At 73.2% G+C, this 55,972-nt stretch carries 53 protein-coding genes (1 of these 53 cut by a window edge); 19 read left to right on the forward strand and 34 right to left on the reverse strand.

All coding sequences use genetic code 11. The features are described from left to right. Positions 1 to 1,071, forward strand: a 1,071-nt coding sequence (locus tag AB0B66_RS17615; protein WP_360530228.1) for a M4 family metallopeptidase, incomplete at its 5' end; no start/stop codon positions are given. Positions 1,072 to 1,151: 80 nt separating this feature from the next. Here AB0B66_RS17615 and AB0B66_RS17620 read toward each other — a convergent pair. Next, a complete protein-coding gene (locus AB0B66_RS17620) occupies positions 1,152 to 2,738 on the reverse strand; it encodes an SDR family oxidoreductase (protein WP_360530231.1) in 1,587 nt (528 codons plus the stop codon). Between the two features lie 384 nt (positions 2,739 to 3,122). Continuing rightward, positions 3,123 to 3,812 (reverse strand): hypothetical protein, encoded by a 690-nt coding sequence (locus AB0B66_RS17625; RefSeq protein WP_360530234.1) that lies wholly within the window; start codon positions 3,810 to 3,812, stop codon positions 3,123 to 3,125. 212 nt (positions 3,813 to 4,024) lie between these two features. Between AB0B66_RS17625 and AB0B66_RS17630 the strand changes: the two genes are divergently transcribed. The 7 genes from AB0B66_RS17630 to AB0B66_RS17660 all read left to right on the forward strand — a co-directional run bounded on the left by AB0B66_RS17630 (position 4,025) and on the right by AB0B66_RS17660 (position 13,271). After that, positions 4,025 to 5,680, forward strand: a complete 1,656-nt coding sequence (locus tag AB0B66_RS17630; RefSeq protein WP_360530237.1) for a hypothetical protein — start codon at positions 4,025 to 4,027, stop codon at positions 5,678 to 5,680. A 72-nt stretch (positions 5,681 to 5,752) separates the two neighbouring features. Further along, entirely contained in the window at positions 5,753 to 6,697 is a 945-nt protein-coding gene (locus AB0B66_RS17635; protein ID WP_360530240.1) for a DUF916 domain-containing protein, read from the forward strand. A 77-nt stretch (positions 6,698 to 6,774) separates the two neighbouring features. After that, the gene (locus AB0B66_RS17640) at positions 6,775 to 7,803 is read left to right on the forward strand and encodes a hypothetical protein (RefSeq protein ID WP_360530243.1); all 1,029 of its coding nucleotides are present in this window, start codon (positions 6,775 to 6,777) and stop codon (positions 7,801 to 7,803) included. Positions 7,804 to 7,806: 3 nt separating this feature from the next. Further along, a complete protein-coding gene (locus AB0B66_RS17645; RefSeq protein ID WP_360530246.1) occupies positions 7,807 to 9,141 on the forward strand; it encodes a hypothetical protein in 1,335 nt (444 codons plus the stop codon). Continuing rightward, positions 9,131 to 9,850, forward strand: a complete 720-nt coding sequence (locus AB0B66_RS17650; protein WP_360530249.1) for an ABC transporter ATP-binding protein — start codon at positions 9,131 to 9,133, stop codon at positions 9,848 to 9,850. The genes AB0B66_RS17645 and AB0B66_RS17650 overlap by 11 nt, the downstream gene beginning before the upstream one ends. Then, entirely contained in the window at positions 9,847 to 12,672 is a 2,826-nt protein-coding gene (locus AB0B66_RS17655) for an ATP-binding cassette domain-containing protein (RefSeq protein ID WP_360530252.1), read from the forward strand. Before AB0B66_RS17650 ends, AB0B66_RS17655 begins: the two co-directional genes overlap by 4 nt. 11 nt (positions 12,673 to 12,683) lie before the next feature. After that, positions 12,684 to 13,271: a neocarzinostatin apoprotein domain-containing protein gene (locus AB0B66_RS17660; protein WP_360530255.1), complete on the forward strand. Its 588-nt coding sequence runs from the start codon at positions 12,684 to 12,686 to the stop codon at positions 13,269 to 13,271. A gap of 48 nt (positions 13,272 to 13,319) precedes the next feature. On the opposite strand, the gene AB0B66_RS17665 is transcribed toward AB0B66_RS17660, so the two are convergent. From AB0B66_RS17665 to AB0B66_RS17695, 7 genes are all read right to left on the reverse strand, one after another. Further along, entirely contained in the window at positions 13,320 to 14,909 is a 1,590-nt protein-coding gene (locus AB0B66_RS17665; RefSeq protein ID WP_360530258.1) for a pectate lyase, read from the reverse strand. Positions 14,910 to 15,406: 497 nt separating this feature from the next. Then, positions 15,407 to 16,525 carry a cytochrome P450 gene (locus AB0B66_RS17670; RefSeq protein WP_360530261.1) on the reverse strand — a complete coding sequence of 373 codons (1,119 nt, stop codon included), beginning with the start codon at positions 16,523 to 16,525 and terminating at the stop codon, positions 15,407 to 15,409. Further along, positions 16,522 to 17,592, reverse strand: coding sequence for a glycosyltransferase family 2 protein (locus tag AB0B66_RS17675; RefSeq protein WP_360530264.1), 1,071 nt, complete (start codon positions 17,590 to 17,592; stop codon positions 16,522 to 16,524). Before AB0B66_RS17675 ends, AB0B66_RS17670 begins: the two co-directional genes overlap by 4 nt. Continuing rightward, positions 17,580 to 18,245: a lysophospholipid acyltransferase family protein gene (locus AB0B66_RS17680; protein ID WP_360530267.1), complete on the reverse strand. Its 666-nt coding sequence runs from the start codon at positions 18,243 to 18,245 to the stop codon at positions 17,580 to 17,582. The genes AB0B66_RS17675 and AB0B66_RS17680 overlap by 13 nt, the downstream gene beginning before the upstream one ends. After that, positions 18,238 to 18,567, reverse strand: coding sequence for a lycopene cyclase domain-containing protein (locus tag AB0B66_RS17685; protein ID WP_360530270.1), 330 nt, complete (start codon positions 18,565 to 18,567; stop codon positions 18,238 to 18,240). Before AB0B66_RS17685 ends, AB0B66_RS17680 begins: the two co-directional genes overlap by 8 nt. Continuing rightward, a complete protein-coding gene (locus AB0B66_RS17690; protein ID WP_360530273.1) occupies positions 18,557 to 18,997 on the reverse strand; it encodes a lycopene cyclase domain-containing protein in 441 nt (146 codons plus the stop codon). Before AB0B66_RS17690 ends, AB0B66_RS17685 begins: the two co-directional genes overlap by 11 nt. Then, positions 18,997 to 19,914 carry a phytoene/squalene synthase family protein gene (locus tag AB0B66_RS17695; RefSeq protein WP_360530276.1) on the reverse strand — a complete coding sequence of 306 codons (918 nt, stop codon included), beginning with the start codon at positions 19,912 to 19,914 and terminating at the stop codon, positions 18,997 to 18,999. The genes AB0B66_RS17690 and AB0B66_RS17695 overlap by 1 nt, the downstream gene beginning before the upstream one ends. 66 nt (positions 19,915 to 19,980) lie before the next feature. On the opposite strand from AB0B66_RS17695, the gene AB0B66_RS17700 reads away from it, so the two are divergent. The 3 genes from AB0B66_RS17700 (at position 19,981) to AB0B66_RS17710 (ending at position 23,582) form a co-directional block, all read left to right on the forward strand. Further along, the gene (locus tag AB0B66_RS17700; protein WP_360530279.1) at positions 19,981 to 21,111 is read left to right on the forward strand and encodes a polyprenyl synthetase family protein; all 1,131 of its coding nucleotides are present in this window, start codon (positions 19,981 to 19,983) and stop codon (positions 21,109 to 21,111) included. A gap of 17 nt (positions 21,112 to 21,128) precedes the next feature. After that, positions 21,129 to 22,601 carry a phytoene desaturase family protein gene (gene crtI, locus AB0B66_RS17705; protein WP_360530282.1) on the forward strand — a complete coding sequence of 491 codons (1,473 nt, stop codon included), beginning with the start codon at positions 21,129 to 21,131 and terminating at the stop codon, positions 22,599 to 22,601. 72 nt (positions 22,602 to 22,673) lie between these two features. Next, on the forward strand, positions 22,674 to 23,582 hold the full coding sequence (locus AB0B66_RS17710; RefSeq protein ID WP_360530285.1) for a MerR family transcriptional regulator: 909 nt from the start codon (positions 22,674 to 22,676) through the stop codon (positions 23,580 to 23,582). 105 nt (positions 23,583 to 23,687) lie between these two features. On the opposite strand, the gene AB0B66_RS17715 is transcribed toward AB0B66_RS17710, so the two are convergent. From AB0B66_RS17715 to AB0B66_RS17755, 9 genes are read right to left on the reverse strand one after another with little or no spacing between them, the layout of a single operon-like run. Next, complete coding sequence (locus AB0B66_RS17715) at positions 23,688 to 24,431, reverse strand: arylmalonate decarboxylase (protein WP_360530288.1); 744 nt, start codon at positions 24,429 to 24,431, stop codon at positions 23,688 to 23,690. Further along, positions 24,428 to 25,090 carry a hypothetical protein gene (locus AB0B66_RS17720; RefSeq protein ID WP_360530290.1) on the reverse strand — a complete coding sequence of 221 codons (663 nt, stop codon included), beginning with the start codon at positions 25,088 to 25,090 and terminating at the stop codon, positions 24,428 to 24,430. Before AB0B66_RS17720 ends, AB0B66_RS17715 begins: the two co-directional genes overlap by 4 nt. Next, positions 25,087 to 25,860: an SDR family oxidoreductase gene (locus AB0B66_RS17725; RefSeq protein ID WP_360530293.1), complete on the reverse strand. Its 774-nt coding sequence runs from the start codon at positions 25,858 to 25,860 to the stop codon at positions 25,087 to 25,089. The genes AB0B66_RS17720 and AB0B66_RS17725 overlap by 4 nt, the downstream gene beginning before the upstream one ends. Beyond that, complete coding sequence (locus AB0B66_RS17730) at positions 25,857 to 26,807, reverse strand: hypothetical protein (RefSeq protein WP_360530296.1); 951 nt, start codon at positions 26,805 to 26,807, stop codon at positions 25,857 to 25,859. The genes AB0B66_RS17725 and AB0B66_RS17730 overlap by 4 nt, the downstream gene beginning before the upstream one ends. Next, the gene (locus AB0B66_RS17735; RefSeq protein WP_360530299.1) at positions 26,800 to 27,507 is read right to left on the reverse strand and encodes a hypothetical protein; all 708 of its coding nucleotides are present in this window, start codon (positions 27,505 to 27,507) and stop codon (positions 26,800 to 26,802) included. Before AB0B66_RS17735 ends, AB0B66_RS17730 begins: the two co-directional genes overlap by 8 nt. A 2-nt stretch (positions 27,508 to 27,509) precedes the next feature. Further along, the gene (locus AB0B66_RS17740) at positions 27,510 to 28,712 is read right to left on the reverse strand and encodes an aromatic ring-hydroxylating dioxygenase subunit alpha (RefSeq protein WP_360530301.1); all 1,203 of its coding nucleotides are present in this window, start codon (positions 28,710 to 28,712) and stop codon (positions 27,510 to 27,512) included. Positions 28,713 to 28,715: 3 nt separating this feature from the next. Beyond that, positions 28,716 to 29,687 (reverse strand): dienelactone hydrolase family protein, encoded by a 972-nt coding sequence (locus AB0B66_RS17745; protein WP_360530304.1) that lies wholly within the window; start codon positions 29,685 to 29,687, stop codon positions 28,716 to 28,718. Further along, entirely contained in the window at positions 29,684 to 30,484 is an 801-nt protein-coding gene (locus AB0B66_RS17750) for an oxidoreductase (RefSeq protein WP_360530307.1), read from the reverse strand. Before AB0B66_RS17750 ends, AB0B66_RS17745 begins: the two co-directional genes overlap by 4 nt. A gap of 7 nt (positions 30,485 to 30,491) precedes the next feature. Then, positions 30,492 to 32,147, reverse strand: a complete 1,656-nt coding sequence (locus tag AB0B66_RS17755) for a carbon-nitrogen hydrolase family protein (protein WP_360530310.1) — start codon at positions 32,145 to 32,147, stop codon at positions 30,492 to 30,494. A gap of 88 nt (positions 32,148 to 32,235) precedes the next feature. On the opposite strand from AB0B66_RS17755, the gene AB0B66_RS17760 reads away from it, so the two are divergent. Next, complete coding sequence (locus tag AB0B66_RS17760) at positions 32,236 to 32,517, forward strand: Dabb family protein (protein WP_360530313.1); 282 nt, start codon at positions 32,236 to 32,238, stop codon at positions 32,515 to 32,517. Positions 32,518 to 32,523: 6 nt separating this feature from the next. Here AB0B66_RS17760 and AB0B66_RS17765 read toward each other — a convergent pair whose 3' ends face one another. After that, positions 32,524 to 33,090, reverse strand: coding sequence for a dienelactone hydrolase family protein (locus AB0B66_RS17765; protein WP_360530316.1), 567 nt, complete (start codon positions 33,088 to 33,090; stop codon positions 32,524 to 32,526). A 101-nt stretch (positions 33,091 to 33,191) separates the two neighbouring features. On the opposite strand from AB0B66_RS17765, the gene AB0B66_RS17770 reads away from it, so the two are divergent. Continuing rightward, entirely contained in the window at positions 33,192 to 33,674 is a 483-nt protein-coding gene (locus AB0B66_RS17770; protein WP_360530319.1) for a TspO/MBR family protein, read from the forward strand. 357 nt (positions 33,675 to 34,031) lie between these two features. On the opposite strand, the gene AB0B66_RS17775 is transcribed toward AB0B66_RS17770, so the two are convergent. After that, a complete protein-coding gene (locus AB0B66_RS17775) occupies positions 34,032 to 34,637 on the reverse strand; it encodes a TIGR03086 family metal-binding protein (protein WP_360530322.1) in 606 nt (201 codons plus the stop codon). A gap of 97 nt (positions 34,638 to 34,734) precedes the next feature. Between AB0B66_RS17775 and AB0B66_RS17780 the strand changes: the two genes are divergently transcribed. Next, positions 34,735 to 35,376: a helix-turn-helix domain-containing protein gene (locus tag AB0B66_RS17780; RefSeq protein WP_360530325.1), complete on the forward strand. Its 642-nt coding sequence runs from the start codon at positions 34,735 to 34,737 to the stop codon at positions 35,374 to 35,376. A gap of 157 nt (positions 35,377 to 35,533) precedes the next feature. On the opposite strand, the gene AB0B66_RS17785 is transcribed toward AB0B66_RS17780, so the two are convergent. The 7 genes from AB0B66_RS17785 to AB0B66_RS17815 all read right to left on the reverse strand — a co-directional run bounded on the left by AB0B66_RS17785 (position 35,534) and on the right by AB0B66_RS17815 (position 43,558). After that, entirely contained in the window at positions 35,534 to 36,058 is a 525-nt protein-coding gene (locus tag AB0B66_RS17785; RefSeq protein WP_360530327.1) for an alpha/beta hydrolase, read from the reverse strand. 55 nt (positions 36,059 to 36,113) lie between these two features. Beyond that, positions 36,114 to 37,562 carry an aldehyde dehydrogenase family protein gene (locus AB0B66_RS17790; protein WP_360530330.1) on the reverse strand — a complete coding sequence of 483 codons (1,449 nt, stop codon included), beginning with the start codon at positions 37,560 to 37,562 and terminating at the stop codon, positions 36,114 to 36,116. Positions 37,563 to 37,605: 43 nt separating this feature from the next. After that, positions 37,606 to 38,754, reverse strand: coding sequence for an NAD(P)/FAD-dependent oxidoreductase (locus AB0B66_RS17795; RefSeq protein ID WP_360530333.1), 1,149 nt, complete (start codon positions 38,752 to 38,754; stop codon positions 37,606 to 37,608). A gap of 181 nt (positions 38,755 to 38,935) precedes the next feature. Beyond that, positions 38,936 to 39,790, reverse strand: a complete 855-nt coding sequence (locus AB0B66_RS17800) for an isocitrate lyase/PEP mutase family protein (protein ID WP_360530336.1) — start codon at positions 39,788 to 39,790, stop codon at positions 38,936 to 38,938. After that, positions 39,787 to 41,262 carry an aldehyde dehydrogenase gene (locus AB0B66_RS17805; protein WP_360530339.1) on the reverse strand — a complete coding sequence of 492 codons (1,476 nt, stop codon included), beginning with the start codon at positions 41,260 to 41,262 and terminating at the stop codon, positions 39,787 to 39,789. Before AB0B66_RS17805 ends, AB0B66_RS17800 begins: the two co-directional genes overlap by 4 nt. Beyond that, positions 41,259 to 42,545, reverse strand: a complete 1,287-nt coding sequence (locus AB0B66_RS17810; protein ID WP_360530342.1) for an acyl-CoA dehydrogenase family protein — start codon at positions 42,543 to 42,545, stop codon at positions 41,259 to 41,261. The genes AB0B66_RS17805 and AB0B66_RS17810 overlap by 4 nt, the downstream gene beginning before the upstream one ends. A 23-nt stretch (positions 42,546 to 42,568) precedes the next feature. Further along, a complete protein-coding gene (locus AB0B66_RS17815) occupies positions 42,569 to 43,558 on the reverse strand; it encodes a flavin reductase (RefSeq protein ID WP_360530345.1) in 990 nt (329 codons plus the stop codon). A 146-nt stretch (positions 43,559 to 43,704) separates the two neighbouring features. On the opposite strand from AB0B66_RS17815, the gene AB0B66_RS17820 reads away from it, so the two are divergent. After that, positions 43,705 to 44,514 (forward strand): IclR family transcriptional regulator, encoded by an 810-nt coding sequence (locus AB0B66_RS17820; RefSeq protein ID WP_360530348.1) that lies wholly within the window; start codon positions 43,705 to 43,707, stop codon positions 44,512 to 44,514. 172 nt (positions 44,515 to 44,686) lie between these two features. On the opposite strand, the gene AB0B66_RS17825 is transcribed toward AB0B66_RS17820, so the two are convergent. Then, positions 44,687 to 45,478 carry a hypothetical protein gene (locus AB0B66_RS17825; protein ID WP_360530351.1) on the reverse strand — a complete coding sequence of 264 codons (792 nt, stop codon included), beginning with the start codon at positions 45,476 to 45,478 and terminating at the stop codon, positions 44,687 to 44,689. 240 nt (positions 45,479 to 45,718) lie between these two features. Here AB0B66_RS17825 and AB0B66_RS17830 point away from each other — a divergent pair, with 240 nt between their 5' ends. Then, positions 45,719 to 46,303, forward strand: a complete 585-nt coding sequence (locus AB0B66_RS17830; RefSeq protein WP_360530354.1) for an RICIN domain-containing protein — start codon at positions 45,719 to 45,721, stop codon at positions 46,301 to 46,303. Between the two features lie 87 nt (positions 46,304 to 46,390). On the opposite strand, the gene AB0B66_RS17835 is transcribed toward AB0B66_RS17830, so the two are convergent. Continuing rightward, positions 46,391 to 47,098: a hypothetical protein gene (locus AB0B66_RS17835; RefSeq protein WP_360530356.1), complete on the reverse strand. Its 708-nt coding sequence runs from the start codon at positions 47,096 to 47,098 to the stop codon at positions 46,391 to 46,393. A gap of 132 nt (positions 47,099 to 47,230) precedes the next feature. Here AB0B66_RS17835 and AB0B66_RS17840 point away from each other — a divergent pair, with 132 nt between their 5' ends. Next, positions 47,231 to 48,178, forward strand: coding sequence for an aldolase/citrate lyase family protein (locus AB0B66_RS17840; protein ID WP_360530359.1), 948 nt, complete (start codon positions 47,231 to 47,233; stop codon positions 48,176 to 48,178). Between the two features lie 216 nt (positions 48,179 to 48,394). On the opposite strand, the gene AB0B66_RS17845 is transcribed toward AB0B66_RS17840, so the two are convergent. Next, complete coding sequence (locus tag AB0B66_RS17845) at positions 48,395 to 49,078, reverse strand: FAD-dependent oxidoreductase (RefSeq protein ID WP_360530362.1); 684 nt, start codon at positions 49,076 to 49,078, stop codon at positions 48,395 to 48,397. A gap of 152 nt (positions 49,079 to 49,230) precedes the next feature. Between AB0B66_RS17845 and AB0B66_RS17850 the strand changes: the two genes are divergently transcribed. Beyond that, complete coding sequence (locus tag AB0B66_RS17850; protein ID WP_360530365.1) at positions 49,231 to 50,694, forward strand: RICIN domain-containing protein; 1,464 nt, start codon at positions 49,231 to 49,233, stop codon at positions 50,692 to 50,694. Between the two features lie 58 nt (positions 50,695 to 50,752). Here AB0B66_RS17850 and AB0B66_RS17855 read toward each other — a convergent pair whose 3' ends face one another. From AB0B66_RS17855 to AB0B66_RS17865, 3 genes are read right to left on the reverse strand one after another with little or no spacing between them, the layout of a single operon-like run. Further along, positions 50,753 to 52,123 carry an MmgE/PrpD family protein gene (locus AB0B66_RS17855; protein WP_360530368.1) on the reverse strand — a complete coding sequence of 457 codons (1,371 nt, stop codon included), beginning with the start codon at positions 52,121 to 52,123 and terminating at the stop codon, positions 50,753 to 50,755. Beyond that, a complete protein-coding gene (locus tag AB0B66_RS17860; protein WP_360530371.1) occupies positions 52,120 to 52,986 on the reverse strand; it encodes a cyclase family protein in 867 nt (288 codons plus the stop codon). The genes AB0B66_RS17855 and AB0B66_RS17860 overlap by 4 nt, the downstream gene beginning before the upstream one ends. Then, a complete protein-coding gene (locus AB0B66_RS17865; protein ID WP_360530374.1) occupies positions 52,986 to 54,182 on the reverse strand; it encodes a CoA transferase in 1,197 nt (398 codons plus the stop codon). Before AB0B66_RS17865 ends, AB0B66_RS17860 begins: the two co-directional genes overlap by 1 nt. Before the next feature lie 77 nt (positions 54,183 to 54,259). On the opposite strand from AB0B66_RS17865, the gene AB0B66_RS17870 reads away from it, so the two are divergent. Then, positions 54,260 to 55,687 (forward strand): dihydroorotase family protein, encoded by a 1,428-nt coding sequence (locus tag AB0B66_RS17870; RefSeq protein WP_360530377.1) that lies wholly within the window; start codon positions 54,260 to 54,262, stop codon positions 55,685 to 55,687. Between the two features lie 138 nt (positions 55,688 to 55,825). Here the strand turns inward: AB0B66_RS17870 and AB0B66_RS17875 are convergent, their stop codons facing one another. Continuing rightward, positions 55,826 to 55,972: the end of a hydroxymethylglutaryl-CoA lyase gene (locus AB0B66_RS17875; protein WP_360530380.1), read on the reverse strand. 744 nt of this gene lie beyond the right edge of the window; the window shows 147 of its 891 coding nt (coding positions 745-891); its start codon lies beyond the right edge, outside the window; its stop codon occupies positions 55,826 to 55,828.

Genomic DNA, 55,972 nt, shown 5'->3' on the forward strand with positions numbered 1-55,972 from the left:
ACCCCGCTGCGCTACATGTACAACCCGACCCTGGACGGCTCGTCGCACGGCTGCTGGTCGACCAGCACCAACAGCGTCGACGTGCACTACAGCTCGGGTCCGGGCAACCACTTCTTCTTCAACCTGGCCGAGGGCACCGGCGCCACGTCGTACGGCACCAGCCCGGTCTGCGGCTCGGCTCCGGCCGTCGTCGGCATCGGCCGCGCCAAGGCCGAGAAGATCTGGTACCGCGCGCTGGACGTGTACTTCACCTCCAGCACCCGCTACGTGCTGACCAGCAACCCGGCCAACACGGCCCGTGCCTACACCCTGCGTGCCGCCACGGACCTCTACGGCACCTGCTCGGTCGAGTACAAGACCGTCCAGGCCGCCTGGACCGCGGTCAACGTGGCCGGCAGCGACACCGCCTGCCCGACCGGCAACGACTTCTCCCTCGCCGCGTCGCCGGCGTCGGGCTCGGTCAACCCCGGTAGCTCGGTGACCAGCACCATCGCCGCCACCCTGACCAACGGCAGCGCGCAGACCGTCAGCCTGTCGGCCAGCGGCCTGCCGAGCGGCGCGACCGCGTCGTTCAGCCCGACGTCGATCACCTCGGCCGGCGGCACGTCCACGCTGACCATCGCCACCGGCTCGTCGACCCCGTCGGGCACGTACGCGATCACCGTCACGGGCACGGGCGCCAGCTCGACCCGGACCACCACCTACAGCCTGACCGTCAACGGCGCGCCGGGCTGCACGGGCACCAACCCGACCGACGTCACCATCCCGGACAACACGACGGTGACCAGCACCATCACCATCTCGGGCTGTGCCCGCAACGCGTCGTCCACCAGCGCGGTCGCGGTCAACATCATCCACACCTACAAGGGTGACCTGGTCGTGGACCTCGTCGCGCCGGACGGTTCGGTGTACAACCTGCACAACCGGACCGGCGGCAGCGCCGACAACATCAGCCAGACCTTCACCGTCAACCTCTCCACGGAGGCCGCCAACGGCACCTGGACCCTGCGGGTCCGCGACGCCGCCTCCCTGGACACCGGGCGTATCGACACATGGTCGCTGACCCTCTGACCTGATCCTCCCCGGAAAGAAATGACGGAGGCGCCACCCGCACCCCTGGGTGGCGCCTCCGCGCACGTTCGCTCGGCGCGCTACGGGCCGGCCGGGGAGCCCTCGGCCCGGACCCGGGTCGGCGACAGCGCCCGGACCGGCGGTGGCGTCGGCTCGGCGGGGGACGCGGCACGTTCCGCGGCGCGGGCGATGTTGCGGGCCATGCCGCCGAAGATGAAGTGGTGGAACGGTGAGATGCACTGCCAGTACAGGTGCCCGGCCAGCCCGTGCGGGATGAACACCGCTCGCTGGTCGTACCGGCAGACGTGCTCGGGGCTGAGTAGGTCGGGGCCCACCCGCAGCTCCAGCCAGGCCCGGCCGGGCAGCAGCATCTCCGCCCGCAGCCGCAGCAGCCGGCCGTGCTCGATCTCCTCGACGCGCCAGAAGTCCAGCGCCTCCCCGACGTACAGTTCCACCGGGTCACGCCGCCCGCGGCGCAGCCCGACTCCGCCGATCAGCCGGTCGAACCAGCCGCGCAGCACCCAGGCCAGCGGTGAGGAGTACCAGCCGGTCTCCCCGCCGATGCGCACGATGACGCTCCACAGCGCGTCCGGTGGCGCGTGCACCCGGCGCGTCTTGTGATCGATGTACACGCTGCCGCCCGACCAGTCCGGGTCGGTGGGCAGCGGTTCGGCGGGCGCGCCCGTCCAGGTCGCCGTCGACCAGCGGGTCTCCACGTCGGCGTCCCGGATCTTCACCAGCGCCAGCGTGACCGCCTCGTCGAAGTCCTTGAGCCCTTCCGGTGGGTCGGGCACGTATCGCGCGATGTCGTGCTCGCGGCACACCGCCTCGTGGATGAGGCTCGCCACCAGCGGTTTGGCGATCGCGCCGGGCACCGGCGTGACCAGGTTGACCCACTGCGAGCTGAGCCAGGGCGTGAGCACCCCGACCGGCACGATGACGCGTGGGCGCAGCCCGGCGATGCGGGCGTACCGGTCCATCATCTGCCGGTAGGTGAGCACGTCCGGACCGCCGATGTCGAACGAGCGGCTGACCTCGCCCGGCACGCTCGCCCAGGCGACCAGGTAGTGCAGCACGTCGCGCACGGCGATGGGCTGGATGCGAGTGCCGACCCAGCGCGGGGTGACCATGATCGGCAGCCGCTCGGTGAGGTAGCGCAGCATCTCGAACGAGGCCGAGCCGGAGCCGATGATGACGGCCGCCCGCAGCGTCACCGTGGGCACCCCGGACGCGGCCAGCAGGGTCGCCACCTCGTCCCGGGAGCGCAGGTGCGCCGAGGCCGGCGTGCCGTCCAGGGCGGGGTGCGGCTCCGGGCCGCCGAGGTAGACGATGCGTTTGACCCCGGCCTGGCGCGCGGCCTCGGCGAAGGTGTGCGCGGCCCGGCGGTCTACGTCCTCGAACTGCGGAGTGCCCAGCGAGTGCACCAGGTAGTAGGCCACGTCGATGCCGCGCAGGGCGTCGCGGGTGGCGTCCAGGTCGAGCACGTCCGCCTCGGCGATCTCGGCTTCGTGCGCCCACGGCACGTCCCGCAGCCGCCCTGCCGACCTGGTCAGGCAGCGCACGTGGTGACCGGCCTCGATCAGCCGTGGGGCCAGCCGCCCGCCGATGTACCCGGTCGCCCCGGTCACCAGGACCCGTGCCCGCCGCCCCGCCGATTGCCGCGACATGCCTGAATTCTACGGACTTGGACCTTTGTCCGGGCCGCTGGAGCGGAAGCTGCGTCGTTTCGCGCCACGCGTCACGCGTCACGCACGCCATGCCCGGCGTCCGGCGTCCCTCAAGATCACCCGACTTGCCTGGCACCTGTGCGTATCTTGGCCGCTCATTGGCCCACCTGCCTGGCAAGTCGAACGACCATGGTGCGCCACGCGCCCGGGTCGCGCCCGAACGGTGTCGGGCATCGAGCGTCCACTGCGCGAGGTGGCCACCGTTCCGCAAGGCCTGGCGCGGACAGGTGTCCCTATGTGTGGCTACATCTTTTTTGATGTGGCCACACCAAAAAAGATGTAGCCACACGGCGAACGATGTCTTTCCGCGCCGCCCGCCGGAGGTCAGGTTTGCGGGAGTGGCTCGTGGGTCGGCTGGGAGGGCGCGGCGTCGGGGGCGGGGCGGGCCGCGCGGAGGACGGCCGCGAGGACCGCCAGCTGCAGGAGCAACTCGCCGACGTTGCCGAGCCAGAAGTGCGCGGCTGCGGCCCCGGCGGCGGCGAACATGGCGATCCCGCCCAGGCAGAGCCACGGGAACCGGGCCGTGCGCCACACCAGGGCACCGATCACGACGACGACGAGCATCGTGACGATCGCCGGGACCGGCGGCCCGGCGGTGGCCGCGTTGACGTAGCGCAGGGTGTCGGCGTACTCCCTCGGTTCGAGGCGCAGCGCGACGACGTCGGCGGCGACACCGAGCGCGATCAGGGCCGTGACCAGGACACTTCCGACGATCCGCACGGCCTTGTGTCGCAGCCAGGTCACGCCGAGCCGGGCGGCGAGGGCCGCGGTGGCGACGACGAGCAGCGGCGTGAAGACAGCGTGGATCCAGTACCGCGGCGCGTTGACCGCTTCCAGGGCCGGGCCGAAGCCCAGCAGCCGCCCGACGGCGACGGCTCCGCTGTCGTAGGCGAGGCCCACGCAGATCACGGCGACGAGGGCCGCGGCCGGTCCGGCGGTGCTTCGGCGGCGTGCCGCCAGCCCGGCCAGGATCAGCATGCATACCGCGATCGACGCCATCAACGCAGAGATCATCTGGACCGCCCTGGTGTTTCGTAGATGGGAACACCGTTTCGTCAGTGGGAAAGCTAAACCTCCCCGCCCTGATGGCGCAAGGGTTTGCGGCGGCCGCCCGTAAACATCTCCGGTCGGACGGTTGACAAGCCGGGTCGCCGCTGACTTCATTGACGTATCGCTGGCGAGAACATTGTTTCGTCTAGCGAAACAAGAAAGAGAAGGGAGGTTCCATGCGAAGTAAGTGGGCGGTCGTCACCAGCAGCATCGCTGTCGTCGCCGCGCTGGGTCTCATCGAAGCCCCGGCACAGGCGTACGGGCCGACAGCGAATTCGCTGGGCTGCCGGCTCTACTTCGGCGACGCGGGCACCGGCTCGTCACCGACCACCTGGAGCGACACGTTCGGGCTGACCCTGGCACCGGCCACGCCGGCACCGGGCCAGACCGTCACGGTCACGCTCACGGCCGCCGCCGGACCGCTCAACGGGCCCGCCCCGTTGGTCGCCGGCGACGTCCCGGTGGTCGCCACGGTGGCGCTCGGCGGCTCGCAGTCGGGCACGGTCACGCTGAACCTGGCGCCGTACCCGACGTCGGCCAAGGATCCGTACACGCCGCTCGGCGCGATCACGGCGACGGGCACGTTCGTCGCCGGACCGGCAGGCGCGGCCACCGCCACGGTGACACGGGTGAAGTTCGCCAACACCACCGCGGCGACGTACTGCTCCAACGCCGGGGACCGCGACCACAAGGCCGCACCCCAGGCCAGCACCATCGTCGAGGCGTTCAGCGTGTTCGACGGTTCGGCCACCGTGACCGCGGTGTCCGGGCAGACCGTCACCACGCACGCCCGCGCGGGCAATACCGTCACCTTCGCGGTGGCGGGCCTCGCGCCCGGCGCGACGCTCACCGCGTCCCTCAAGGACGGCGCGGGCGCGGGCACGGGCGAAGGCACCGGCACGGGCAGCACCGACGGGTCGGGAGCCGGAACGGGCACCATCGCCGTGCCGGCGGGCGCCACCACCGGGGTCCGCAGCGTAGCGGTCTCCGACGGCGTCAACACCGTCGTCGCGCCGATCACCATCCTGGGCACCCCCACCATCGCCATCAACCCCGGTGGCGGCGGCGCGGGCACCTCGGTCGCGGTGACCGGCACGAACTGGAACCCGGGCAGCACCGTAGCCATCCGCGGCTACCAGGCGCTGGCCGGACCCCCGCCGCCGAGCCCGACCGGGGACGCACCCGTGAGCATCACGGCCTCGGCGTCCGGCGGCATCAGCACCACCTACACCGTCAACGACCCCGCGACCGCATACCTCGGCGCGTCGTCGGGCGTGGGCCCGAGCACTCTCTTCGCCATCGCGAACTGGGCGGCCTCGGCCGACGCCTGCGTCGCGAAGACCGGCGCGGCGACCACCGGGTCCTGCTCGCTGACGTACAACCTGTCGCAGACCGTCACCGCGGGCAACCTCGCGATGGCCCGCGCGGCAGGCAGCGGCAACATCGCGCTGTCGGGCGTCACGCTCGACGGCACCGTCCACACCAGCACCGGAACGCTGCCGGTCATCACGGTGACGGACTACCGCGGCAGCACCTTCGGCTGGAGCCTCGTCGGCACGCTCACCGACTTCACCGGCACCCCGGGCGGCACCATCCCGAAGGCGAACCTGTCCTGGACCCCCGCCTGCACCGGCACCGCCGGCGCGACCAACGCCGTCACCGCGGCCGCGGGCACGGCGGGTCCGGTCGACGGCGCCACGCTGTGCTCGGCCCCGGCCGACGCGGCGGGCACCGGCGGCAGCTTCGACGCCTCCGCGGCGCTCGCCCTGACCGTGCCCGCCCACCAGCAGGCCGGTTCGTACTCCGCCACGCTCACGATCACGCTGAGCTGACGCGGAGACCGGTGGGGGCGGGCGCTATCCGTCCCCACCGGCCCCTGTATCCCACCACCCGGGGAGAGGCTGATGGCCATCTGGTCGCGTACGGCCGCGGTCGCGCTCGCCGCCGCACTGCTCGCCGTCACGGCGCCGATCCCGGCCCACGCCGCCGGCAACGGGCGCTGGGCGGTCGTGCCGACGCCGCCGGACAAGCCCGGCCCCGCCCCGCGGCAGTACTTCTTCCTGGAGTCGCCGCCCGGCCGCACCGTCATCGACTCGGTGCGCGTGGCGAACCTGACCGACCGCCCGATGACCCTGCGCCTGTACGGCGCGGACGCCTTCAACACCAGCGCCGACGGCGGGTTCGGGCTGCTCCCGCAGACCGAGCGGCAGCGCGGGATCGGCGCGTGGACGCAGCTGGGCCTGGCCGAGGTCGTCGTGCCCGCCAAGCGCCAGACCGACATCCCGTTCACCATCACCGTCCCGGCCAACGCCCCGCCCGGCGACCACGTCGGCGGCGTCGTGGCGGCCGAGTCCACACCCAGCGGGCAGCTCGCCGAGGGTGGCATGAGCATGGGCGTCACCCACGCCGTCGCGGCCCGCGTCTACCTGCGCGTCAGCGGCCCGACCGTGCCCGGCCTGGCCGTCGAGGACCTCGCCGCCGATCCGGGCGAGCTGACCTACACACTTGCCAACACCGGCAACATCCACCTGGTGCCGGAGCTCACGGTGACCTCGTCCGGCCTGTTCGGACACACCGTCACCGCCGCCGGGCCCGGCTCGCAGCTCGACCTCGTACCCGGCGCGCGCACCCGGCTCCGGGCGGCGCTGCGCGGCGTATGGCCCGTCGACGTCGTCACCACCACGGTCACCGCCACCGCCGAGGGCGGCGTGCGGGCCACCTCATCGACGACCACGGTCACCGGGGTCCTCCCCGCGCTGGGACTGCTCGCATTGCTCGCCGCCGCCGCGTTCCTGCTGGTCCGGCGTCGCCGCCGGGCCCGCCGCCTGCGCCCGCGAGGCCTGGCATGAGCCGCCCGGTCACGCCGCGCGGGTCTGTCAGGCGCAGCAGGAAAGCGGGCCGCAGCCTGACCGCCGCCCTGTTCGTGATGCTGGCGTTGCCAGCGGTGCCGGTTCCGGCGCACGCCGACGGGTGGAGCGTGACACTGTCCGCGCCCAAGGCTCGGCCGGGTGACACCGTGCGGGTCACCGGCGCGAACTGGCCCGCGGGGCGGCTGGTGCAGTTGGTCACCTGCGGGGAGCTGGCGCTCGGCGGGTCGTCGTCGTGCGACATGCGCGGCGCGCTGGCCACCGCGGTGAAACCGGACGGCACGTTCTCGGTCGTGCTGATCATCGGTGAGCCGCCCAAGCCCTGCCCGTGCGTCGTGCACGCGTCGGCGGTCGGGACCGGCGAGAGCGGGCACGTGGACACCCCGATCGACGTCTCCGGCCACCCGGTCGGACCCGTGCCGACCCCGGCGCGAACCCTGGCCAGGCTCGACGTGGTCGAGGCGCGGCTCACCGGCGGCGGGTCGGTGTCGGCCTGGTTCGGCGGTCCCCAGCACCGGACTCTGGTCTATACCGTGCGCAACGCCGGATCTCAGACGCTGACGGGCGCGCCGCTGACCGTGCGTGTGGGCAACGGCGCGGACGCCGTGCCGACCCCGCCCACCGGCGAGCTGCGCCCCGGCGAGACGCGCACGTACGAGGTCGCGGTCACCATCCCGTTCGCGGCGTTCGGGGCGTACCCGGTGACGGCCGAGCTGGGCGGGTTGGGGCAGGCCAAGGCGGTGCATCAGGCGTACCCGTGGGGACTGGTGCTGCTCAACGTCATCGGGCTGGCGCTGATCGGGTTAGGGGTGTGGCGGCTGGTGCGCCGTCGTCGGGCCCGTGCCGCCGGTCCGGCCCTGGCCGCCGACGGGCCGATGCTGCTGCCCGCCGTGGTGCGGGTGCCGGACCTCGGGGCGTACCTCGTCTTCGACGACGCGCCCGGTGCGGGCCGGATGCGCCGCCTGGCGGGTGGGCAGCTCGCCCCCGACGAGGTGCGCCGCCTGCTGGAGCGCGAGCAGCGGCAGCCCGCCGCGGTCGTCGACCTCGACGCGCTCGACGCCTACCTGACCGCTCGCGAAAGAGGGTGACCCGTGGACAGATCGACGGCGCTGCGCGCCGCGGCCGCGGCGGTGGTGGCGGCGGTGGCGTTCACCGGCTGCTCGGCCGTCATGCCCGGCGCGCTCGACCGGCAGCAGCCGGCGACGCTGACCGGCACCGGGCCGGGCGTCACCGACAGCACCGTGAAGGTGGTCTTCGTCGGCGTCGACCTGGGCACCACCGGCAGCAGCCTCGGCTTCCGCACCGCCGACGCCGGTGACCTGCCCGCACAGGTCAAGGCGCTGGAGGAGCACGTCAACGCGAACGGCGGCATCGCCGGGCGGAAGCTGCAGGCGGTGTTCCGCTCGTACGAGGCCAGCAACGACTCCCCGGCCGCCGAGGAGAAGCTGTGCAACCAGATCACCCAGGACGACCAGGCGTTCGCGGTGGTGCTGACCGGCCAGTTCCAGTCCAACGCCCGCCCCTGCTACGCCTCGCGCGGCACGCTGATGCTGGACGCGACCCTGGTCCCCAACGACGACGCCACGTACGCCAAGCTGTCGCCGTACCTGTGGTCGGCCAGCTATCCCGGCTATGACGAGTTCGTGAAAGCGCTGCTGTCGTCGCTGACGGGCGAAGGCTTCTTCACCGGCGCGGACGCGGTCGGCGTGGTCGCCGCGGACACCCCGGTCAACAAGGCCGTCTACGAACGGCTCGCCGAACCCGAGCTGAAGCGGCTCGGCGTCGCGCCGACCGTGTCCTGGGTCGACACCACCGACCTCGGCACCCTGAACGCGGGGCTCAACCAGGCCGTCGTCGACTTCCGCAGCAAGGGCGTCGCCCGGGTGATGTTCCTGGGCGGGGCCCGGCTGGCTTCGTTCTTCCTGACCACGGCTGCGGCGCAGAGCTACGCCGCACGCTACGCGGTGTCCAGTTTCGACAACCCGGCGTTCCTGGTGAACAACCCGGGCACGATCCCGGTCGCGGCGCTGGAGGGCATGGTCGGCATCGGCTTCAACCCGAGCCAGGACGTGCCCGACAGCAGGCTGCCCTTCCCCGGCGGCGACGCCGAGCGGGCCTGCCTGGACATCTTCGCCAAGGGCGGGCAGAGCTTCAAGACCAGGGAGAACGCCCGTGTCGCGTTCACCTACTGCGACGCCGCGCTGCTGCTGCACGCCGCCGCGAAGGATCTCGGCGCGAACCTCAACGCGGCCGCGTTCGCGCAGGCGGCGTCCGCGCTCGGGGACCGGTTCACCCCGGCCGCGGGCACCCGCGGGCTGCTCGGCGGGGACCGGCGCGCGGCCGGCGACGGCTACCGGGTGCTCGCGTACGACCCGGGCTGCTCGTGTTTCACCTATCGCGGTGAGGAGAAACGCTTTGCCGGCTGACGCGCTCAAGGCCACCGGGATCGACTGCTCCTACGGTCCGGTGCAGGTGCTGTTCGGGGTGGACCTGCGGGTCGCGCCCGGGGAGATGGTGGGCCTGTGCGGGCCCAACGGGGTGGGCAAGTCCACGCTGCTGCGGGTGCTGTCGGGCCTGCACCGGCCGACGGCGGGCCGGGTCGAGCTGTTCGGCGCGGACATCACCGGCGTCTCGGCGGTGCGGCGGGTGCGGCTGGGCATGGCGACCGTGGTCGGCCAGGCCGCGTTCGGTTCGCTGTCCGTGCTCGACAACCTGCGCCTGCACGGGTACGCCATGCCGCCCGCCCAGGCCCGCGAAGCCGTCGAGGCCGCGCTGACGGTGTTCCCGCGTCTGGCGCAGCGGGCGCACCAGCCCGCCTCGACCCTGTCCGGCGGCGAGCGGCAGATGCTGGTGCTCGCCAAGGCGCTGATTCAGCGACCGCACGTGCTGCTCGTCGACGAGCTGTCGCTCGGCCTGGCCCCGATCGTGGTCGGCGGCCTGCTGGAGATGCTGCGCCGGCTGAACGCGACCGGCGTGTCCGTGCTGGTCGTCGAGCAGTCGGTGAACGTGGCGCTGTCGCTGGTCGACCGGATCTGCTTCATGGAACGCGGCGCGATCGCCGCCGAACACCGCCCGCAGGACCTGGCCGACCGGCCCGAGCTGGTGCGCTCGCTGATGCTGGGCGGCCACGCATGATCGACCCGATCGTCCTCGGCCTGTTCACCGGCCTCACCTACGGCCTGCTGGCGGTGGGCCTGGTGCTGGTCTACCGGTCCAGCCGCTTCCTCAACTTCGCCCACGGCTCGGTCGGCGTCTTCGGCGCGGCAGTGCTCAGCCAGCTGGTGACCGGGGCCGGGGTGCCGTACTGGGTGGCGTTCGGCCTGGCCATGGCCGTGTCCGCGGGCGTCTCCGCGCTGATCGAGGTCGCCGTCGTACGCCGCCTGCGCGGCCGTCCCGGGGTCACCGGCATGATCGCCACGCTGGGGCTGTCGCAGTTCGTGCTGATCCTCGCGCTGCTGGTGAGCAGCCAGGGGCTGAACGGCCTGACGTTTCCGAAGCCGCCCGGTATGCCGTCGTTCACGCTCGGGCGCACCCCGATCGGGCCGGCCTTCACGGCGATGGCGCTGCTGGCCCCGCTGCTGCTCGGCGGGCTGGCGCTGTTCCTGCGGCGTACCCGGTTCGGCCTGGCGGTGCGCGCCGGAGCGGACGCGCCGGACACCGCGCAGCTCAACGGCATTCCGGCGGCGCGTATGACCACACTCGCCTGGGCGCTGGCCGGAGCGGTCGCGGCGTTCTCCGCGATCCTGGTCACCCCCACCCAGGGTGCGCAGTCGATCGACACCCTCGGGCCCGAGCTGCTGCTGCGCGGCCTCGCCGGGGCGGTGGCGGCGCGGATGGCGTCGCTGCCGATCGCGTTCGCGGCCTGCCTCGCGGTCGGGGTCGGCGAGCAGGTGCTGCTGTCGATGGGCGCGGGCCGGGGCGGGGTGTCCCTGGCCCTGGCCCTGTTCATCCTGGTGGCGCTGCTGGTCCAGCCGCAGCTCGGCCGCCGCGACGGCGAGCAGGCGCGCTGGCCGCGCGCGGTGCCCGCGCTCGCGTCCCGGGCCGGACGGGTGCTGGCGGGGCTCGCGCTGCTGGCGGCCGCCGCCACGGCCTACCTGGTCACCAACGAGACCGCCTCCGCGCTCACGACCGTGGCCGGGTTCGCGGTCGTCGGGCTGTCCGTGCTGCTGGTCACCGGGCTGGCCGGGGAGCTGTCGCTGGGCCAGTTCGCCTTCGCCGGCATCGGTGCGGCCGTGTCGCTGCACGTGGCGGCGGCGACCGGGAACTTCTTCACCGGCGCGGTGGCCGGGTGCGCGGCCGCCGCCGGGTCCGCGGTGCTGGTGGGCCTGCCCGCGTTGCGGCTGCGCGGCCTCGCGCTGGCCGCGACGACGCTCGCGTTCGCGCTGGCCGCCGAGGCGTGGCTGCTGCGGCTGCCGTGGCTGCTCGGCGACGGGGTCAGCGCCGCCAAACCGGTGTGGACCGGCTACGCCCTCGTGCTGGCGAAGGACTACTACCTGTTCGCGCTGCTGATGCTGGGGCTCGCACTGTGGCTGGCGCACCGGCTGCGCTCCGGCGGTTTCGGCCGGGTCGTGCTGGCGCTGCGCGACAACGAGGACGCGGCCCGCGCCCTGGGCGTGCCCGCGCCGCGCCGCAAACTCCAGGTGTACGCCGCCGCGGGCGCGCTCGCCGGGCTCGGCGGCGTCGTCATCGGACACGGCCAGACCCAGGTCACCGTGAACAGCTTCCCGGCCGTCGCCGGGATCGACGTGGTCGCCCTGACCGTGGTCGGCGGCCTCGGCCTGCTCGGCGGGTCGGTCCTCGGCGCGCTGCTCCTGATCGGCCTGCCCGGCCTGGTGGAACTGGGCATCTTCGGCCAGGCCGCGCTGACCCTGGGCTGGCTGCTCGTCGTCGTGGTGCTGCCCGGCGGCCTCGGCGAACCCTTGGCCCGCCTGGTCGCGCGCCTGCCGGGTGGGGCCGGCCGGGCCGGCGGTCCGGTAGCCGATCCGCGGCCGCCCGCGCAGCCGCCGATGCCCGCACCCGAACCGCTGCCGCGTCGACGTCCGCGGTCCGACGCCGATCCGGCCGTGGCAGTCGCTCCGATTCCCAAGCCGCGGCCTTCCGCGGTGTCCGCGGCTTCCCCAAGGGCAGCCGTGACGCTGCCCCGGCGCACGTCGCCGCTGCCGGCGGGGCCGGGGCCACTGCTGGAGGCGCGCGGGGTGGCGCGGGCGTTCGGCGGGGTGCAGGCTGTCGGCGGGGTCGATCTGGCGGTGGGGCCGGGCGAGGTGGTCGGCATCATCGGCCCGAACGGGGCCGGCAAGACGACGCTGTTCGAGATCCTGGCCGGGTTCACCCGCCCCGACCAGGGGCAGGTCGCCTTCGCGGGGCGGGACGTGACCGGCCTGAGCCCGCAGCGGCGGGCCGGGCTGGGCCTGGTGCGCTCGTTCCAGGACGCGCGGCTGTTCCCGACGCTGACCGTACGAGAGTCGCTGCTGGTCGCGGGGGAGCGCCTCGCGCCGACCGGCCTGCTGACCGCCGCGCTCGGCGGACGCGGCCCGCAGCGGCGGCAGGAGGCGCTGGCCGGGGACCTGCTCGACCTGTTCGGCCTCGCCGAGCACGCCGACCGCCAGGTGGGGGAGCTGTCCACCGGCACCCGGCGCACCGTCGAGCTGGCCTGCCTGCTGGCGCTGGAGCCGTCACTGCTGCTGCTCGACGAACCGTCATCGGGCGTGTCGCAGGCCGACGGGATCGCGCTGGCCGAGCTGCTGTCGCGCGTCAACCGCGAGCTCGGCGTGGCGCTGCTGGTCATCGAGCACGACCTGCCGCTGCTGTCCCGGCTCGCGGAGCGGATGGTCGCCATGGACGCGGGCCGGGTCATCGCCGACGGCACACCCGACCAGGTCAGGGCTCATCCTGCCGTGGTCGCCGCCTACCTCGGCACCGATGCCGCCGCAGTGCACCGGTCCGGTGCCCCCGTCTGAAGGAGATTCCCATGTGGAGAGCACGTGCGGTCGCGGTCCTCGCCGTCCTGGCGGCGGCCGTACCGATGATCGCGTCACCGGCGGCCGCGAAGCCGGTGCTGACGCTGAGCAAGTCCAGCGGGCTGAGCGACGGCGCGTCGATCACGGTCAACGGCTCGGGGTTCACCGCGAACCTCAAGCAGATCGCGATCGGGCAGTGCATCGCCGAGGTGAAGGGCCCGACCGACTGCAATCTCGCGGGCGGGGCCCAGTTCGTCAACGCCGACGCCAGCGGGAAGATCCCCTCGGTGACCCTGCGGGTGGCGAAGAAGTTCGGCTCGTTCGACTGCACCAAGCGCCAGTGCGTGATCGCGGCGCAGATCCTGCCGTCGTCGGCCTCCGACGACATCGTCAAGGCCAACGCCACCAGCACGAAGATCTCGTTCGGGACGTCCGGCGGCAGCTCACCCGGGCCGCAGACCTCGCCGGGCGGGACGCTGGCCAAGACCGGGCCGGGGGACGAGCACTGGGTGATCGTGCTGGCCGGGACCGCCCTGCTGCTGCCCGGCATCGGCTTCCTGCTGCTCATGCCGCGCCGCCGCCGGGCTCTGGCGGGCTGAACGCGAAAGGGGGCGGGAGCCCGACGGCTCCCGCCCCCTCGCCGTACGTCAGCTGGCGTAGGTCTCGAACTCGGCGACCTTCGGGGTGGCCGACGAGCTGGTGATCCGGAGGGTGACCTTCGTGGTCGAGGTGGCGGTGAAGGTGATGGTGCCCGAGCCGCTGCCCGACTTCAGGACGGCCCCGGTCGCGCCGTTGAGGACCTGCCAGGACCCGATTCCGGAGCCCGACGCCTCGCGGATGACGATCCGGGACACCGTCTTGGCGGAGCTCCACTTGACCGAGATGTCACCGGTCGACCCGGAAGGCGACCAGAACGTGCTCAGGTTGCCGTCCTTCACGTTGCCGTAGCTGGTGCCGCTGGCCTTGCTGGAGCCGTCGGCGCCGGCGTCGGAGGCGAGGCTGAGGTTGGTGCCGCTGGGGCTGCTCGACGGCTGCGGGCTCGGCGAGGAGCTGGCCGACGGCGACGGCGCGGTCGAACGCGACGGGCTGGCCGACGGGGCGGGGCTGCTCGGACCCGCGGTCGGCGACACCGGCGTGCAGCTGCCGTTGGACACCTGCAGGCCCTTGTTCGCGCCCGCCGTGGCGGCCACGACGCTGGGCACGCAGCTCGCCGCGTCCAGGGTGTACGCGTACGGGATGCTGACCGTGGTGTTGGACACCACGTTCGGCCCGGCGGGGTTGTTCTCCGAGCCGGGGCTCGACCAGGTCACGTTGTTGAAGATGTTGCCGCTGACCTGCCAGTAGCCGGCCTCGCTGGTGTAGAACGTGCCGAGCACGTCCTTGGAGTTCTGGAAGTAGTTGTTGTCCACCTTGGCGCGTGCCCCGGCCCGAGAATTGATGCCGGACTCGACCAGACCCGAGTAGTGGTTGTTGTAGATGTGCGCGATGCCGCCGCGCAGCAGCGGCGTACGCGAGTCGATGTTGCTGTAGTAGTTGTGGTGGAACGTGATGAAGCCGTTGCCGGTGTCGCTCTCGCTGGAGCCGATCAGGCCGCCGCGGCCGGAGTTGCGCAGGATGCTGTAGGACAGGGTCACGTACTGGACGTCGTCCTTCATGTCGAACAGGCCGTCGTAGCCCTCGGACTCGCCGCCGGACGCCTCCAGCGTGACGTGGTCGACCCAGACCCGGCGCACGGTGCTCTCCATGCCGATGGCGTCACCGCCGTTGGACAGCGGCGAGCCCGACTTCTTGACGTTCCGCACGGTCACGTTCTGGATGATGATGTTGCTGGAGTCCCGGATGTGGATGCCCAGCTGGTCGAAGATCGCGCCGCTGCCGACCCCGATGATCGTGACGTTGCTGATCTCCTTGAGCTCGATCTTGTCGGCGGCGGTGTTGCAGCTGTCGCCGGACACCTTGGTGGTGTTGCCGTGGTTGATCGTCCCGGAGACCTGGATGATGATCGGGGTGCTGCTGCTGGCCCGGTTGCACAGGGCCGCGTGGATCGCGGTGCCCGTGGAGGCCTGCACCGTCGCGCCGCCCGCGCCGCCGGTGGTCCCGCCGTTCTGGGTGGCGTAGCCGGTGACGCCGCCGGTCGCGGCCGCCGCCTGGGGCGCCTGCAGCGCCACGCCGACCGCGGCCGCCAGGGCCGTGCCGGCCAGCGCGGCCGAGAGTCGCACAACGACTGGTCGTTTCATCTTCGTCTCGCTTTCGTGTTCGGGCGCGGGTCATCGCCGCTGAATGGCCGATCGCGGCGCGCCGGCCAGGCTTCGGGCCTGTCGCCTGTGGCCGGGCAGGTCGCGGATCGACCGGGAAGGGTGCTCTGGTCGAGGTGGAGCGGTCGTCGGTGCCGTCGCGACCTGGAATCGGGCCTTCGAAGCCGGCGGCGGCTGCGCCCGTGCCGAATCGTCGGGGTCGCGGGCTGCCGTCTCGAGCCGGAGCCGCCCGATCGAGGACGGTCGGGCGTCAGTAGCCACGCGCCCCGGTCACGTCCGGTGGGAGGCCCGTTCCGCCGGCGTTTCGGGAAAGCGCATTCCCTAACACGGTGCAGTCCGGGCGGGGCGAAGTCAATGGATCACCGTGTGCAGGATTGTTGCAGCGCTCGGGCTTTCGACCTCGCACGGGCCATTGACGGGCGTTGGCGTGCGTCGCTACCTCGTCCTATCCGGAATGCGCTTTCCGGGATGGACGGAGGTCACCAGCGGCGTTCGAGCCACAGCGGTCCGCGCGGGCGCAGCGCGATCGCGGCGCTCGGCGAAGGATCGCCCTCGACCTGGGCGAGTTTCGCCTCGCACCACGGCAGCAGGGCGGCGCGCAGCATGGCTCGGGCCAGGTGCGCGCCCAGGCAGGTGCGCCGCCCGGCGCTGAACGGCAGGAAACCCCAGGCGGGCCGCCCGCCGTCGAAGCGGTCGGGGCGGAACGTGTCCGGGTCGTCCCACAGCCGGGGGTCGCGGTGGGTGAGCAGCGGGGAGTACAGCACGAGCGTGCCCGCGGGCAGGTGCACGCCGGTGGCGGTGGTGTCGGTGGAGGTGACGCGGCTGCCCAGCCAGCCGGCGGGATACAGCCGCAGGGTCTCGTCGAGCACCTGGCCGAGCGTGTCGGCCTGTCGCCACTCGGGTGCCCCGGCCAGGTGCCACAGGGCCCAGGCGAGGGTGTGCGCGGTGGTGTCGTAGCCGGCGGCGAGCCCGACCCGGATCTCCGCGACGGCGTCGTCCAGGCCGGACAGGGCCTCGGCGAGGCTGCCCGGCGGCGGGTCGGCGAGGATCGCCGCGATGGCCGCGTCGAGCCGCCGGAACAGCAGCGGGCGCGGGATCATCGGGCCGGGCGCGGGATGCTGCAGCGGGTGCAGGAAGTCGGCGAGCAGCCGGTCGGGCATGGTGTTGGCGAAGAACGCGGCGTTGAGCATGCGGCGCACCACACCGCTCGCCCAGCCCAGCGCCTCGAACCGGCCGGTGGGCAGGTCTGCCCGCGCCACCAGGTCGAGCTGTTCCAGCAGGTGGCCCAGAGCACGGGCGTGGAAGTGCGGGTTCAGCTCGCGGCGGCGCGGGTCGTGTTCCGGGTTGTCCTGGTAGACCACCCCGGCGGACAGATACGGCGTGAGGCCGCTGAGGCTGCCGACGCTGCGGAAGGTGTCCAGGTCGCCGAGCACGGCCCGGTTCCAGTCCGGGGTGTAGCCGACCACGGCGGTGCGCCACAGCCGCAGCCGGAACACGTCGCCGGTGCGGGCCCCGTCGCGCAGCAGCCGCACCGGATCGGTGGACCACCGCCACAGGTGGCCCAGCAGGGGCGTGCCCGCAGGGGAGGGGAGCGTCACCGGTACTCCCGTCCCTTCCAGACCGCGGTGCGGCGCAGCGCGGTCAGGTAGACGGGCAGCGCGGCGGGCGCGGTGAACGGCACCAGCGCGGCTTCGGCGTACGCCCCGCGCCCGGTCTTGGCGTTGGACAGCACCCGCTCGGCGAGGCCGAGCACCGCGGCGACCCGCCAGCCGGGGCCGCGCCGCCACAGCAGCCAGGGCACCGTATAGGCGACCAGGTTCCCGGCGAAGCTCGCCGCGAGCAGCACGTCGCTGCCGTTGTGCGCGGCCCGCATGCTCTTGCCGACCCCGCGCACCGCGCTGCGGTAGTCGTCGTACATGCGGGTGCTCACCAGGTCGCCGCCCAGCGCGAGGCCGAGCTTGAGCCCCTTGCGGCGGCTGAGCCTGGCCAGCTCCAGGTCCTCGACGATCTCCCCGGCGACCGCGGCGTGCCCGCCGAGGTGCTCGTACGCGGCGCGCCGGAACGCCAGCAGCTGTCCGTTGGCCACCGCGGCGGCCGGGATCGGCAGGTCGAGCAGCTGGAACGGCAGGAAGCCCAGCAGGTTCTCGTCGATCAGCGGGACCAGGAAGCGCTCGCCCAGCGTGCCTGTCTGCTGGCGCGGGAACACCGAGAACACGCCGGCCCGCTGGCGGCGCTGCTGCGCCCACACCGCGTCCAGCGCCCCGGGCCGCAGGGTCACGTCCGCGTCCAGGTAGACCAGCAGGTCGCCGGTCGCGGCCTCGGCGAGCTGGTGGCAGGCCCAGTTCTTGCCGATCCAGCCCTCCGGCCGGGGCGCGCCGGTGATCAGTCTCAGGCGCGGGTCGGCGAAGCCCGCCACGACGTCGGCGGTGCCGTCGGTGGAGCCGTCGTCGAGGACCAGGATCTCCTCGGCGGGCTGGGCGAGCAGGCCGGGCAGCGTGTACGGCAGCCGCGCGGCCTCGTCGCGGGCGGGCACCAGCAGCGACGTGCGCGGCCGCCCCGGCGCGGACTGCCCGCGGGCCAGCACCGGGAACGAGCGCGCGTTGCTCAGCAGCCCGGCCGTCTTGACCAGGTGGAAACCCGCGACGGCGGTGCTCAGGACGCCCATGGCGCGGCCCCCTGCACGGTGTCGATCTGCTCGTCGACGCTGCGCCGCCCGGCGAGCACCCGCCGGAAGCTGGCCAGCGGGCGGCGCGGCTCGGCGGCGGCGAGCTGGCCGTCCAGGGCCGACAGGTCGGCGGCCAGGGTCTCGGCGAGCCGTTCGGTGACCTGGCCGTCGCTGCCGCGGCGGGTCACCTCGGTGCAGGAGACGTACGCTTCGGGTCTGGTGTGGCCGCGCAGGACGACCCGGACCGCGACCGCGTACAGCGGCACGCGCGCCTGGCGGGAGTACCAGGCGGCGCCGGGCGACAGCGGGCCGGGCGGCCCGGCGGGGCGCAGTTTGCCCTCGGGGTAGATGACCAGGGTGCGCCCGTCGGCCAGGTGCCGCAGCCCGGTGCGGGGCTCGGCGGTGCCGAACACCCCCACCCGGCGCACGAACCGGTAGCGGGCCAGGTTGTCCTGCTGCATGAGCAGGCAGGCGGGGTGCCGCGAGCGCTCCAGCACGACCGACGCGACGAACGGGTCCCACCAGCTGTGGTGGTTGGCCGCCCAGACGAACGGGCCGCGGGGCAGCCCACCGCGCAGCCACACCCCGCGCAGGTCCCGGCGCACCAGGTAGGTGAAGCCGTGGCGCAGGAACGCCGCCACCGGGTCACGCATCCCGGGCCTCGCCGTCGGCGGCCGGCCGTTGCCGCTGCCACAGCAGCAGGGTCAGGGTGATCAGGGCGAGGCCGAACCCGTAGTCCTCGACCGGGATGTGCCACGGCGCGCGTACGCCGCTGATCTGCTCCTCGGCGTAGTGCACGACGGTCGCGTCGGGCCGGGTCAGCCAGCCGTCGACCGGCACCATGAAGGCCAGCGAGATCGCCACGGTCAGCCAGTACCGGGCGGTGCGCAGCAGTCCGGTGCGCAGCACGGCGAGTTCCAGGGCCACCACGGCGACCGGGGCGGCCACGGCGGCGATGGTGTACTCAGCGGCCACGTCGGCCACCCGTGGCTTCCGGCTGAGCGGGGGAGCCGGTCTCGGCCGGGCCCGACGCAACGGCGGCACCCGGCAGCGATCGGCCGGGACGGCGGCCACGGCCGAGCAGCCCGGCCCGGCGGAGCAACTGCGGGCCCTGCCCGAGCACTTCGAAGGTGAGCAGCGCGCACAGCGGCACCACCAGGAAGAACAGCCACTCCTCCCACGGTAGGCCCGCGACGGTGACGCCGGTGGTGTACCGCTCGGAGAACCACCAGTGGCCGCGGGCCGTCGCGATCAGATCCCAGATCACGAACACGGCCACCACCGGGGCCAGCGTGGACACCAGGCGGCGCGGCTGCCGGTAGACGCGCGCGCCGAGCACAGCCTCCAGTGGCAGTGTCACGGCGACGCAGGCGGCCAGGATCAGCAGGTAGCGCAGCGCGTCCATCAGCTCGCCCGCTCCGGCGCGCGGGGCGTCGCGACAGGGGTGCCGGCGGGGGTCAGCAGGCAGCGGGCGGCCACCTGCAACCGGCGATGGGTGGGCACTGTCGCGCGGCGGGCGAACACGTCGAGGTCGGCCCGTTCGATTTCGTCGAGGATGCCGCCGTACAGGTGGAACGCGGTGCGGATGCAGGCCTGCGAGGTCGGCGCGAGCATGGTGACGCCGGGGGCCGCTGCCGCGTAGTGCTCCCGGGCCCGGGTGATCTCGTAGCGGACCAGTTCCCGGATGGCAGTGGTGGCGGTGCCGCGCGCCGCCGCCTGGTGCAGCTCGGCCGGGCTGACACCGAACGTGCGCAGGTCGCGCTGGGGCAGGTAGATCCGCCCCCGCTGCAGGTCCTCGCCGATGTCGCGCAGGAAGTTGGTCAGCTGGAAGGCCAGGCCGAGCTGCCGGGCGGGTTCGCGGGCGGCCTCGGCGTCGGCCGGCTCCAGGATCGGCAGCATCATCGTGCCGATCACCGCGGCGCTGCCCTCCATGTAGCCGAGCAGGTCGTCGTAGTCGGCGTACTCGGTGACCTCCAGGTCCATGGCCATGCTGCGCAGGAACGACGCGAAGTCGGCGCGGTCCATGTCGAAGCGCTCGATGGTGTGCAGCACGGCGGGCAGCAGCGGGTCGTCGACGGCGGCCCCGTGCAGGCCGGCCACGAAACGGTCGGACCACTCGCGCAGCCGGGCGGCGCGCTCGCCGTCCGGCAGGTAGTCGGTGCTGTCGACGATCTCGTCGGCGTAGCGGGTGAAGCCGTAGAGCGCGTGCACGTGCGGCCGCTTCCAGGCCGGGAGCAGACGGGTGGCCAGGTAGTACGTGCGGCCGTGGCGGCGGTGCAGCTGCCGGCAGCGCTCGTACGCGGCGGCGAGTTCAGGCTCCACGGGGCTCTCCTCGGAAAAATCGACTCAACAATCGACGCAACTTCGACTCTACGCTAATCTGAGCGCGTGGCAAACGACACCTTCTCCGCGACCGCTCCTTCCTTTACCCCGACCGCGGGTCCCGGGTCGGTAGACCACGCCGTCGACCTGCACGAACGAGTCGAGCAAGCGCTCAGCGACTTCGTGCTCGCCGAGACGGCGGCACTGCTCGACGTCGACCACGCGCTCGAACCGCTGCTGGCCGCCGCCCGCGACGCGGTGCTCGGTGGGGGCAAGCGCATCCGGCCGCTGTTCGCCTACTGGGGCTGGCGCAGCGTGGCCGGCCCGGCCGCGCCCGTGCAGCCGGTGCTGCCCGCGCTCGCCGCGCTGGAGCTGCTGCACGCGTTCGCCCTGGTCCACGACGACGTGATGGACCGTTCGGCGACCCGCCGGGGCCGTCCCACCGCGCACCGGGCGCTGGCGGCGGCACACGCCGGGCAGCGGCTGCGCGGCGACGCCGAGCGCTTCGGCGACTCCGGCGCGATCCTCGTCGGCGACCTGTGCCTGGTCTGGGCCGACCGGCTGATGAGCCGGGCGAAGGTGCCCGCCCCGGCGCTGGCGGGCGCACGGGCGGCGTATGACCGGATGCGGGTCGAGGCCGTCGCCGGGCAGTTCCTGGACGTGCTCGGCGACCACGCGCGCAGCTGGTCCCCGGAGCGGGCGCTGCGCACCGCGCGCCTCAAGACGGCCGGTTACACCGCCACCTGGCCGCTGCACTACGGCGCGGCGCTCGCCGGGGCCACCGGCGCCGCGTTCGCGCGCGGGCCGCTGGGACGCGCCTACACGCGCTACGGCCTGGCCGTCGGCGAGGCGTTCCAGCTGCGCGACGACCTGCTCGGCCTGTACGGCGAACCCGCCGTCACCGGCAAACCGGTCGGCGACGACCTGGGCAAGCCGACCATGCTCCTACTGCTGGCCCGCGCGCGGGCGAGCGCGGCCCAGCACGCCGAGCTGGATAAACTGCTCGCCGCCGAGCAGCCCGACGTGACCCGGCTGGCCGAGGTGGTCCGCGCGACCGGGGCCGCGCGGCGGCTCAGCGACATGATCACCGAGCGGGTGGCCGACGCGCAGGGCGCGCTCGCGGACGCGCCGCTGGACGAGTCCGTCCGCGCCGCGCTGGGTGAACTGGCCGCCGCCGTAGCCTGGCGCGCGGCATGACCGGAAGGAGCGCACGCATGCGGACGGTTCCCGGACGCACCGACCACGTGGTCGTGGTGGGGGCAGGGCTGGGCGGGCTGGCCTGCGCGCTGCACCTGGCCGGGGCGGGCCGGCAGGTGACCGTGCTGGAACGCGAGGACGTGCCGGGCGGGCGGGCCGGTCGGCTCGACCGCGACGGCTACACCTTCGACACCGGCCCGACCGTGCTGACCATGCCCGACCTGATCGCCGAGGCGTTCGCCGCGGTCGGCGAGGAGATGGCCGACTGGCTCACCCTCACCCCGCTGGACCCGGCCTACCGGGCCTGGTTCGCCGACGGTTCGAAACTCGACGTGATCGCCGACCCGGAACGTATGGCCGAGGAGATCACGCGGGTCTGCGGCCCGCGCGAGGCCGACGGCTACCGGCGCTTCGTCGACTACGCCCGCCGGCTGTGGGAGCTGGAGCGGCACGACTTCATCGAGCGCAACTTCGACAGCCCGCGCGACCTGCTCACCGCGAACCTGCTGCGCCTGGTCGCCGCGGGCGCGTTCGGCCGCCTGCAGAACCGCATCGACACCTTCCTGAAAGACGACCGCACCCGCCGGGTCTTCTCGTTCCAGGCCATGTACGCGGGCCTGTCCCCGCACAAGGCGCTGGCCGTCTACACCGTCATCGCCTACCTCGACTCCGTCGCCGGGGTGTACCACCCGCGCGGCGGCATCCATGCTCTGCCCCGCGCCATGGCGGCAGCGGCCGAGAAGCACGGTGTCCGGGTGCGTTACGGCACGCAGGCGCTGCGCGTCGAGACCGGCGGCGGCCGGGCGACCGCGGTGATCACCACGGACGGCGAGCGCATCCCCGCCGACGCGGTCGTGCTCAACCCGGACACCGCCGCCGCGCACGCGCTGCTGCCCGGCTCGAAGCCCCGGCGGCTGCGCTACTCGCCGTCCTGCGTGGTCATGCACGTCGGCTCCGATGCCGAGTACACCGAGGCCGGTCACCACAACATCCACTTCGGACGGCAGTGGCGGCGCACCTTCGACGAGGTGATCAGCAAGGGGGAGCTGATGAGCGATCCGTCGCTGCTGGTCACCAACCCCAGCCGCACCGACCCGTCGGTCGCCCCGGACGGCCGGCACACCTACTACGTGCTCGCGCCCGTCCCGAACCTGGTCGCCGGGGAGCAGGACTGGCGCGGCGGGCTCGCCGACCGGTACGCCGACGAGCTGATCGACGTGCTCGAAGCACGCGGCTACCCCGGCTTCAAGGCGGGGGTGCAGACCCGGACCGTCGTCACCCCGGCCGACTGGGCCGAGCTGGGCATGGACGCGGGCACCCCGTTCGCGGCCGCCCACACGCTGACCCAGTCGGGCCCGTTCCGGCCGCGCAACCTGCACCCGGCGCTGCCCAACGTGGTCTTCACCGGCTCCGGCACCACCCCGGGCGTCGGCGTGCCGATGGTGCTGATCTCGGGCAAGCTCGCCGCCCAGCGGATCACCGGCGGCTGACGCCATGAGCGAGCGTCGCGAGCGAATCAGCAGGCCCGGTGATGCCGCCGACGAGCTCGGCGAGGAGACGGCATGAGCGAGCACCGCGAGCGAATCGACGGCGTGGGCGGGCAGGGGCGCAGCGCCGGGGACGTCGCGCGGCGGCTCGGCGTCGCGGTGACCACGCTGCGCACCTGGCACCAGCGGTACGGCCTGGGGCCGAGTGAGCACGTCGCGCACCGGCACCGCCGGTACACCCCCGACGACGTGGCCCGGCTCGAAGTGATGTGCCGGCTGACCACCGAGGGCGTGCCCGCGCACGAGGCGGCCCGGATCGCGCTGGCCGGGCTGCCCGGCGAACCCGCCGCGGCCCGCCTCGCCCCGGAGCCCGACTCGTCGGCGCGGGGGCTGGCCGTCGCCGCGGTGCGCCTGGACATGCCCGCGATGCTGTCGATCATCGCCGCGGCGGTACGCGGCCGCGGCGTCGTCTACGCCTGGGACCACCTGCTGTGCCCGGTGCTGGTCGAGGTGGCCCGGCGGCAGCAGCCGGACGGCCACATGATCGAGGTGGAGCACCTGCTGTCCCGCTGCATCCTGGAGGTGCTGTGGACGGTGCCCCGGCCGTTCGGCGCGTCCGCCGCGCGTACGCTGCTGGCCTGCGCCGCCGAGGAGCAGCACACGCTGCCGCTGGAGGCGCTGGCCGCCGCGCTGGCCGAGCAGGGCTGCGGCAGCCGCATGCTCGGCGCCCGCGTCCCGCCGCTGGCCCTGGCCGACGCGATACGCCGTACCGGGCCCGCCGCCGTGTTCATCTGGTCCCAGTTCGCCGCGACCGGCGACCCGGCCCAGCTCAGCCCGGTCCTGGCCGCCCGCCCCCGACCGGCCCTCATCGCCGCCGCCGGCCCCGGCTGGTCCGACCCGCTCCCCGACGGCGTCTCCCGCCCGGCCGACCTGACCGACGCCCTCCGCCTGGCCCTCCCCATCACCGCCCCCCGCCCCCGCTGACCCCGGTCGCGGGCCGCGTTTTTCATAGACGTTGGCCTATCACGTCGAGTTTTCGTGCCTCGGAGTCGATGTAATAGGCCAACGTCGATCGCAAGGCGGAGCGGGTCAGTGGTCGCGGAGCAGGGAGCCGGCGCCGTGGACCTTGTCGTCGATGCCGTTGTCGCGCAACGCCATCCACCAGGTCGCGGCGTTGATCGCGATGACCGGCTTGCCCAGCCAGCGTTCGGCCTCGTCGGCCAGCCGCACCATCGACAGGTTCGTGCCGCACTGCACGATCGCGTCGACGTCCGGGCCGTCGACCTTGCGGATCGCCTCGCGCAGCTCGTCCTCGGTCACGTGTGCGATCGCGACCGCGGTCGGGCACTTCAGACCCTCGATCGCGGTGACCTCGAACCCGATCTCGCTGAAGAACTTCACCACGTTCTGGTCGCCGACCGGCTGGTACGGCGTGACCACGCCGATGCGCCGCGCCCCGTAGATCTTCAAGGCCCGCTCGCAGGCCTCCGCCCCGGTGGCGACCTCCAACCCGGTGATCGCCTTGATCTGGCGGACGAACTCGCGGTTGCCCTCGACCCCGCCCCAGAACGTCTCCGCCGACATGCCCATGACCATGTAGTCGGGCTCGCAGGTCAGCACCCGCTCGCAGGCGGCTCCGATCTCGTCGCGGATCTGCACCAGCAGGTGCTCGAAGTTCGCGTCGTCGGACAGGTCCTGGTTGCGGATGTGGATCCGCGAGAAGTGCGCGGTCACTCCCGGCACCGTCATCGAGTAGAAGTCCGGCTCGACGATCGTGTTCGTCGACGGCGCGATCACCCCGAACTTGCGCCGCCACCCCAGTGCGTCGGTCATACGGGCACCTCCACAGGACGAAGGCCGGCGGCGCGGGCCGCGCGGACGGTGAGCAGGGCGGCGGTCAGGAAGACGGCCTGGGCGAGGGTGTTGGTGCCCTGCTCCAGCCACTGGAAGGCCAGCGTCTCGTGCTCGGGGTGGTTGCGCAGCGGCACCAGCGAGGTGACGGCGACGATGCCGAGCACGAAGAGCACGACCGCGACCCAGGCCCGGCGGCGTCCGGCCAGCACCGCGCCGAGCACGCTGATCAGCGTGACACCGGTGGTGGCCGCGACGAACGCAGGTTGCACGCTGCCCAGCGCGAGCGCGGCCCCCGCGACCCCCACACCCACCAGGGCGTACGGCCACCACGGCGCGCGCCGCCCGCGCAGGGTCGTGTGCAGCGACCACAGCACCAGCAGCGCACCTGCCGCCATCAGCGGGAACAGCGACTGCTCCAGCCAGCGCAGGTCGTGGCCGAACGAGGACAGGATGAGCTTCCAGGTGGACTTGGCGACCCCGCCCAGCCCGATCAGCACGCCGCCGACGCGCCCGGCCGCGGCGGCCCGCCGGTCGATCGTGGCGGACGCCCCGCCGAGCAGCCAGAACCCGCCCAGCGCCAGCAGCGTGGGGACGTAGTCCTCCAGCGCCAGGATCACCGGGTAGTCGTTGGTGTTCACGCGTCCTCCCCGAACACGTCACGCTTGCGGAACGCGGTCAGGAACCGCCAGAACGCCTTGCCCTGGGTCAGCCACGCCACCCGGGCCCCGTTCTTCGCCCCGGCCAGCACCTTTTCGGCCAGCCACGGGGTGACGGTCTCCACCCGGTCCGCCAGGATGTTGAAGACCTTCTTCGCCTGCGCCAGTTCTTCCGGGGTGTAGTCGTGCGTCAGCAGGTCGGTGACGACCATGCCGGGGGACAGGTGGTGCACGGTCACCCCGGTGCCGTCCACCTCCTTGGCGAGGCTGTCCGTGGTGTAGGTGACGGCCCGCTTGGTCGCGCCGTACACGGTCAGCCCGGGGCGGCGCATGCCGTTGGAGCCGAAACCCTCCATGTTCCACAGCGCGCCCGCGCCCTGGGCCCGCATCCCGGCCAGCGCGACGGCACTGGCGTGCAGCAGGCCGCGCAGGTTCAGGTCCACGGTCGCGTCGAGCGCTTCGGGGTCGAGTTCCCACAGCTTGCGCCGGGCCGGGGACATGCCCGCGTTGTTGATCCAGATGTCGACCCGCCCGTGCCGCTCGACGGCCGCGTCCCACAGTCGCCGCACCGCTTCGCGATCGGTGACGTCGGCGACCACGCCGTACGCCGCCGGAACCTGCTCGCCGGCCCGCTTGACCGAGTCGACGGACCGTCCGCAGTAGACGACGTGCGCACCCCGTGCGGCCAGTTCCCGCACCAGCCCGAGCCCGATGCCCCTGGTCCCGCCGGTTACCACCACAACCTTCGTCATGCCGCGTCCTCCCACTCCAAGAGGCCGTGCAGGACGCTGTCGAGCAGGTTGCCCTGGAAGATTTCGTAGACGACGGCGAGGCGCTTGCCCGCCGACATGCCGGGCTCGGCGTCGATCATGAACTCGCGGTACTTCACCTTGGTGACATCCGTGAAGTGCAGGGAGCCGAAGGCGGCCCGGCCGAAGGCGACCGCGTTGCCCCAGGCGTCGGGGCCCTCGTGGAACAGCCGGTTGCCGTCGCGCCGGGCCGAGGCCGTGGCGCTGCGGTTCAGGGCCCCGGACCAGGTCAGGGTGCGGCGGGTGTGCAGCAGGTCGACCGGTTCGAGGGCGATGCGCACGTCGACCGTGCCGCGCGGCTTCTGGTCGGCGCCCCAGAGTTCGCAGCTGCCCGCGTACGCCCCCGATTGTTTGGTGGGCATGATGTGCGGGACCGGGCCGCGGCGCGTCTCGGCCGCCAGGAAGTCGGTGACCCGGGCCTGGGTGGCGGGGTTGTCGTCGTGGTCGGTGCTGCGGGTGTAGACGCCGTTGAAACAGCCGACGACCGACCAGCCCTGGTAGAGCACAGACGAGTACACCTGGGTCTGCCCGTCGGGCAGGATCTGGTTCCAGGTGTTCAGGTCGACCTGCCAGCCGGGGCCGTAGTAGTGCGAGTCGACGAACGAGCCGTAGGGCTGGCCGGTGCCGTAGAAGTCCGGCCCGGTGTACACCCGGTCGTCGTCGGCGTCCTTGACCCCGAACGCGAACGGCGCGCCCAGCCGGAACTGCCCGGCCAGCGGCCCGCCCCCGGTGAGCCCGCCGTCCATGTAGTACGTGGTCACGCCGTTGTCGAAGACCGACGAGCGCCGGATGTCCTCGTAGCCGCACCAGGTACCGGTGGCGTCGAACAGCGACGGCCGGCCGTGCCACTCCCCGGTGATGCGCTTCTGCCACTCGCTGGGCTCAGCCATTGGCCACCAGCTCGGCCCGGATCGCGTCGGTGGTCGCGTCGCCGAGCAGCCGGGACACCTGCGCCCAGACCGGGTCGACGTCGCGGCTGAAGATGTTGGCGCGCACCGCCGCGTCCCGGGCCGCCAGGTCGACGCCGTCCGGGGCGGGCAGGCCCTTCTCCACCAGCGTCGACCAATGGTCGGCGTACGCGTTGACGTGCGCGTCGATGCTCGCGAAGGCCTCCTCGGTGGCCCGGTTGACCAGCATCCACGGCGACATGACGGCGCGCTGGCGCGGGCCGACCGCGGCCGGGGACAGGCCCTCGGTCGCCGAAGCGGCCTCGAACACCGGGGTCAGCGGGTGGAAGGCCGCGTCCAGGTAGGGCAGGTTGACGGCCAGGTCGGCGCGGGGGATCAGGTCCAGGTGGAAGGCGTGGTACGAGCCGCCGTACACCGAGTCGAGGGTGAAGTGCGGGACGGCCGAGTCCTCGGGGGTGAAGGCGAAGATCATGTGGCTGTCCAGGTGGATCATCGGGACGACCAGGCCGACGTAGACGACCTTGGCGACGGCCCCGCCGCGGAAGATCCGCACCGAGCCGACCGGGGCCGGGGACATCGGGCTGGTCAGCTCGGCCAGCGGGGTGTCCTGCGCGACCAGGTCGGGGTGGCGGGCGAGGATACGTTGCAGGGTGCGCTCGCACAGGTCGGCGGGCAGGCTCACGGTCACTCCTCAGGGGTGGATTCGGACTCGGCCGCCGCGGCCGCGTCCCAGGCGGCCTGGACGGTCGGGTGCTCGCCTCGGGCCTTGTGCACCCAGGCGCGGGCCAGCTCGGGGTTCTCCCGGCGGGCCGGGGACGCGATCACGGTCGCGGTGCGGCGCGGCACGTCGCCGGTGATGCTGTCCTCCTCGGACAGCAGCCAGCCCTTCTCGGCCAGCTCCTGGCGGCGGCGGCGGTAGTGCACCGCGATCAGGTCGCTCTTGATGTGCAGCTCCGCGCCCAGGTCGAAGGGCAGCAGCTCGGGCCGCACCTTGTTCACGACCTCCGCGTCCTCGTAGAAGATCTTCAAGGTGCGGCTGATCGCGTTCTTGTCGGCCCACTTGCCGGTGAAGAAGGTGCGCAGCGCGACCCACTTGACCAGCGTGGTGGTCTCGTCGATCGGGATGTTGGTGTCGTAGATGATCAGCTCGCCGATCGGCAGCCGCACGTGCAGCTTGATCATGTTGGGCAGCATCCAGCCGGCCGAGGTGCGCACCGGCGGCCGGTTGTTCAGGTCGCCCTTGTTGCGGTTCAGCGCGGCCCAGATGCCCTTCGGCCGTGGCGGGTACAGGTCCACCGTCGCGAACGCCGACCACTCGTCGGGGGTCTCCAGCTCGTACTCGGCGACCTCGGGGCGCTCCGGGTTGCCGAACGCGCCCGCGTGCACGAACGGCGCGTGCGCGATGTCGCAGCCGTTCTCCAGGATGCGCTCGTAGTTGGCCTTCCACAGGAACTCGCCGGTCACCGCCCGGAAGCGGCCGCCGTTCTCCTTCAGGTCGTCGAACTCCGGCCACACCGGGATCGGCGGGCGCTCGGACTCCGGCAGGTCGCCCATGAACACCCAGACGAAGCCGTACTTCTCGGCCACCGGGTACGAGTCGACGCGGGCCTTCTTCGGGATGGCGCGGCCGGGCAGGTTCGCCGGGATCTTCGTGCACTGGCCGTCGGCGTCGTACTCCCAGCCGTGATACGGGCACACGATGCAGCCGTCCTTGGTCCAGCCGCCGGACAGCGCCGCGCCGCGGTGCACGCACAGGTCGGACAGCGCCACCGGGCGGCCCTTCGGCGTGCGGTAGAGGGCCAGGTGCTGGCCGAGCACGGTGACCCGGGCCGGCTTGACGGTCACCCGGTCGGAGAACTCGACCGCGTACCAGAAGTTCTTCAACATGGCTTACCTCCGCTGGATGGACGCGACGCCGTCGTGACCGGCGAGCTTGTCCCATTCGGTATACGACGCCTGGTCGCCGGTCAGATGCATCCGGCAGAACGTGCCGAGCAGGTCGGCCAGCAGTTCGCGGTGGGCCGCCGGGTCGCCGTCGGCGGGCTGGTCGAGGAACGCCCGCGCGGCGGTGTGGTCGACCGGGTGCACGATCGCGAAGTGGTTCGCCCCGGCCAGCCGGACCAGCGCGTTGTCGCCGCCCCGGTCGGGCAGCGCCTCGTCGAAGGTGCGGCTGATCGGGTCGCGGCGGGTGGCCGCGTCCTCGCCGTAGCGGTCGGCGGAACCGTTGATGACCCCGTCGTTGGTGCCCGCGACCAGCAGCACCGGGCAGTCTGCCTGGGCCGGCAGCACGGTGCCCGCGGGCCAGCCCAGCATGGTCGCGACCATGGTGTGCGCCCCGTAGGTCGCGACGGCCTTGACCTCGGGCACGAATCGCGCCGACTGCAGCGCGACGGTGCCGCCCGCCGAGTGTCCGATCAGGGCGACCTTGTTCAGGTCGAGCAGTCCGGCGACCGGCCCGGTCATCGCGGCGAGGGCGTCGAGCACCGGCCGCAGCGACGGCGTGGTGGGCCGCGTGCCGTAGCCCTCCGGCCGGGCCGCGTCCAGGTCCACGCCCGGCGTGATGCCGTGCAGGCCCCCGAACAGCGTGCCCACCCAGTCGTACGTCACCGCGACGATGCCCTGCTCGGCGAGTCGCACCGCGAGCCAGCGGTACGCCTCCTGGCCGACGTTCACCCCGGACACGATCACCGCCACCGGGTACGGCGCACCGTCCGCGTCGGCGGCCATCACGCCGGACAGCCGCTCCCGGTCCGAGCCGTCCGGCCGGGCCGGGTAGTAGACGCGCAAGTGCGCGGTGTCGAACGGGGCCTCGTGACCCGGGATCGTCGCGGCCCACCAGACGGAGCGGATCACGGTGGTCACGGCCGGGCCGACTTCCGGTCGCCGCCCCACAGGCCGCGGACCAGCTTGTCCGTGGTCTCCTGGCCGAAGAAGCGCACACCCATCACGTTGGCCGGGTCGCGCTCGGCGATGTTGCGCCGGATGCGCAGATCCGTCTCGGCCAGCGCGGCGCGCTCCTCCTCGGGCACCGGCGGGGCCTCGTCGACCCAGCGCAGCCACCGGTCCACGTGTTCATGCGTCAGCTTGCGAACGATGTCGAGGTTGCGCTCGCTGCGGCCGAACGAGTAGCAGTACGCCGTCGGGCTCAGGCTGGCGCGGATGAAGCCCGCCCGGCTGACGAAGTACTCGAACTCGGGGTCGGCGCGGTGGGCCAGCCAGTCGGCGTCGAGCGGGGCGTAGTAGCTGTCGTAGTACTCGCCGTCCTCCATCAGGTTCACCCGGGGGACGGAGTCGAGGTAGAACCAGCCCTCCGGCCACACCAGCAGGGCCAGGCCCAGGTGCGGCACCTTGACCTGGGGGCCCAGCCACACGGTCAGGTGCAGGTTGGCGAAGCTCGCCGACGGGTTGCCCAGCCAGGAGTGCACCATCCAGTCGACCTCGGGACCGCTGTACGCGGCCAGCGAGCCGCCCGGGCCGTCCGGGTACTGCCCGTACGACTCCAGCTCCAGCGTGGACTCGTCGCGGTGCAGCTCGAACCGGGCGTCGATCTTCGCCTTCAGCTCGGCGAGCAGTTCCTGGTACAGGTGGAAGGTCTCGTGCACGTCGACGACAGGGGAGTTGTCCACCATGTCCTCGACGTGGCGCAGGGTCTCGGCCACGGTCGGTCTACCTTTCTGTGAGGGCTTGCACGAGCCGCCAGGGGCGGCCGTCGACGAGGTCGGTCTGCCGCGACACCTGCCGGTTGGCGGCCTGCGCAGGGGCGACATCAGCCCGCCCGGACACCTGTCCGGCAGGCACGGTCGTGATCACCGGATGGCTGATCCGCCCCGTGAACGGCCCCTGCCAAGCGGTCCACAACGTGAAGTCCGGCGACAACGCGAACACCGCGCTGTCCTGCTCCACCGGCGCGACCGCGATGACGTTGAGCCGGTTCTCCGCCGCCCGCTCCGGCAGCCCGAGACTCAACTCCCACGCCTCACCGGCCTCGAACGGCACCGCCACCACATCGGCGTCGGCGAGCGCCGCCAACCGGAACACCTCCGGGAAGATCGAGTCCGTCCCCGCCACCATCGCCAACCGCCCCCAGGGCAACTCCACGATGTGCACCGCACCCCCCTCGCTGGGACGACCTTGCGTGGACCGTGGGGGCGACACGGGTGAATCCGGCGTATCGGCACCAGTTCGCGCAAGATCGTCGGGATCTTGGGGGTGGAGGACGGGTTGGCGGGCGAGCTCGCCGTTGGCGTCGAGGAGGACCGGGCCGGTCGGGGTGGCGGTGACGGCGTGGGCGTTGGTGCCGTCGAGGGCGGCGGCGAGCAGGGTGGGGTCGGTTTCGGTGGTGACGATGAGGCGGGCGCCGGCAGCGGCGGCGCGGGCGGTTTCGCGTACCACGGTCGCCGTGTCGCCGCGGACGATCGCGACGGGCAGTGTGGCCGCGCCGGCGGGGTGGCGGCGGCCGTGCGGTGGGGCGGCGATGGGGGCGTAGAGCTCGGGGCGGCGGGCGGCGAAGATGTCGGTGCCGTCGGGGCGGCGCTTGTCGTCGGCCAGGGACGGGTCGATGTCGGCGATGACGACGGCTTCGCCGGTGCGCGGGCCCTTGGCGACCACCGTGCCGTCGGGGGCGACGATCTGGCTCTCGCCCGCGCCGTGCAGCCATTCGGCGGGCACGCCGAGCGCGGCGCTCAGCCGGGGGAGGTGCGCCTCGGGCAGCAGTGGGCCGACCTTGTTCGCGGCGACGACCCACACCTTGTTCTCGGCCGCGCGGACCGGGATGTGCAGGCTCGCCTCGTCGGTGGCGAACGAGTTGAGGCTGTTGAGCAGCACCTGCGCGCCGCGCAGGGCCAGGCCGCGGGCGACCTCGTTGATGACGCCCTCCATGCAGGCGTACATGCCGAGCCGCCCGAGCGGGGTGTCCAGCACCGGGCCGACTTCGCCGGCCGGGTCGAGGTGGTCGTTCTCCGCGCCCATCAGCGTCTGCTTGTCGCACTGGCCGAGCACCGTGCCGTCCGGCCCGAACATGAAGTTGGTGCCGCCGGTGCGGCCGTCCGGGTGCGCGTGGGTGACGTTGATCTTCACGTACACCCGGTGCTTGCGGGCGCGCTCGGCGACCGTGGTCAGGAACGGGTCACCGGGCCGGGTGGCGATGCGGTGCGCTTCGGCGCGGTCGGTGTAGTAGGACAGGTGGTTGCAGAACTCGGGCAGGACGATCAGCTGCGCGCCCTGGGCCGCGGCCTCGTCGATCAGTCGCAGGCAGGCGGCGAGGTTGGCCTCGACGTCCTGCGACGCCGCGAGCTGCACCGCGGCGACCCGTGTTGGAGCCATGTGGTGTCTCCGGTTCCCCTAGCGAAACGCTGTTTCCCGAAACTACACTCGCGGGGGCGTTTGCAACAGTGGTTGACCGGAGGTCGTGATGCTTTCTCACGTGGTGCTGATGACGTTCACCGACGCAGACGATGCTGCCAAGGCGAAGGATCTTTTGGAAGGGCTGGTCGGGGCTGTTCCGCAGGTCCGAACGCTCCAGGCGAACCTGGACGAGCTGCACACCCCGGTCTCGGCGCACCTGTGCCTGATCACGACCCACCTGGACGCGGACGACCTGCGCGGATACCAGGAGCACCCGGCGCACCTGGAACTGGCCCAGTGGCTGCGCCCGCGGCTGGCCGCCCGGGTCGTCGTCGACTTCAGCAGCTGACCCGCTTCAGCTCAGCGCGGCCAGGAAGCGCAGGCAGCGGTCCCAGGCCAGCGCGCTGGACGCGGCGTCGTAGTCGGGCGAGGCGTCGTCGGTGAACAGATGCCCCCCCGCGTAGGTGAACACCTCCGGATGCGCCCCCAGCCGCGCCATGGCCAGCTCCCACGACATGATCGCGTCGGCCGACTCGTACTCGTCGCGCTCGGCGATGTGCAGCTGGGCGTCCAGGCCCGACGGCATACGGCGCGGCGTGCCCGCGGTGCCGTGCAGCAGGAGCAGGCCGCCCACCCGCGGCTCGTGCTCGGCGATGGCCTGCGCGAAGCTCGCGCCCATCGACAGTCCGGCCAGCACCCCGCCCCCGGGCAGGTGTGCCGCCGCCTGCCGGGCGCGGTCCTGCACCACCTCCGGTCCGATCTCGCGGAGCAGCGCGAAGCCCTCGTCCACGGTGTCCACCACCACCCCGTCGTACAGGTCGGGCGTGAGCACCGTGTGCCCGGCGTCGCGCAGGCGCTCCGCGGCGCTCAGCACGGCCGGGCGCAGCCCGATGACGGAGTGGAACAGCAGGACGTGGGCCATCCGCCCATCCTGGCAGGCGTGCGGGTGCACCGCCCGCCGCGAATCGACGCAACCGGACGGAACGCCGTTTCCCTTCCGGGCGGGTCGGCTATAGCGGAGTCATGATAGTTCACCTGGCACGGCGTCCCGCGGCACAGTGGTGGGCGCTGGCCGGCTTCTTCGCGGCGGTGATCGTGGTGGCCCTGGTCGGCTCGCTGGCAGTGGCGCGGCCGGCCGACGACTACACGGCCCTGGCCCGGCCCGGCTGGGCACCGCCGTCCTGGCTGTTCGGACCGGTCTGGACGGTGCTCTACGCAATGATCGCGGTGGCCGGCTGGCTGGTCTGGCGGCGGGCCGGCTGGGGACCGGCCATGTGGGCGTACACCCTGCAGCTGGTCCTCAACGCGGTCTGGACGCCGCTGTTCTTCGGCGCGGGCCAACGTGGCCTGGCGTTCGCCGACATCGTCGCGTTGTGGCTGGCCATCGGCGTCACCGTATTGCTGTTCCGCCGGATCTCGGCACTCGCTGCCTGGCTGCTCGTGCCCTACTGGCTCTGGGTCACCTTCGCCACCGCCCTCAACCTCGCCATCTGGCAACTCAACTGACCCGCACCACTGCCCCGGGGCGAGATCCGGGACCGCGCCGTCCCGCGAGGATGCCGAGGGTTCGGTGCGGTCCCGTCCCTCACCAAGGTCATTCGATTTGCCTGGCACCTGTGCGTATCTTGAGGCCGCGTTCGCCCACTTGCCAGGCAAGTCCGACGATCATGGGGCGGTCGTCCCGCCTGGTGGGAGCGGGCGATCGCGGGTGCCCGGGATCGGGATGGCCGGGGTGGCCGCGCCTCGGTGAAGGTCCTGCGGACGCGCGGCCTCCGCTGTCCGCCGCGTTCGCAAGACGCGAACGCGCGGCCCCCGCTGTTCGCGGGCGCCGCGCGTTCGCAGGAAGCGCGAGGTGAGGGGCGGTCAGGCCGACGGTGTCCAGTCGGCGCGGCGGCCGAGGTACGCCAGCAGTTCGGCGGTCGGGTCGGTGTCGCCGGCCACGGTCAGTTCGGGGGCGTACGCCCCGTAGGCGCGCAGTGGTTCGACGATCTGCCGGGCGACCGTGAGCAGCTGCCGGGAGTCCTGTGCGGTGAGCGGGGACGGCCGGCCGGTGGCGACGGCGATGTCCCAGGCGTGCACGGCGGCGTCGAGCGCGGCGGCTCCGGCGGCGATCCACAGCGGCAGCGGACCCTGCGGCAGTGGTACGGGGACCTGCTCCGCGTCGGCGGGCACGGTGGCGAAGGCGGCCGCCGACGCGCTGAGGGCCTGCTCCAGCAGGGCGGTCGCGTCTCCTTCGATGCTGCCCGAGGGCTGGAACGGGTCCTCGCTCGGCCACGGCCCGCCGGTGATGGCGGCGGCGAACCCGATCTGGTCGCCGGTCGCGTGCTGCAGAACCTGGGTGACGTTCCAGTGCTCGCAGGGCGTCGGCAGGTCCCAGCCGCCGGCCGGGACGCCCGCCACGGCGGTACGCAGCGCGGTGTGCGCGGCGGCGAGCAGGGTGATCGCGTTGGTGCCGGTGATCGTGGTCATGGCTCCGCCCTTCGTCTCGGCAGTTCCGGAACGGAATGCCTCGTTCCGTTTCAGCTTAGCAGAGCGGAACGATCCGTTCCACTGCTAATCTGAACCGGTGACGGAGACGGACGCGGCCCCGATGTCGGGTCGCAAGCAGCAGGCGGCACGCAACGACACGGCGATCCTTGACGCGGCCCGGGAGGTGTTCCTCGCCGATCCGAAGGCGCCCATCGCCGCCGTGGCCGAACGGGCGGGCGTTGGCATCAGCGCGCTCTACCGCCGCTACAGCGGCAAGGAGGAGCTGCTGCGAAGGCTGTGCCACGACGGGCTGCTGGTGTTCGTCGCCCAGGCCCAGGCGGCGCTGGTCGAACCCGACCCGTGGCGCGGCCTGACCGGGTTCCTGTCGGCGGTCGTCGACGCCGACGTGCACTCGCTGACCGTGCACCTCGCCGGGACGTTCACGCCGACGCCCGAGATGGGCGCGACCGCCCGCCAGGCCGGCGAGCTGGCGGCGCAGCTCGTGCAGCGGGCGCTCGACGACAACAGCCTGCGCCCCGACGCCGTACTCGCCGACGTGACGCTCCTGCTGGAGAGCTGCGCCGCGGTACGCGTACCCGACCCCGCGCGCACCCGCGAACTACGCGCCCGCCACCTGGCCCTGCTCCTGGACGGCCTCGCCGCCGGCCGCGACCGCGCCGACCTCCCCGGCCCGCCTCCCACCCCCGCCGAACTCAACTGGCGCTGGCGCACCCCCTGACCGGGTCGCCATACGCACCAAGGTCATCCGACTTGCCTGGCACCTGGGCGTATGCGCCCTCAAGATACGCACTATTGCCAGGCAAGTCGGACGATCATCGGCGCTCGGCGCTCGGCGCTCGGCGCTCGGCGCTCGGCGCTCGGCTGGGCGGCGCGGGTCAGCGGAGTTCGGTGAGCAGGGACTGGCCCTGGGGCCAGGAACCGAGGCCGGAGTCGGCGTTGAGGTGGCCGCCGCCGGGGACCACGACCAGGCGGGAACCCCACGCCGCGGCGAAGGCCTCGCTACGCGGCAGGGCCGCCCACGGGTCGTCGTCGCCGGCGACGACGATGCTCGGGAACGGCAGCGGCACGAGCGGCACGGGGCGGAAGTTCACCAGCTCAGGCACCTCGGCGGTGTCCACATCGGCGGGTGCGACCAGCAGTGCGCCGCGCACCTTGGCGGTGTCGCCGCCGCGGGCGACCCAGTGCGCGACCGTCACGCAGCCCAGGCTGTGCGCCACCAGCGTCACCGGGGCGGATGCGGCCGCCACGGCGGCGGCCAGCGCCTCGACCCAGTCGCCGACCAGCGGGTGGAACCAGTCGGCCTGCTCGACCCGCCGGCACCCCAGCTCCTGCTCCCACCGGGTCTGCCAGTGCGCCGGGCCGGAGTTCTCGAAGCCGGGCAGGATCAGCACGCTCGTCACACCGGCAGCGTAGGCGGCACCCGGCTCGGCCCACCGATGCGGGTCACACGACGGATCACGACGCCGGGTACGCGTTCGCCGCCGCGCCCGCGCCGCCCGCCCGGAACGCGGCCGGCGCGTGCACGACACACGTCTGCGCGTACTCGGCGATGCCCTCCTCGCCGTACTCGCGGCCGTACCCGGAGCGCTTCACGCCGCCGAACGGCGCGCGCAGGGACATGCCGGTGCGGTTGTGCGTGTTGACGAACACGAACCCGGCCTCCAGCCGCCGCGCCACCGCGAACGCCCGCTCCTCGTCGGCCGACCACACCGACGCGCCCAACCCCAGCTCACCGGCGTTGGCGCGAGCGATCAGGCCGGCCTCGTCGCGGTAGGACAGCACCGGCACGGTCGGCCCGAACTGCTCCTGCGCGACCAGCGGCGCGTCCTCGGGCACGCCGGTCACCAGCGTCGGCGTGACGAAGTGCCCGGCCCGCAGGTCGGCGCCCGGATCGACACGGCCCACCGGCAGCGCCCGGCCGCCGCGCGCCACAGCGTCCTCGACCAGCCCCGTGATCCGCGCCGCGGCCTCGGCGGTCACCACCGGGCCCATGCTGACCCCGGCGGCGAGCGGATCACCCAGGCACAGCACCTCGGCGGCGGCCGCCCGGTACGCGGCCACGAACTCGTCGTGCCGGGTCTCGGGCACGTACAGCCGTTTCGCGGCCATGCACACCTGCCCGCTGGTCGCGAACGAGGCCATGACCAGCCGCCGCATCGGCTCGGGGGACAGGTCGGCGTCGTCGAGCAGCAGCACCGGATCGTTGCCGCCCAGCTCCAGCACCGTCGGCGTGGTCTGCGCCGCGGCCGCCGCGGCGACCACCCGGGCGGTGGCCGCGCCGCCGGTGAACGCGACCTTGCCGACCAGCGCGTGACCGACCAGGGCCGCGCCCGCCGCCGCGTCGCCGTGCAGCACCTGCAGCACCGCGGTCGGCAGTGCCGACGCCAGCAGCCGCACCGTGCGGTCGATCGCCAGCGGGGCGAGCGGCGACGGCTTCACCACGACCGTGTTGCCCGCGGCCAGCGCCGGGGCGATCTTCAGGAAGGACAGGATGATCGGCGCGTTCCACGGGGTGATCGCCGCGACCACGCCGTACGGGCGGCGGCGCAGCAGCAGCCGACCCGCCGCGTCGTCCAAGGCCGTGTCCGCGAGCACCCGCGGGGCGTGCTCGGCCACCCAGCGCAGGAAGGTCAGCGCGAAGCCCAGCTCGCCGCGGCAGTCGGCCAGCACCTTGCCCGACTCGCGGGCCAGCAGCTCGGCCAGCGTCGGCAGGTGCGGCTCGACCGCGTCGGCGGCGTCCCGCAGCGCGGCCACCCGGTCGGCGACCTCGACCCGCGCCCAGTCCCGCTGCGCCGTGTCGGCGGCCAGCACCACGGCGTCGACCCGGGCCGGGTCCGCGGCGGGCACGGTGCCTACCAGCTCGTACACCCGCGCCGGGTTGTAGCGCGTGATCCGCTCGCTCATGCCGTCTCCCCGCGGCGAACCCCGGCGGGTTCGCCGAACTCGCTCATGCGGGCACCGGGCGCAGGGAGGAGATCATGCAGGCGCGCAGGAGGTGGGTGCGGGCGCGGACCGGGTCGGCGGCGGTGGTCCGGATCTCGTCCAGGTACGCGGCGCGGGCCGCCGGGTCGGTGGCGGTGAGGCGCTGGTAGTTCTGGTGGGAGACGGTCTGCACGTACTCCAGGGCGATGCGCCGCCGTTGGGCCGCGGCCAGCCGGATCGCGCCGTCGCCGGTGACCAGCGCGCGGGCGTACGCCACCGCGTCGTGGATGCCCGAGTTCATGCCCAGCCCGCCCAGCGGGTTGTTCACGTGCGCCGCGTCCCCGGCCAGCAGCACCCGTCCCACCTGGAACGTCTCGGCCACCCGCTGGTGCACGCGGTAGATGCTGGCGTGCGCGACCCGCCACGGCCGGCCCGGGTCGGCGACCTGCCGCAGCCGGCCGTCGAGCCGGTCCAGCTCGTCGCCGTCGGGCGTGCCGTCCGGGGTCGGCAGCAGCACCCGCCAGTGGTCCGGGGTGTGCAGCAGCACCGACCAGTCCACCGGGTCGAACACGTAGTTGACCTCGGCTAGGTCGTCGAGCAACGTGGGCAGGTCCTCGTCGGTGGACGCGACCAGGAAACGCTCCGGGTAGGTGATGCCCGTGAACTCGACGCCCAGCGACCGGCGCACCGCGGAGTGCGCGCCGTCGGCGGCGATCAGCCAGTCGGCGCGTTCGGTCCGGCCGTCGGCGGCGCGGACCACGACGCCGTCGGGGACCTGGTCGACACCGGCGACCGGCCAGCCGAACCGGATCACGCCACCCGCGGCCTCGACCTCGGCCCGCAGGATCGGGGTGAGTTTCGACTGCTCGCACTGCACCCGGTACGGGTACGGCGTGTCCCGGGCGAGCACGCCCAGGTCGAGCGTGGCGACGTGGCCCGACGCGCGGTCCCGGTAGGCGAACGTCGGCGCGACCAGGCCCCGGGCCAGCAGCGCGTCGACGACGCCCAGCTCGGCCAGCATCTCCAGGGTCGGCGGGTGGAACGTCGACGCCCGCGACTCGGCGGCCAGCTCGTCACCGGCCTCCAGCACGGTCACCGCGACACCCTGCCGCGCCAGCGCCAGCGCGGCGGTCAACCCGACCGGCCCCGCCCCGGCCACGACGATCCTGCTCATGCCCTCTCCTTCCGGTGTCCGGTTCGCCACGCTGCCCGTCCGGCGAACAGCGCCGGTCGACGGCCGCCCCGCCTTTTCATCGACGTTGGCCTATGGCGTCGAAAATTCGTGGCGCGGATTCGATGTGATAGGCCAACGTCGATGGCAAGGCGGGGCGGGGCGACGGTGCGGGTTGATCGCGTCATGGGTGGTGTTTCGCGTCCAAGGCCAGGGCTTCGCCCTGACCGACGAGTCCCGTGAACTCGGACCAGGCGAGCCGGTCCGCGCTCGTTCCGCCGACGGCGGCGATCTCGCGATAGGCACGCTCAGCGGCGTGCAGGGCCGCCAGCAGCGGCGCGACCGGGTGCAGCACCAGGCGCACCCCGGCAGCGGCGAACTCGGCGTCGCTCGCGGCGGCGGTGTGCCCGCCCGCCTCGGAGCGGTTCAGCACCAGCGGCACCCCGGGCAGCGCCGCGTGTGCGCGGGCCAGTTCGTCCAGGTCGGAAACGCCCTCCAGGAAGACGGCGTCGGCCCCGGCGGCCGCGTAGGCCCGGCCCCGGGTGATCGCGTCGTCCAGCCCGGTCACCGTGTACGCGTCGGTGCGCGCCACCACGACGATCCCGGTGCCGTCGGTGACGACAGCCCGGATCTTGCGGGCGGCCGTGGCGGCGTCGACGAGTTCCTTGCCCGCGAGGTGCCCGCAGCGTTTCGGCATCACCTGGTCCTCCAGGTGCAGGCCGGACACGCCCGCCGCCGCGTAGCGCCGGGCCGTCCACACGGCCTGCAGCGCGTCGCCGTAGCCGGTGTCCGCGTCGGCCAGCAGCGGCGCCCCGCCCAGCGCGGGCGTGATCCGGGCGGCGCGCTCGGCGATGTGCGTGCCGTGCACGTAACCCAGGTCGGGCAGGCCCAGGTCGAGGGCGGCGCAAGCGGCCCCGGACAGGTGCGCGGCCCGGTGCCCGGCGCGGACGGCCAGCGCCGCGGTGGGCGGGTCGTACACGCCGGGCAGGTGGGTGACGCCGGCCGAGGCGAGCAGGGCCCGCAGCGCCGGGGCGGTCACGGGCGGCCGTGCAGCGCGAAGCCGCCCTCGACGCCGACGACCCGCGGGTTGGTGAAGAAGCGCAGCGTCTCGGCCGTGCCCTCCTCCGAGTAGCCGGACAGCCCCCAGGCCGGGCGGGGGGTGAACAGGTGCAGGCTCATCACGCTGGACCCGTTGACCTTCACCTCGCCCGCGCGCAGCCGCCGCGCGACCGCGAGCGCGGCCTCCTCGTCGGTGCCGGTCACGTACGCCTCCAGCCCGTACGGCGTGCCGTTGGCCAGCGCCACCGCCTCGTCGACGGACTCATACGTGTGCACGGCGGCGACCGGCCCGAAGATCTCGTCCGTGGTGTGCGCCGGGTCGACCCCGGTGACCAGCGTCGGGCTGAGGTGGTTGCCCCGCTCCGGCACGGTCAGCGGGGCATGCGCGGTGCCGCCGTGCCCGACGAGCGCGTCGCGGGCGGCGATGACCTGATCGCGGTGTCCGGAGTGGACCAGCGGCCCGAAGTCGGTCTCGGGGTCGAGGGGCGCGCCGACTCGCAGCGTGGCCAGCCGTTCCAGGGTCGCGTCGAGGAGCTCCGCGGCCCGTCCGGCGGGCAGGATGAGGCGGCCCAGCGCCCGGCACCACTGCCCGTTGAGGGTGGTGAGCAGGTCGGCGGCGGCGCGGGCGGCCGTGGCGGTGTCCGCGTCGGGCAGCACGACCAGCGGGTTGTTGCCGCCGAGTTCGAGCTGCACGGGCTTGACGTCGTACGCGCAGGCCGCCGCGACGGCCCGGCCTCCGGCCAGCCCGCCGGTGAACGACACGGCCCGCACGCGCGGGTCGCCGACCAGCCGCGCCCCGGTGCCCGCGTCGCCGTGCACGAGCTGGAAGAGTCCGCCGGGCAGTCCCGCCCCGGCCAGCGCCTCGTGCACCGCCCGCGCCAGCAGCTGCGTGCCGTACGGGGCGTACTCGCTCGGTTTGACGATCGTGGGGCAGCCGGCCGCGAGCGCGTTGGCGGCCTTGTGCGCGGCCATCGGCGCGGGCGCGTTCCACGGGACCACGCACACCGCGGGCCCCCAGGGCAGCCGGTCGACGTGCGCGAGCCGCCCGTCCTCGCGCGGCATCGCGCTGCTCAGCCAGCCCTCGCGCAGCTGCATCGCGGCCAGCCGGAACGCGCCGCCGAGGATGACCGACAGCGGCATCGTCTGCGAGATCGGCACGCCGGTCGCGAAGGACTCGATGGCCGCGATGTCGCCCCCGACGGCTTCCACCCGTGCGGCCACCGCGTCGAGCACGTCGGCGCGTGCGGCGGCGGGCAGGCCGGACCAGGCGGCGGATTCGTGCACCGCGGTCGCAGCGGCGACGGCCGCCTCGACCCGCGCGGGCTCGCTGCCGACGGCCGCGCCGACGGGCTCGCCGGTTGCCGGGTCCTGCAGGGTGAAGCCGAGCGGGGCGGCGCAGGCAGCCCACGTGCCGTCGACGAGGTCGGCGACCGCCTCGGGCCGGGCGCTCACTTGGGCACGCTCGCGAACAGGTCGTTGGACCGGTCGGCGGTGACCATGCCGGCCGCCTCCAGGCGCCCGCGCTCCGGCGGGAACGTCATGACCAGGCCCATCGACAGGTCGCGCAGGGCGCGGCCCATGGTGCCGTGCAGAGTCGCGCCGGAGGTGCCGGACGCCTTGAACGCCCCGACCGCGACCGCGAACGCGTTCTCGCAGATGGAGCCCTTGGCCAGCCGCCACTGCCGGTAGACCTCGTTCTTCGGCGCGATGGGCGGCTCGGACGTCTCCAGCAGCAGCTGGCGGCGCAGCCACAGGTACGCCGTCTCCAGGTTCTCGGTCATGTCCCCGATGATCACCTGGTGCATGGGGGACTCGGCAATGGGCCGTCCGGTGTCGGCGAACGTCTTGCTGGTCAGCCGCTGCAGCGTCTCGTCGTACACGCCCTGGGCGCAGCCGACGTACACGGCGGTGATGGCGAGCTGGTTGCCGACGAAGCTGCCCCGGCTGCACTGGAGCATCTTCACGAACGCGCCGGGCACGGTCAGCGCCTCGGTCGCGGGCACCCACACCTCGTGCAGGGTGATGCCGTGGTTGGCCGAGCCGCGCATGCCCAGGCCGTCCCAGGCCGGGCGGGAGGCGACGCCCTCGGCCTCGCGCGGCACCAGGAACAGGGCCAGCCCGGCGGCGGTGTCGGTGCCGTCGAGGCGGGCGGTGACCAGGTAGGTGTCGGCGACGCCGGTGGCGCAGCCGAACGACTTCTCGCCGGTGACCAGCCAGCCCTCGACGCCGTCGCGGGTCGCGGGGCGGGCGGTGGTGGAGATGGCGATGTTGGCGCTCGCGCTCTTGACCGACTCGCTGGCGAAGTTGGCCAGCCAGGTGCCGCCGGCCATACGGCGCAGCACCTGCTCGGCGAAGGCCCGTACGACGGGCACGTCGGCGTCGTCGAACAGCCCGGCGTCGATCGCCTCCAGCGGCAGCAGCCCGCGCGAGGCGCTGGTGTTGTGGAAGAAGAAGGCCAGCGCGGTCGACGGGCAGGCGCTGCCCATCGCGAACGTCGCCGCCGCCAGGTCGCGCAGGCCGCCGCCGAGGCCGCCGTACTCCTCCGGCACGACCAGGCCGAGCAGCCCGGCCTCGCGCAGCAGCGCCACGTGGCCCGCGGGGAATTCCCCGGCCGCGTCGGCCTGCTCGGCGGCGGCGCGCAGCGCGGGCAGCACCGCTTCCACGCGGGCCGCGCGGTCGAGTTCGGCGGCGGTCATGTCGTCGACGAGGCGCTGGCCGATGAGCCGGTCTGCCATTTCGTGCACTCCCTTGTGGATGGTCAGGTGAGTTCTTCGGAGACTGCGGGCAGCGGTGCGCACGCCACTCCCAGCTGGCGGGCCAGCAGCAGCAGGTCCTGCGCGGGCAGGCCGCCGGAGCCCGGGTCGAGCACGGTGTCGAAGCGGTGTACGCCGCTCTTCATCGCGACCAGGGCGTTGACCAGGCCGAGGCCGTGGTGGGCGAGCAGCCGTACGTGCACCGGCGCGGGGCGGGTGCGCACCACGGCGTCCTGCAGCACCCGGCGCACCTGCAGCGGGGACGCCGGGCTGGTCTCGGCGCAGCCCAGGGTCACGCCGGGCAGCCCGGCCAGCGCGTCGATCGCGGCGAGCACGTCGGCCTCGCGGGCGGGGGAGAAGGCGTCGGCGACGTACGCCAGCACGGGCGCGTGCGCTGCGGCGGCGGCGACCTGCGCGACGTCGCCGGGGTCGCGGACGAGCAACGTGTGCGCCCGCTCGGCGGCGGGGCCGTCGAGCACCGTCATCGTGATCTCCTCGGGCAGCGGGTCGGCCAGCTGGCCCCACGCGCGCGAGTGGAACAGCAGCGGCGCGGTGACCCGCGGCACCGCGGCGTCGACGACCCGGCCGACGAAGATGGTGTGGTCCCCTCCGGGGTACGCGTGCTCGACGGTGCAGTCCAGCCGGCCGGTGGCGTCGGCGAGCATCGGGCAGCCGGTCTGCCCGGTCAGCCAGTCGAGTCCGGCGAAGCGGTCCTCGCCCGGTCGCGCGCCGGCGAAGCGGCGGCCGATCTCGGCCTGGTCCTTGCCGAGGAAGCTCAGCGCGAACACCCCCGCCTGTTCGATCATCAGCCGGGTGGGCAGATGATTGCCGAGACAGACGGAGACCAGTGGCGGATCGAGGCTGACGGAGGAGAATGAGCTGGCGGTCATGCCGTGGGGACGCCGGGTGCCGTCCGGCTCGGTCACCATGGTGGTGACCACGGCGACACCGCTGGGCCACTGGCTCAGCACCGAACGCAGGTGCGTGCCGTTCACTGCCACCGCCTTCCGTTTCGCATTAGGAAACGCTGTTGCCGTGAAGGTAACGACTCGGCCGCGCCCCTGTCAACGCCCGTGCGGCCTCTGCGCGCCGGGGGTGGCTGGATCTACACTGGCGACCGTCCGCGCTCACAGGAGGACCCGTGCCCACTGCCGCTGCGAAGTCGACCGTCACCGCTGACGACGACAGCCAGTCCCGCTCCATCGCCGCCGTCGAGCGGGCCATGGACGTGCTGCTCTACTTCGGGCGCAGCGGACACCCCGACCTCGGCGTCACCGAGATCGCGACCGCGCTCGGCCTGACCAAGGCCGCGGTGCACCGCATCCTCACCGCGCTGCGCAGCCGCGACCTGATCTCGGTCGACCCGGTGACCCGGCGGTATGCCCTCGGCCACGCCGCGGTATCGCTGGGCCGGGCCTACCTGGCCCGCACCGACCTGCGCGCGATGGCCGCACCCGAGCTGCGCCTGCTCGCCGAGCGCACCGGCGAGACCGCCACGCTGTCCCTGCGCCGCGGCGACACCCGCCTCTACGTCGACCAGGTCGTGCCCGACCAGGAGCTGCGCATGGAGGTCACGCTCGGCATCCCGTACCCGCTGCATGCCGGCGGCTCGTCGAAGGCGTTCCTGGCCTTCCTGCCCGACAGCGAGGTCGACGCCTACCTGGAGCGGCACCCGCTGCAGCCGCTGACCGACAAGACCGTCACCGACCCGGCGAAGCTGCGCAAGGAGCTGGCCGCGATCCGCAAGCGCGGGTACGCGACCTCGCTCGGCGAGCGGCAGGCCGGAGCCGCGTCGATCGCCGCGCCGGTGTTCGACCACGACGGCCACGTGGTCGCCGTGCTCAGCGTCGCGGGTCCGGCCGCGCGCTTCAAGCCGGAGGCCTCGGGCAACGCCCAGGAGCTGGTGGCCGCGGCGGCCCGCATCTCGGAGCAGCTCGGCTACGCGGCCTGACCTGAGCGGAGCCGGGCGGGCGGGCGGCGGCAGGTTCCCCGCCGTGCGGCTACATCAAAAAAGATGTGGCCACATCATCTTTGATGTAGCCACTCGGCGACCTATGTGCTCGCGGCGGCCGCGGGCCGCCACCGCCCGGAGCCGCCTTCGCGGCCGCGGCGCGGCCAACCGGTCAGAGCCGCCTGCGCCGGCCGCCCTGCGACTCGTAGCGGTCGCCGCCGCGCGACGGATCCCAGCGGCGACTGCCGTCGTAGGTCGCGTACTCGCCGGACGGCCACTGCTGCGCGGGCTCGGTGACGGTGTCGGCGTCGGAGAAGTCCTGGCCCTTGCCCTTCACCGCGCGGTAGGTCAGCAGCGCGGCGACGAAGAAGATGCCCTGGGCCATGGTGTTCATGCCCTGCTGCACCCACTGGAAGGCCAGGGCGTCGCTGGCCGCGTGGCCTCGCAGCGGCACCAGCACGATCACGGCCAGCACGCTGACCGGGAAGAGCCCGGCCGCCAGGGCGTTGCCGTGCCGCCAGGCACGGATCGCGCCGAGCACGCTGATCCAGATGACGATGACCGTGGCGAAGATGAACGCCGGCTGGATCGAGCGGGCCTGCACCGCCAGGGTCGCGACCGCCGTGCCGATGAGCAGCAGCGGCCAGCGCCACCACCGCAGCGACTGGTGCAGCGACAGCGCCAGCAGCAGGCCGCCCGCGGCCAGCAGCGGGAAGAGCAGGTCGTCCAGCCAATTCACCTCGATCGACCAGGCGGCGTGCAGCAGCTTCCAGGTGGACTTCGCCGCGCCGCCCGCGCCCATGAGCACGGCGCCGATCCTGCCCAGGGCGGACGGGGCCAGCAGCAGGAACCCGGCGAACGCCAGCAGGGTGGGCGCGAAGTCCTCCACCGCGAGCGCCACGCTGAGCGCGGGTGGCTGCTCCTCCGCAGCCACCGCCAGGATCGCCAACGCATTCATGGACATGCGCGCGAGCGTAACCGTGAGCAGTGATGGCGTTCCAGTCTGCGAAACGGACAACAACTCATGGTCTACTTTGGAGGTATCCACCTTGCGTGCGACACGTCCGTGCGCAGTCAGTTGATCACCACCTGTGATCAACTGACTCGGTGTATCGAAAACCGTCGGTGTTCGGCCGCTCCCGTCCATAACCTGGCGGCGCCATCCCGCTCGCCGGGACACCGCCCGCACGGAAGGTCCACCACCGTGAGACGTCTAGCCACCGGCCTGGCCTGCGCCCTGCTCGCCGCGGCCGCCCTCACCGCCGTCGCCGCCGCCCCGGCGACCGCCGCCGCGTTCGCGCCCGCGAACGGGCGGCTGTCGCGATACACCGGCGCGAAGAACGCCTTCTGCGCCGGGCTGGTCGACCGGGCCTTCACCACGACCTGCGGCGGGGGCACGACCGAGCGCACGTTCGTCAACGTGGGCTCGAACCGCTGCCTGGACGTGTCGGGCGGGCGTACCGCCGACGGCACGAAGGTGCAGCTGTGGGACTGCCTGAACAATCCCGCGCAGAAGTGGCGGGTGGAGGCCAGCGGCTCGCTGGTCAACCCGAACTCCGGCAAGTGCCTGGACGTGGCCGGCGGCTCGACGGCCAACGGGGCGATCGTGCAGCTGTGGACCTGCCTGGGCAACGGCGCGCAGCGCTGGACGGTCAACGCCAACGGCACCATCGTCAACCCGGCGTCCGGCAAGTGCCTCGACGCCGACGGCTGGGGAACCGCCAACGGCACCCAGATGATCATCTGGACCTGCGGCAACCCGGTCCAGTCCAACCAGAACTGGCGCTGACATGCGAAGAAGGGCCGCCCTCCCACCTGAAGGAGGGCGGCCCTTCGCCGGTGCCGGGAGCCGCGTGGAACGAACCCGGCCCGGCGGCTACAGCTCGGCGAACGGCTTCAGCACACCGAGCGCGGCGGCGACCAGTACGCTGCCCCAGATGCCCCACACGTACGGCAGGCAGCCGTCGATGGAGCGCTTCAGGGTGCTCTCGACCTCGGGCGTCGAGCCCGTGGTCATCAGCGCGCCGAAGGCCGGGCCGAACGGGCGCAGGGTCAGCCGGATGCCCAGCCCGCAGCCGATCGCCACGGTGTAGAGCAGCAGCTTCGCGCCGAGCCAGCGCGGATTCGTGTCGACGCCGAAGGGCTGGTCCGCGACCAGGGTGTACGCCGCCGTGAGGCCGAGTGCCGTGATCAGGGTCAGCCGGATCGTCCAGTCGGCGCGGCGCACCCAGGGCCGCCGGCCGGGATGGTGGTGGTCGGTGATGGTCGCGGCGAGCCAGGCGGCGGCGAACAGCCATACCGCGACGACCACCGGCCAGCCGAACGGGTTGACCCCGAACACCTGCGCGCCATGCGGTTCCAGGGCCATCAGCGTGACGCCGCTGGGCAGGAACAGGACGAGGCAGATCTTCGGGCCGAGGTCGAGCCCGCCCATGATCTTCAGGGCGGTGGCGCGGGCGGCGGGGGTGAGGTCGGGCCGGAGGACGAACCGGCTCGACCAGAACACGCCCAGGTCGCCGCCGAGCCAGAAGACGAAGAGGATGATGTGGAGCAGAATCCACCAGCCGTGCGTATGCGGTCCCACCGCGTAATGGAAACACTGATCCGCTGTGAGAAACAAGCCCTTGACGGGCTGGTCAACGCATGGCTAGCGTCGCTGCATGGTCGGCAATGATGCTGCGGACATCGCCGTGGGTGACGTCAAGCAGGTGACCGGATGAGGTCCTACCTGTACGTGCCCGGCGACAGCCCGGCGAAGCTGGCCAAGGCGCTGACCGTCGGCGCGGACGCCCTCATCGTCGACCTGGAGGACGCCGTACCCCCGGCGGGCAAGGACGCCGCGCGAGCCGCCGTGGCCGCGTTCCTGGCCATGCTCGCTGCTTCCGGTCAGGATCTGCGGTCGGACCCCAGTTTCGGACCCGAAACAGCGATCTCCCCGGCGGCGGCGGACATCGGCCGCGCGGACGCGGGCGGGAACTCGGCCGGGGACCGGCCGCGGGTGTGGGTGCGGGTGAACCCGGGGGAGCTGGGACACGTCGACGCAGCCGCGGTGGTCGGGCCGGGGCTGGCCGGATTGTGTGTCGCCAAGACGGAGACGGTGGAGCAGTTGTCCGCGCTGGACGAGGTGCTGGCCGGGCTGGAACGGGCGGCAGGGCTGGCCGTCGGCTCGACGAAGGTCGTGCCGCTGCTGGAGTCGGCGGCGGCGGTGCTGGCCGCGCCGGCGATCGCCCGTGGGCCGAGGGTGGCGCGGTTGCAGCTGGGCGAGGCCGATCTGGCCGCCGACCTGGGCGTCACCCTGGGGCCGGACGAGCGCGAACTGCTCTGGGCCCGCTCGCAGGTCGTGCTGGCCTGCGCCGCGGCGGGCATCGCCGCCCCCGTCGCGCCGGTGTCGGTGAACTTCCGCGACCCCGACGCCCTGCGCACCTCGACCCTGGCCCTGAAACGCCTCGGCTTCCGCGGCCGGGCCTGCATCCACCCGGCCCAGCTCCCGGTCGTGCACGAGGTCTTCACCCCGACGGAGTCCGAGATCGCGGCCGCCCGGGACTTGGTGGCCCGGCATGAGCAGGCCCTGCGCGACGGCTCCGGCGTATGCCTGGACGCCCGCGGCCGCCTGGTCGACGAGGCCGTGGTCCGCTCCGCCCGCCGCCTGCTCGCCCTTGACTGACCCGTCCGACGGGCGGCACCCAACAGCCGGCGCCCGACGGCCAACGCGCGACAGTCAACGCCCGACCCGCCGCGCGGTACGGCCGTGGCGCGTCAAGATCGCTCGACTTGCCTGGCACCTGTGCGAATCACTGCTCAAGATACGCACAGGTGCCAGGCAAGTCCGACGATCAAGGAGCGCTGCGCGCAGCGCGGGCGGCGGGTCACGGGCTCGACGTCACGGGGTGACGGCGGTGGTCGCGTCGTCGTGCAGGCCCTTGAAGGTGTCGGTCTGGATGGCGTCGTTCGGCACGCCGGCGTTGGTCAGGTGCTCGACCGCGCCGGTGATGAACGCGTCCGAGCCCGCCACCAGGTAAGCCGCGGGCGGTTCCACGTCGCCGACAGCGGCCAGGGTGTCGGCCAGCTCGGCCCGGCCGACCCGGTGGTACGCGATCGGCATGGCCGCGAACTCCTCGCCGTACAGGTAGTCGCCGCGCGCCGCGTGGACCAGCGCGACCGGGGTCTGCGGCTGGTGCACGCGCAGGTGCCGCAGGATCGAGCGGAACGGGGTCACCCCGATGCCGCCGCCGACGAGCACCAGCGGCCGGGCCGGGTCCTCGGGCAGCTTCAGATGACCGCCGATGCCGAAGACCTGCATCGCCGCGCCGGGGGCCAGCGACCGGAAGTGCTCCTGGAACGGCGACCCGGAGCTGTGGTCGAGGGTGAACCACACCTCGTCGTCGCCGGGCGCGGAGGCGAACGAGATCTCCCGCACCGGCTTGGCGAACCGGCGCAGCAGCTGCGGGAAGAACAGGTGCCCGTACTCGCCGGGCTGGAAGGACAGCGTGCCCTGCGGGCGGAAGCGGTACGTGAACACGTCGCCGTACTCGTGGGTGCTTCCGGTCAGGTGCAGTCGTGCCATCGGTGGTCCTCCTCGTGGGGCGCTGCCGCACATCCTCGCCCGTCCGGCCGGGTCCGGTCCAGCACCGCCTACGAGTATCGAAAACTGTCGACGCCATCCCTGGGCGGTGGATAGCTTGCGGGCTCCATCCACTCCCGAGAGGAGCCACGCCCATGGCTCTGTCCCATCCCGGCGGTCGTGCCATGTCCATCGCCGGCGCGACCCTGCTCCTGCTGGCCGGCGTGCTGACCGGCTCGGCCACCGCCCGCCCCGCCGACCCGGCCCCGGAGTTCCGCGCGTTCGGCGCGGACGCCAAGCCGATCGTCCTGCCCGCCGACGAACCCGACCGGGGCCTCGTCTACAAGGGACTGTCCGCCGACACCACCGGCCCCTGCGTCGGCGGCATGCGCGTCGTCGCGGTCACCCCGCTGATGTGCACCCACGGCCCCGACGCGCCGCCCGCGGGCCTGGCCGTGAACCGGCGCATCCCGGCCACGCAGGCCCTGTCCGCGCCCGCGGCGCTGGCGGTCTGCGAGGGCGACGGGGTGTCCGGCCGCCGCGTCGAGGTGCTCTACGTGCACGGCAACACCAACCGGTACGACCAGTACCGGGAGACGTTCCGCACCCTCGCCGAGGGCATGGACGTCATCTACAACGAGAGCGCCCGGGAGACCGGCGGCGAGCGGCACATCCGCTTCGTCACCGAGAACGTCAACGGCGCGTGCCGTCCCGTGGTGCGCCGCGTGCAGGTCGCCCAGTCGGCCCTGGCCGAGTTCGGGGCCAGTGTCAACGCGGTGCGGGCGCTGGGCTACAACCGCACCGACCGCAAGTACGTGATGCTGGTCGAGGCGAACGTGTACTGCGGCATCGGCGGGTTCGCCGGGGACACCCGCAAGACCGACGACAACCGGTCCAACTTCGGGCCGGAGTACGGCCGCTCCGACAACGGCTGCTGGACCGCCGCGGTGGCCAGCCACGAGCTGGGGCACAACCTCGGCGCGGTGAACAACAACGCCCCCAACGCCTCCGGCGGCGCGCACTGCACCGACGAGTGGGACGTGATGTGCTACTCCGACGAGCCGAACCACCCGCCGATGCGCTTCATCTGCGGGGACCGGGCCCACGACGAGCGGCTCGACTGCCGGCACGACGACTACTACAGCACCAACCCGGCGGCCGGGTCCTACCTGGCGAACAACTTCAACGTCGCGGACAACCTGTTCCTGATCCGCGGCGGCAGCGCGCCCGCGCGGCCGATCTGGAACCCGGTGTCGGGCCGCTGCCTGGACGTGTCCGGCGGGCGTACCGAGGACGGCACGAAGACGCAGCTGTGGGACTGCTTGAACAACCCGGCGCAGCAGTGGCGCCAGGTCGGCAACACGCTGGTCAACCCGAACTCGGGCAAGTGCCTGGACGTGGCCGGCGCGAGCACCGCCAACGGAGCCGTGGTCCGCCTCTGGACCTGCCTGAACAACTCCGCCCAGCAGTGGATCATGCAGGCGAACGGCAACATGGTCAACCCGGCCTCGGGCAAGTGCCTCGACGCCGACGCCTGGGGCACCGCCAACGGCACCATCACCATCCTGTGGACCTGCGGCGCCGGCCCTCAGTCCAACCAGGTCTGGCTCTGGCGCTGACAGTGAAAGGAAGGGCACCTTCTACAACACATAGCGATAAGAAGGTGCCCTTCCTTCGTCAGCAGGTGAGGGGGAGCAGGTGGGAGGCGGGTCGCTGGTCGCGGGTGGCGGAGGCGATCTCCGCGGCGCGGGCGGGGGTCAGGCCGGCGGCGTTGAGGCGGAACTTGAGGTCGAGGTCGGCTGAGGTCAGCGGGTGGGACTCGCTGCCGCGAGAGGCGTCGACGCGGTGTTCCAGCAGGCGGCCGTCGAGAGTGCGCACCCGCAGCACGGCGGCGAAGGCGTTCGGGAACAGCTCGGTGGCGCGCTCATCGGCCACGCATCTGACCCGTGCGGCCAGCGCCAGCACGGCTTCGTCGAGGTCGCGGAAGTCGGCCGAGCCCACGCCCAGGCCACCGCCGCCGAGCAGCGCCGTCGCGACGGTGTACGGCCCGGAGAACTTCCCGTGGTACGCCGTCTGCGGCCGGGCCTTGTCGGCGGCGGGCTCGGCGATGGTGCGCAGCACCGGGGCGGCCACGCCCAGCTCGATCGACGCGACGTCGGCGGCGCGCAGCCCGGCGGCCCGCAGCGCGAGCGCGCAGTCGATGCCGGGGTGCGTGAAGTGGTTGGTCGGGTAGGGCTTGTAGACCGTGCGCGACAGCTCCCACCGCTCGCCGAGGCCGCCGAGCAGGGCGTGGGCGTCGAAGACCCCCGAGGTGTACGCGGCGAAGAAGCCGAACCGCCCCTCCAGCACCGTCGGCGGGCCGGTGAGCCCGTCGGCGGCGAACACGGCGGCGCTGACCCCGGCGTGCGCCGCCCAGCCGCAGTGCGTCTTCTTGACCGTGCCCCCGGTGCGGTTGGCCTCCAGCAGCCCCGCGCCCATCGACGCGGCGATACCCATGGCGTGCCCGATCCCCGCCGCGTCCAGTCCGTACAGCAGTCCCGCCGCGGCGGCCCCGCCGATCGTGCCGCAGATCGAGGTGGCGTGCAGGCCCCGTTCGAAGAACACGGAGTTGCGCAGCTCGCGGTCGTACGCGGCCATGCCGAGCCGGTTGCAGATCTCGATCCCTACGGCGACGGCGCGCACCAGCGACGGGCCGTCCGCGCCGGTGGCCTCGGCGGCGGCCAGCGCGGCGGGCACGATGCTCGCGCTCGGGTGCAGCACCGACGGCAGGTGCGTGTCGTCGAAGTCGAGCGCGTGCGCCATGACCCCGTTGACCAGCGCCGCGGCGGGCGCGGGCAGCCGGTCACCTACGCCGATCACCGTGGCCTCGGGCGTGCCGCCCCAGCGGCGCACCGACGCGAGCACCGCCCGCACCGCGGGATCGTCCTGCGCGGCCAGCGCCAACCCGAGGATGTCGAGGATCCGGTCCGGCACCCCGTCCGGGACCGCGCCCTCCCCGCAGCCCACGGCGAACTCGGCGAGCCTGCCGACCGCCTTCTCAGGGTTCACGCGAGCACCGCCAGCGGGCGGACCGGGGCTCCGGTCGCGCCGACCAGGGGCAGCGGGTTGAGCACGAGCAGGATCTCGCGGGCGCCGGTGGCCAGCAGCGGGTCCAGGTTCATCGTCTCGATGATGTGCACGCCGTGCTCGACGAGCAGCACCCGGTGCGCGGGCAGTACGGCGTGGCCGCGCCCGGCGGGGATGTGCTCGAAGGCGATGGTCTCCGCGCCGACGGCGGCAGGGCAGTGGCCGGCCAGCCAGCGGGCGGCAGCCTCGTTCGGGCCGGGGGTGCCGTCGCGGACGCCGATGAAGGCGTCGTGTTCGGACCAGCGCCGCGACCAGCCGGTGCCGATCAGGATCACCTCGCCGGGGGCCAGGGTCAGGCCCGCCGCGGTGCGGTCGAGGTCCTCGGGCGTGATCGCGTACCCGGCGGGCAGCACGTCCACGCCGTGCGCGCGGGCCACGTCGAGCACCACGGCCCGGCCCAGGTACGGCGGGAACGTGTCGATGCCGAGGTCGCTGAACCCGAGGTGGGACTGCAGCGGTCCGGCGGGGCGGCCGCCGTGCAGCAGGCCGTCCTGCGACACGTGCGACAGCGCGTCGACGTGCGTGCCGACGTGGCCGCCGGTGACGATCAGCTCGTTGGCGGCCGAACCGCCGTCGGGGCGTGTCATGTCGCCGTGCCGCCGTTCGAGGGCCATCCGGAACGGCGGATGGTTCGGTGACTGCGGCATTCCTCGGCGCATCGGCTGCGCCAGGTCGATCACCTGCCGCCCACGTACCGCCTCCCATGGCTTGATCGTGCCGTTCAGTGTCGGTCGGCCGCTCGGGGCGGGTAGCAGGGCGTGCCGGTCCTGGTCGAGGCCCTGCATCAGATCACTCCCGTGTCGCGCAGCGCGGTCAGCTCGTCCAGGGTGAGGCCGAGCCGGTCGCGGTAGACGGTGTCGTTGTCGGCCCCGCGGGGCCGCCCGGTCCAGCCGATGTGGCCGGGGGTCTGGGACATGCGGTAGAGCACGTTCGGCATGCGCAGCGGGCCGAGCACCGGGTCCTCGACGGTGGTGATCGAGTCGAGGGCGGCGAACTGCGGATCGGCGAAGACGTCGGTGATGTCGTAGATCGGGGCGACCGCGGCCTGCGCCTCGTCGAACGCCTGCGCCACTTCGACCAGGTCGCGCTGCGCGATCCAGGCGCCGACGTGGGCGTCCAGCTCGTCGGCGTGCGCGGCGCGGCCCGCGCCGGTGGCGAACCACGGTTCGGCGATGACCTCGGGGTGCCCGACCAGGTGCATGACCCGTTCGGCGATGGCCTGGGCGCTGGTGGACACGGCTACCCAGCGCTCGTCGCGGGTGCGGTACGTGTTGCGCGGCGCGTTGTTGACCGAGCGGTTGCCGGTGCGCTGCTGGACGAGCCCGAGCTGGTCGTACGCCATGGCCTGCATACCCAGCACGGTGAGCATCGGCTCGACGATGGCCAGGTCGATGACCTGCCCGGTCCCGCCGCGCGCGTCGCGGTGGTAGAGCGCGGTCAGGACGGCCTGCGCGCAGGTCAGCGCGGAGATGCCGTCGGCGAGCCCGAACGGCGGCAGGGTGGGCGGTCCGTCGGGCGCCCCGGTGATCGCGGCGAAGCCGCTCATCGCCTCGGCGAGGGTGCCGAACCCGGGCCGGTGCGCGTACGGGCCGTGCTGGCCGAACGCGGTGACCCGGGCGACGATCAGGCGCGGGTTGACCTCGTGCAGCACCTCGGGGGACAGGCCCCAGCGCTCCAGGGTGCCGGGCCGGAAGTTCTCGATGAGCACGTCGGCACCGGCGAGCAGCCGTTTGGCCAGCTCGGCTCCCTCGGCGCGGCCGAGGTCGAGGGTGACGGTCTGCTTGTTGCGGCCCAGCATGGTCCACCACAGCGGCACGCCGTCGCGGGACGGGCCGTGGCCGCGGGACGGGTCGCCCTTCGCCGGGTGCTCGATCTTGATCACGTCCGCGCCGTAGTCGCCGAGGATCGTGGCGGCCAGGGGGCCGGCGAAGAGGGTCGCGGCGTCGACGACGGTGACGCCGGACAGGGCGGCGGGCGGCATGGGGGAACGGTACACGCCCTACCCTCAAAAAGGAAACCTCGTTACAGTGTGCGAAACGCACCCCTGGGAGGACCGCCATGGCTCGATACGATCTGCTGGTCAAGGACGGCACGCTGGTGCTGCCGTATGTCGGCACGGTACGCGCAGATCTCGCCGTACGCGATGGGAAGATCACGGCGATCGGCGACGACCTCGACGCGGCGCAGGCCGAGCAGGTGCTGGACGCGAGCGGCCGGCTGGTCTTCCCCGGGGCCGTCGACGCCCACTACCACCTGGGCATCTACCGAGACCTGGCGCTCGACGCGGCCGAGGAGACCCGGTCCTCGCTGGTCGGCGGCGTGACCACGGTGCTGTCCTACTTCCGCACCGGCCAGCACTACCTCAACCGCACCGGCCCGTACGGCGAGATCTTCCCGCAGGTGCTCGACGCGGTCGCCGGGCACGCCTGGACCGACTACGGCTTCCACCTCGCGCCGATGGACACCGCCCAGGTCGGCGAGGTGCCGTCGCTGATCGACGAGCACGGCGTCAGCTCGTTCAAGTACTACATGTTCTACAAGGGCTTCAACCTGTCCGCCGACTCCCGCGACGCCAAGTCGTTCACCATGAGCGACGAGTACGACCTCGGCCACCTGTACCAGATCATGGAGGCGGTCGCGGCCAACCAGCGCGAGGGCCGCCGGGTGTCGCTGTCGCTGCACTGCGAGCAGGCCGAGCTGATGCGGCTGTTCATCGACCGGGTCCGGGCCGCGGGCGACCCGCAGACCCTGAAGGCGTACTCCGACGCGCGCCCTCCGCTGACCGAGCAGGTCGCCATCGGCGAGGCGACGACCCTGGCCGGCGCGACCGGCTGCCCCGTCAACCTGCTGCACCTGTCGTCGGCCGAGGCGATCGCCGCCGCGGCCGCCGCGAAGGCGACCAAGCGGCTCGACCTGCGCTGCGAGGTGACGCTGCACCACCTCTGCCTGGACCACGAGAGCCTGGACCGCCGCGGCGGCCTCGGCGCGAAGGTCAACCCGCCGATCCGGTCCGTATCGGACACCGAGGCGCTGTGGGCCGCGGTGCTCGACGGCACCGTGGACTGGGTCGCCTCCGACCACGCCTGCTGCCTGGAGGAGAACAAGGGCGACGCGCTGTGGCCCGCGCTGCCCGGCTTCGGCGGCACCGCGCTGCTGTACCCGATCCTGCTCAGCGAGGGCATGCACAAGCGCGGCCTGTCCCCGCAGCGCGTCGCCGAGCTGGCCGCGGGCAACCCGGCCCGCGCCTACGGCCTGGCCGGGCGCAAGGGCAGCCTGATGGTGGGCATGGACGCCGACCTGACCATCGTGGACCCGGAGCTGGAGCAGGAGGTCACCACCGACCTGCTGCTCTCCGGCCAGGACCACTGCCCGTTCGAGGGCCACAAGGTCAAGGGCTGGCCGGTCGCCACCGTCGTCGGCGGCCACCTCGCCTACCGCGACGGGGTAGTCCTCGGCACTCCGGCGGGCCGCTTCGTCGCCCGCTGACCCGCTCCCACCCCCGCTTGTCACAGACGTTGGCCTATCTCATCGAAAATTCGCGGCTCGAATTCGATGAGATAGGCCAACGTCTACGTCGAACGGGGTGTGCCCGCGGTCCGGCCGAAGGCGGCACCGCCGCGCGGGTCAGGGGCTGGGTGGGAAGGGGCCGGCGCGGCCGAGCATGGCGGGGGCGGTGACGTCGAGCTGGTTCGCGATCCAGGTCCCGGTGTCGGCCAGACGGTCGAGGCGTACGCCGGTGTCGATGCCGGAGCGCTCCAGCAGGTAGGCGAG

Origin of the sequence: Catellatospora sp. NPDC049111 (assembly GCF_040648615.1) — a bacterium.
Taxonomy (GTDB): Bacteria; Actinomycetota; Actinomycetes; order Mycobacteriales; family Micromonosporaceae; genus Catellatospora; species Catellatospora aurea.

What these genes read in the sequence shown, in the direction of transcription:
- AB0B66_RS17850 (WP_360530365.1), top strand. Translation starts at nt 49,231, where the DNA reads ATGGCTCTGTCCCATCCCGGCGGTCGTGCCATGTCCATCGCCGGCGCG.
- AB0B66_RS17810 (WP_360530342.1), bottom strand. Translation starts at nt 42,545, where the DNA reads ATGGCAGACCGGCTCATCGGCCAGCGCCTCGTCGACGACATGACCGCC.
- AB0B66_RS17630 (WP_360530237.1), top strand. Translation starts at nt 4,025, where the DNA reads ATGCGAAGTAAGTGGGCGGTCGTCACCAGCAGCATCGCTGTCGTCGCC.
- AB0B66_RS17690 (WP_360530273.1), bottom strand. Translation starts at nt 18,997, where the DNA reads ATGGACGCGCTGCGCTACCTGCTGATCCTGGCCGCCTGCGTCGCCGTG.
- AB0B66_RS17790 (WP_360530330.1), bottom strand. Translation starts at nt 37,562, where the DNA reads ATGAGCGAGCGGATCACGCGCTACAACCCGGCGCGGGTGTACGAGCTG.
- AB0B66_RS17620 (WP_360530231.1), bottom strand. Translation starts at nt 2,738, where the DNA reads ATGTCGCGGCAATCGGCGGGGCGGCGGGCACGGGTCCTGGTGACCGGG.
- AB0B66_RS17865 (WP_360530374.1), bottom strand. Translation starts at nt 54,182, where the DNA reads ATGCCGCCCGCCGCCCTGTCCGGCGTCACCGTCGTCGACGCCGCGACC.
- AB0B66_RS17635 (WP_360530240.1), top strand. Translation starts at nt 5,753, where the DNA reads ATGGCCATCTGGTCGCGTACGGCCGCGGTCGCGCTCGCCGCCGCACTG.
- AB0B66_RS17740 (WP_360530301.1), bottom strand. Translation starts at nt 28,712, where the DNA reads ATGTTGAAGAACTTCTGGTACGCGGTCGAGTTCTCCGACCGGGTGACC.
- AB0B66_RS17680 (WP_360530267.1), bottom strand. Translation starts at nt 18,245, where the DNA reads ATGCGTGACCCGGTGGCGGCGTTCCTGCGCCACGGCTTCACCTACCTG.
- AB0B66_RS17710 (WP_360530285.1), top strand. Translation starts at nt 22,674, where the DNA reads ATGAGCGAGCACCGCGAGCGAATCGACGGCGTGGGCGGGCAGGGGCGC.
- AB0B66_RS17765 (WP_360530316.1), bottom strand. Translation starts at nt 33,090, where the DNA reads ATGGCCCACGTCCTGCTGTTCCACTCCGTCATCGGGCTGCGCCCGGCC.
- AB0B66_RS17860 (WP_360530371.1), bottom strand. Translation starts at nt 52,986, where the DNA reads ATGCAGGGCCTCGACCAGGACCGGCACGCCCTGCTACCCGCCCCGAGC.
- AB0B66_RS17825 (WP_360530351.1), bottom strand. Translation starts at nt 45,478, where the DNA reads ATGTCCATGAATGCGTTGGCGATCCTGGCGGTGGCTGCGGAGGAGCAG.
- AB0B66_RS17715 (WP_360530288.1), bottom strand. Translation starts at nt 24,431, where the DNA reads ATGACCGACGCACTGGGGTGGCGGCGCAAGTTCGGGGTGATCGCGCCG.
- AB0B66_RS17845 (WP_360530362.1), bottom strand. Translation starts at nt 49,078, where the DNA reads ATGGCACGACTGCACCTGACCGGAAGCACCCACGAGTACGGCGACGTG.
- crtI (WP_360530282.1), top strand. Translation starts at nt 21,129, where the DNA reads ATGCGGACGGTTCCCGGACGCACCGACCACGTGGTCGTGGTGGGGGCA.
- AB0B66_RS17770 (WP_360530319.1), top strand. Translation starts at nt 33,192, where the DNA reads ATGATAGTTCACCTGGCACGGCGTCCCGCGGCACAGTGGTGGGCGCTG.
- AB0B66_RS17760 (WP_360530313.1), top strand. Translation starts at nt 32,236, where the DNA reads ATGCTTTCTCACGTGGTGCTGATGACGTTCACCGACGCAGACGATGCT.
- AB0B66_RS17730 (WP_360530296.1), bottom strand. Translation starts at nt 26,807, where the DNA reads ATGGCTGAGCCCAGCGAGTGGCAGAAGCGCATCACCGGGGAGTGGCAC.
- AB0B66_RS17625 (WP_360530234.1), bottom strand. Translation starts at nt 3,812, where the DNA reads ATGATCTCTGCGTTGATGGCGTCGATCGCGGTATGCATGCTGATCCTG.
- AB0B66_RS17755 (WP_360530310.1), bottom strand. Translation starts at nt 32,147, where the DNA reads ATGGCTCCAACACGGGTCGCCGCGGTGCAGCTCGCGGCGTCGCAGGAC.
- AB0B66_RS17775 (WP_360530322.1), bottom strand. Translation starts at nt 34,637, where the DNA reads ATGACCACGATCACCGGCACCAACGCGATCACCCTGCTCGCCGCCGCG.
- AB0B66_RS17660 (WP_360530255.1), top strand. Translation starts at nt 12,684, where the DNA reads ATGTGGAGAGCACGTGCGGTCGCGGTCCTCGCCGTCCTGGCGGCGGCC.
- AB0B66_RS17655 (WP_360530252.1), top strand. Translation starts at nt 9,847, where the DNA reads ATGATCGACCCGATCGTCCTCGGCCTGTTCACCGGCCTCACCTACGGC.
- AB0B66_RS17870 (WP_360530377.1), top strand. Translation starts at nt 54,260, where the DNA reads ATGGCTCGATACGATCTGCTGGTCAAGGACGGCACGCTGGTGCTGCCG.
- AB0B66_RS17795 (WP_360530333.1), bottom strand. Translation starts at nt 38,754, where the DNA reads ATGAGCAGGATCGTCGTGGCCGGGGCGGGGCCGGTCGGGTTGACCGCC.
- AB0B66_RS17725 (WP_360530293.1), bottom strand. Translation starts at nt 25,860, where the DNA reads ATGACGAAGGTTGTGGTGGTAACCGGCGGGACCAGGGGCATCGGGCTC.
- AB0B66_RS17640 (WP_360530243.1), top strand. Translation starts at nt 6,775, where the DNA reads ATGCTGGCGTTGCCAGCGGTGCCGGTTCCGGCGCACGCCGACGGGTGG.
- AB0B66_RS17840 (WP_360530359.1), top strand. Translation starts at nt 47,231, where the DNA reads ATGAGGTCCTACCTGTACGTGCCCGGCGACAGCCCGGCGAAGCTGGCC.
- AB0B66_RS17675 (WP_360530264.1), bottom strand. Translation starts at nt 17,592, where the DNA reads ATGGGCGTCCTGAGCACCGCCGTCGCGGGTTTCCACCTGGTCAAGACG.
- AB0B66_RS17665 (WP_360530258.1), bottom strand. Translation starts at nt 14,909, where the DNA reads ATGAAACGACCAGTCGTTGTGCGACTCTCGGCCGCGCTGGCCGGCACG.